At 69.4% G+C, this 56517-nt stretch carries 56 protein-coding genes and 1 pseudogene (1 of these 57 only partly in view); 23 read left to right on the forward strand and 34 right to left on the reverse strand.

Annotated features, from left to right (window positions below; genetic code table 11):
- Positions 1-14: 14 nt before the first annotated feature.
- From ON29_RS16060 to ON29_RS16075, 4 genes are all read left to right on the forward strand, one after another.
- Positions 15-272: a DUF4235 domain-containing protein gene (locus tag ON29_RS16060; protein ID WP_040867300.1), complete on the forward strand. Its 258-nt coding sequence runs from the start codon at positions 15-17 to the stop codon at positions 270-272.
- 337 nt (positions 273-609) lie between these two features.
- Entirely contained in the window at positions 610-978 is a 369-nt protein-coding gene (locus ON29_RS16065) for an STAS domain-containing protein (RefSeq protein WP_040867132.1), read from the forward strand.
- Positions 979-1094: 116 nt separating this feature from the next.
- Positions 1095-2447, forward strand: a complete 1353-nt coding sequence (locus ON29_RS16070; RefSeq protein ID WP_040867133.1) for a cytochrome P450 — start codon at positions 1095-1097, stop codon at positions 2445-2447.
- 49 nt (positions 2448-2496) lie between these two features.
- Positions 2497-3456 carry a helix-turn-helix transcriptional regulator gene (locus ON29_RS16075; protein ID WP_040867135.1) on the forward strand — a complete coding sequence of 320 codons (960 nt, stop codon included), beginning with the start codon at positions 2497-2499 and terminating at the stop codon, positions 3454-3456.
- Positions 3457-3549: 93 nt separating this feature from the next.
- On the opposite strand, the gene ON29_RS16080 is transcribed toward ON29_RS16075, so the two are convergent.
- The 3 genes from ON29_RS16080 to ON29_RS16090 form a co-directional block, all read right to left on the reverse strand.
- Positions 3550-4074, reverse strand: a complete 525-nt coding sequence (locus tag ON29_RS16080) for a DUF8020 domain-containing protein (RefSeq protein WP_040867137.1) — start codon at positions 4072-4074, stop codon at positions 3550-3552.
- A gap of 172 nt (positions 4075-4246) precedes the next feature.
- Positions 4247-7822 (reverse strand): cobaltochelatase subunit CobN, encoded by a 3576-nt coding sequence (cobN, locus tag ON29_RS16085; protein ID WP_040867139.1) that lies wholly within the window; start codon positions 7820-7822, stop codon positions 4247-4249.
- Between the two features lie 133 nt (positions 7823-7955).
- Positions 7956-8642 carry a TetR/AcrR family transcriptional regulator gene (locus tag ON29_RS16090; RefSeq protein WP_051175277.1) on the reverse strand — a complete coding sequence of 229 codons (687 nt, stop codon included), beginning with the start codon at positions 8640-8642 and terminating at the stop codon, positions 7956-7958.
- Positions 8643-8745: 103 nt separating this feature from the next.
- Between ON29_RS16090 and ON29_RS16095 the strand changes: the two genes are divergently transcribed.
- Positions 8746-10341: an MFS transporter gene (locus ON29_RS16095; RefSeq protein WP_083863589.1), complete on the forward strand. Its 1596-nt coding sequence runs from the start codon at positions 8746-8748 to the stop codon at positions 10339-10341.
- Between the two features lie 272 nt (positions 10342-10613).
- Here ON29_RS16095 and ON29_RS37120 read toward each other — a convergent pair.
- From ON29_RS37120 to ON29_RS16105, 3 genes and pseudogenes are all read right to left on the reverse strand, one after another.
- Positions 10614-10871: pseudogene (locus ON29_RS37120) on the reverse strand (nuclear transport factor 2 family protein); the annotation flags it as partial.
- 9 nt (positions 10872-10880) lie between these two features.
- Positions 10881-11681, reverse strand: coding sequence for an SAM-dependent methyltransferase (locus ON29_RS16100; RefSeq protein ID WP_040867141.1), 801 nt, complete (start codon positions 11679-11681; stop codon positions 10881-10883).
- Positions 11682-11802: 121 nt separating this feature from the next.
- Complete coding sequence (locus ON29_RS16105) at positions 11803-12882, reverse strand: hypothetical protein (protein WP_083863620.1); 1080 nt, start codon at positions 12880-12882, stop codon at positions 11803-11805.
- 182 nt (positions 12883-13064) lie between these two features.
- On the opposite strand from ON29_RS16105, the gene ON29_RS16110 reads away from it, so the two are divergent.
- The 3 genes from ON29_RS16110 to cobG all read left to right on the forward strand — a co-directional run bounded on the left by ON29_RS16110 (position 13065) and on the right by cobG (position 15803).
- Positions 13065-13430 carry a hypothetical protein gene (locus tag ON29_RS16110; protein ID WP_040867145.1) on the forward strand — a complete coding sequence of 122 codons (366 nt, stop codon included), beginning with the start codon at positions 13065-13067 and terminating at the stop codon, positions 13428-13430.
- A 117-nt stretch (positions 13431-13547) separates the two neighbouring features.
- Positions 13548-14567, forward strand: a complete 1020-nt coding sequence (locus tag ON29_RS16115; protein WP_040867304.1) for an alpha/beta hydrolase — start codon at positions 13548-13550, stop codon at positions 14565-14567.
- 48 nt (positions 14568-14615) lie between these two features.
- Positions 14616-15803, forward strand: coding sequence for a precorrin-3B synthase (cobG, locus tag ON29_RS16120; RefSeq protein ID WP_040867146.1), 1188 nt, complete (start codon positions 14616-14618; stop codon positions 15801-15803).
- A gap of 21 nt (positions 15804-15824) precedes the next feature.
- On the opposite strand, the gene ddaH is transcribed toward cobG, so the two are convergent.
- A complete protein-coding gene (gene ddaH, locus ON29_RS16125) occupies positions 15825-16670 on the reverse strand; it encodes a dimethylargininase (RefSeq protein ID WP_245548980.1) in 846 nt (281 codons plus the stop codon).
- A 135-nt stretch (positions 16671-16805) separates the two neighbouring features.
- Here ddaH and ON29_RS16130 point away from each other — a divergent pair, with 135 nt between their 5' ends.
- The 5 genes from ON29_RS16130 (at position 16806) to ON29_RS16150 (ending at position 20560) form a co-directional block, all read left to right on the forward strand.
- The gene (locus ON29_RS16130; RefSeq protein WP_040867149.1) at positions 16806-17243 is read left to right on the forward strand and encodes an Lrp/AsnC family transcriptional regulator; all 438 of its coding nucleotides are present in this window, start codon (positions 16806-16808) and stop codon (positions 17241-17243) included.
- A gap of 100 nt (positions 17244-17343) precedes the next feature.
- The gene (locus ON29_RS16135) at positions 17344-17979 is read left to right on the forward strand and encodes a precorrin-8X methylmutase (RefSeq protein ID WP_040867306.1); all 636 of its coding nucleotides are present in this window, start codon (positions 17344-17346) and stop codon (positions 17977-17979) included.
- A complete protein-coding gene (gene cobJ / locus ON29_RS16140; protein ID WP_051175278.1) occupies positions 17976-19544 on the forward strand; it encodes a precorrin-3B C(17)-methyltransferase in 1569 nt (522 codons plus the stop codon). The genes ON29_RS16135 and cobJ overlap by 4 nt, the downstream gene beginning before the upstream one ends.
- Before the next feature lie 32 nt (positions 19545-19576).
- Complete coding sequence (locus tag ON29_RS16145; RefSeq protein ID WP_040867150.1) at positions 19577-19972, forward strand: hypothetical protein; 396 nt, start codon at positions 19577-19579, stop codon at positions 19970-19972.
- 57 nt (positions 19973-20029) lie between these two features.
- Positions 20030-20560, forward strand: coding sequence for a PadR family transcriptional regulator (locus ON29_RS16150; protein ID WP_040867152.1), 531 nt, complete (start codon positions 20030-20032; stop codon positions 20558-20560).
- Positions 20561-20576: 16 nt separating this feature from the next.
- On the opposite strand, the gene ON29_RS16155 is transcribed toward ON29_RS16150, so the two are convergent.
- The 4 genes from ON29_RS16155 to dprE2 form a co-directional block, all read right to left on the reverse strand.
- Positions 20577-21326: a cobalt-precorrin-6A reductase gene (locus ON29_RS16155; protein ID WP_040867309.1), complete on the reverse strand. Its 750-nt coding sequence runs from the start codon at positions 21324-21326 to the stop codon at positions 20577-20579.
- On the reverse strand, positions 21323-21940 hold the full coding sequence (locus ON29_RS16160; protein WP_040867153.1) for a DUF8020 domain-containing protein: 618 nt from the start codon (positions 21938-21940) through the stop codon (positions 21323-21325). Before ON29_RS16160 ends, ON29_RS16155 begins: the two co-directional genes overlap by 4 nt.
- A 78-nt stretch (positions 21941-22018) precedes the next feature.
- Entirely contained in the window at positions 22019-23284 is a 1266-nt protein-coding gene (locus ON29_RS16165; RefSeq protein ID WP_040867155.1) for a bifunctional cobalt-precorrin-7 (C(5))-methyltransferase/cobalt-precorrin-6B (C(15))-methyltransferase, read from the reverse strand.
- The gene (gene dprE2, locus ON29_RS16170) at positions 23281-24036 is read right to left on the reverse strand and encodes a decaprenylphospho-beta-D-erythro-pentofuranosid-2-ulose 2-reductase (RefSeq protein WP_040867156.1); all 756 of its coding nucleotides are present in this window, start codon (positions 24034-24036) and stop codon (positions 23281-23283) included. The genes ON29_RS16165 and dprE2 overlap by 4 nt, the downstream gene beginning before the upstream one ends.
- Positions 24037-24137: 101 nt before the next feature.
- Between dprE2 and ON29_RS16175 the strand changes: the two genes are divergently transcribed.
- On the forward strand, positions 24138-24569 hold the full coding sequence (locus tag ON29_RS16175; RefSeq protein ID WP_040867158.1) for a PPOX class F420-dependent oxidoreductase: 432 nt from the start codon (positions 24138-24140) through the stop codon (positions 24567-24569).
- Positions 24570-24604: 35 nt separating this feature from the next.
- On the opposite strand, the gene ON29_RS16180 is transcribed toward ON29_RS16175, so the two are convergent.
- Positions 24605-25732 carry a M24 family metallopeptidase gene (locus ON29_RS16180; RefSeq protein ID WP_040867160.1) on the reverse strand — a complete coding sequence of 376 codons (1128 nt, stop codon included), beginning with the start codon at positions 25730-25732 and terminating at the stop codon, positions 24605-24607.
- Positions 25733-25816: 84 nt separating this feature from the next.
- Here ON29_RS16180 and ON29_RS16185 point away from each other — a divergent pair, with 84 nt between their 5' ends.
- Positions 25817-26782, forward strand: a complete 966-nt coding sequence (locus ON29_RS16185) for a 5'-3' exonuclease (protein ID WP_040867162.1) — start codon at positions 25817-25819, stop codon at positions 26780-26782.
- Between the two features lie 670 nt (positions 26783-27452).
- On the opposite strand, the gene ON29_RS16190 is transcribed toward ON29_RS16185, so the two are convergent.
- The 13 genes from ON29_RS16190 to dop all read right to left on the reverse strand — a co-directional run bounded on the left by ON29_RS16190 (position 27453) and on the right by dop (position 41393).
- Positions 27453-28145, reverse strand: a complete 693-nt coding sequence (locus ON29_RS16190) for a DUF4333 domain-containing protein (protein ID WP_040867164.1) — start codon at positions 28143-28145, stop codon at positions 27453-27455.
- 163 nt (positions 28146-28308) lie between these two features.
- Positions 28309-31011 carry a DEAD/DEAH box helicase gene (locus ON29_RS16195; protein ID WP_040867167.1) on the reverse strand — a complete coding sequence of 901 codons (2703 nt, stop codon included), beginning with the start codon at positions 31009-31011 and terminating at the stop codon, positions 28309-28311.
- Positions 31012-31014: 3 nt separating this feature from the next.
- The gene (gene tatC / locus ON29_RS16200) at positions 31015-31968 is read right to left on the reverse strand and encodes a twin-arginine translocase subunit TatC (protein WP_040867169.1); all 954 of its coding nucleotides are present in this window, start codon (positions 31966-31968) and stop codon (positions 31015-31017) included.
- A 98-nt stretch (positions 31969-32066) separates the two neighbouring features.
- Complete coding sequence (tatA, locus tag ON29_RS16205) at positions 32067-32324, reverse strand: Sec-independent protein translocase subunit TatA (RefSeq protein WP_040867171.1); 258 nt, start codon at positions 32322-32324, stop codon at positions 32067-32069.
- 64 nt (positions 32325-32388) lie between these two features.
- On the reverse strand, positions 32389-33435 hold the full coding sequence (locus ON29_RS16210; protein WP_040867173.1) for a 2-dehydropantoate 2-reductase: 1047 nt from the start codon (positions 33433-33435) through the stop codon (positions 32389-32391).
- Positions 33436-33457: 22 nt separating this feature from the next.
- Positions 33458-34435, reverse strand: a complete 978-nt coding sequence (locus tag ON29_RS16215) for a helix-turn-helix transcriptional regulator (protein ID WP_040867175.1) — start codon at positions 34433-34435, stop codon at positions 33458-33460.
- Positions 34432-35427: a helix-turn-helix transcriptional regulator gene (locus tag ON29_RS16220; protein WP_085994892.1), complete on the reverse strand. Its 996-nt coding sequence runs from the start codon at positions 35425-35427 to the stop codon at positions 34432-34434. The genes ON29_RS16215 and ON29_RS16220 overlap by 4 nt, the downstream gene beginning before the upstream one ends.
- Positions 35428-35545: 118 nt before the next feature.
- Complete coding sequence (locus tag ON29_RS16225) at positions 35546-35842, reverse strand: thiamine-binding protein (RefSeq protein WP_040867177.1); 297 nt, start codon at positions 35840-35842, stop codon at positions 35546-35548.
- Between the two features lie 21 nt (positions 35843-35863).
- Positions 35864-37222 (reverse strand): Pup--protein ligase, encoded by a 1359-nt coding sequence (gene pafA, locus ON29_RS16230; protein WP_174186519.1) that lies wholly within the window; start codon positions 37220-37222, stop codon positions 35864-35866.
- A gap of 219 nt (positions 37223-37441) precedes the next feature.
- Positions 37442-38218 (reverse strand): proteasome subunit alpha, encoded by a 777-nt coding sequence (prcA, locus tag ON29_RS16235; RefSeq protein ID WP_040867179.1) that lies wholly within the window; start codon positions 38216-38218, stop codon positions 37442-37444.
- 2 nt (positions 38219-38220) lie between these two features.
- Positions 38221-39006 (reverse strand): proteasome subunit beta, encoded by a 786-nt coding sequence (gene prcB, locus ON29_RS16240; protein WP_085994893.1) that lies wholly within the window; start codon positions 39004-39006, stop codon positions 38221-38223.
- 65 nt (positions 39007-39071) lie between these two features.
- The gene (locus tag ON29_RS16245; RefSeq protein ID WP_014986166.1) at positions 39072-39266 is read right to left on the reverse strand and encodes a ubiquitin-like protein Pup; all 195 of its coding nucleotides are present in this window, start codon (positions 39264-39266) and stop codon (positions 39072-39074) included.
- A gap of 627 nt (positions 39267-39893) precedes the next feature.
- On the reverse strand, positions 39894-41393 hold the full coding sequence (gene dop / locus ON29_RS16250; RefSeq protein ID WP_040867183.1) for a depupylase/deamidase Dop: 1500 nt from the start codon (positions 41391-41393) through the stop codon (positions 39894-39896).
- Positions 41394-41514: 121 nt separating this feature from the next.
- Here dop and ON29_RS16255 point away from each other — a divergent pair, with 121 nt between their 5' ends.
- The 5 genes from ON29_RS16255 (at position 41515) to ON29_RS16275 (ending at position 46386) form a co-directional block, all read left to right on the forward strand.
- Positions 41515-42723 (forward strand): DUF418 domain-containing protein, encoded by a 1209-nt coding sequence (locus tag ON29_RS16255; RefSeq protein WP_083863595.1) that lies wholly within the window; start codon positions 41515-41517, stop codon positions 42721-42723.
- 108 nt (positions 42724-42831) lie between these two features.
- The gene (locus tag ON29_RS16260) at positions 42832-43383 is read left to right on the forward strand and encodes an NUDIX hydrolase (RefSeq protein WP_051175279.1); all 552 of its coding nucleotides are present in this window, start codon (positions 42832-42834) and stop codon (positions 43381-43383) included.
- Between the two features lie 66 nt (positions 43384-43449).
- Positions 43450-43737, forward strand: coding sequence for a DUF427 domain-containing protein (locus tag ON29_RS16265; protein WP_040867185.1), 288 nt, complete (start codon positions 43450-43452; stop codon positions 43735-43737).
- Between the two features lie 208 nt (positions 43738-43945).
- Complete coding sequence (locus ON29_RS16270) at positions 43946-44743, forward strand: AraC family transcriptional regulator (RefSeq protein ID WP_306307219.1); 798 nt, start codon at positions 43946-43948, stop codon at positions 44741-44743.
- Between the two features lie 446 nt (positions 44744-45189).
- Positions 45190-46386 carry a L,D-transpeptidase gene (locus ON29_RS16275; protein WP_083863598.1) on the forward strand — a complete coding sequence of 399 codons (1197 nt, stop codon included), beginning with the start codon at positions 45190-45192 and terminating at the stop codon, positions 46384-46386.
- Positions 46387-46395: 9 nt separating this feature from the next.
- Here ON29_RS16275 and ON29_RS16280 read toward each other — a convergent pair whose 3' ends face one another.
- A complete protein-coding gene (locus tag ON29_RS16280; protein ID WP_040867187.1) occupies positions 46396-46776 on the reverse strand; it encodes a nitroreductase family deazaflavin-dependent oxidoreductase in 381 nt (126 codons plus the stop codon).
- Between the two features lie 54 nt (positions 46777-46830).
- On the opposite strand from ON29_RS16280, the gene ON29_RS16285 reads away from it, so the two are divergent.
- The gene (locus ON29_RS16285) at positions 46831-47400 is read left to right on the forward strand and encodes an NUDIX hydrolase (RefSeq protein WP_051175280.1); all 570 of its coding nucleotides are present in this window, start codon (positions 46831-46833) and stop codon (positions 47398-47400) included.
- 17 nt (positions 47401-47417) lie between these two features.
- Here the strand turns inward: ON29_RS16285 and ON29_RS16290 are convergent, their stop codons facing one another.
- Positions 47418-48098: a TIGR00266 family protein gene (locus ON29_RS16290; RefSeq protein WP_040867188.1), complete on the reverse strand. Its 681-nt coding sequence runs from the start codon at positions 48096-48098 to the stop codon at positions 47418-47420.
- Positions 48099-48142: 44 nt separating this feature from the next.
- Entirely contained in the window at positions 48143-48511 is a 369-nt protein-coding gene (locus ON29_RS16295; RefSeq protein ID WP_040867189.1) for an arsenate reductase family protein, read from the reverse strand.
- Positions 48512-48613: 102 nt separating this feature from the next.
- Here ON29_RS16295 and ON29_RS16300 point away from each other — a divergent pair, with 102 nt between their 5' ends.
- Positions 48614-49117 (forward strand): nitroreductase/quinone reductase family protein, encoded by a 504-nt coding sequence (locus tag ON29_RS16300; protein WP_051175281.1) that lies wholly within the window; start codon positions 48614-48616, stop codon positions 49115-49117.
- 9 nt (positions 49118-49126) lie between these two features.
- Here ON29_RS16300 and ON29_RS16305 read toward each other — a convergent pair whose 3' ends face one another.
- The gene (locus ON29_RS16305; protein WP_040867190.1) at positions 49127-50443 is read right to left on the reverse strand and encodes an aspartate aminotransferase family protein; all 1317 of its coding nucleotides are present in this window, start codon (positions 50441-50443) and stop codon (positions 49127-49129) included.
- Between the two features lie 142 nt (positions 50444-50585).
- Entirely contained in the window at positions 50586-51053 is a 468-nt protein-coding gene (locus ON29_RS16310; RefSeq protein WP_040867191.1) for a hypothetical protein, read from the reverse strand.
- 396 nt (positions 51054-51449) lie between these two features.
- Here ON29_RS16310 and ON29_RS16315 point away from each other — a divergent pair, with 396 nt between their 5' ends.
- Complete coding sequence (locus ON29_RS16315) at positions 51450-52364, forward strand: SDR family NAD(P)-dependent oxidoreductase (RefSeq protein WP_040867192.1); 915 nt, start codon at positions 51450-51452, stop codon at positions 52362-52364.
- On the opposite strand, the gene ON29_RS16320 is transcribed toward ON29_RS16315, so the two are convergent.
- From ON29_RS16320 to ON29_RS16340, 4 genes are all read right to left on the reverse strand, one after another.
- The gene (locus ON29_RS16320) at positions 52307-52702 is read right to left on the reverse strand and encodes a hypothetical protein (RefSeq protein ID WP_157172809.1); all 396 of its coding nucleotides are present in this window, start codon (positions 52700-52702) and stop codon (positions 52307-52309) included. The two genes, ON29_RS16315 and ON29_RS16320, sit on opposite strands and share 58 nt — an antisense overlap.
- Before the next feature lie 227 nt (positions 52703-52929).
- The gene (locus ON29_RS16325; RefSeq protein ID WP_040867324.1) at positions 52930-54216 is read right to left on the reverse strand and encodes an RsbRD N-terminal domain-containing protein; all 1287 of its coding nucleotides are present in this window, start codon (positions 54214-54216) and stop codon (positions 52930-52932) included.
- Positions 54217-54576: 360 nt separating this feature from the next.
- Positions 54577-55377 (reverse strand): crotonase/enoyl-CoA hydratase family protein, encoded by an 801-nt coding sequence (locus ON29_RS16335; protein ID WP_040867196.1) that lies wholly within the window; start codon positions 55375-55377, stop codon positions 54577-54579.
- Positions 55370-56517, reverse strand: partial view of an acetate--CoA ligase family protein gene (locus ON29_RS16340; protein ID WP_040867197.1) — the 3' portion only. 1003 nt of this gene lie beyond the right edge of the window; only the last 1148 of its 2151 coding nucleotides appear in the window; its start codon lies beyond the right edge, outside the window — the gene reads right to left on this strand; it ends in the stop codon at positions 55370-55372. The genes ON29_RS16335 and ON29_RS16340 overlap by 8 nt, the downstream gene beginning before the upstream one ends.

Raw genomic sequence — 56517 nt, forward strand, 5'->3', positions numbered from 1 at the left:
GTGCGGAGGCGGCGATGAAGACGCTCTACAAACCGCTCGGCCTGGTGATCAGCGTGCTCGGCGGCCTGGCGGCGAACGCGGTGTTCAGCAAGGTGTGGACGCGGATCACCGGGGAGGACCAGGCCCCTTCCTCGACCGCGCGAGACCATTCCTGGCGCGAGGTGCTGTTCGCCGCGGCCTTGCAGGGCGCGGTGTTCGGCCTGGTCAAGGCCGCGATCGATCGTGCGGGCGCGAGCGGTTACGAATCGCTCACCGGCACTTGGCCGGAATAGCGCCACGGTGCCGGAGCGGCAGTCCGCCGCCGCTCGAAACCGCTGCCGCCGCCGTGAGTTCGGACACGCCTTCCAGGTGCCCGAACTTACGGCGGCGGCATTCGTTGTGCACGGGGGCCGATTTCCGTACCCGCGCGCAGCGTCCTCCGGCCCCTGATATCGCATGGTCTGAGGCGGGACGCGGCGCACGGGGTGATTGCACCGGAGCGTGATGGGGTAAGTTGGCCGCGGAATGCTCGCTCTCTGCGCCGTGTCCGACTGCGCAAGAGATGCGAACCTGAGCGGAGGTCGACGTGGCGTACTGCCGAGGACGCGTGGCCGGCACGGGAGGTGGATTGTGAGTTCCGAAAGCGCGCCCCGGGCGCTGGAGGTCGAGGTGCGGTCGGCGGAGGGCACGGTGGTCGTCACCGTGCACGGCGAGATCGACATGGCGTCCGCGCCGCGCTTGCAATCGGCGCTCGACGAGGCGCTGCGCGACACACCGGCCGCGGTCGTGGTGGACATGTCGAACGTCGGGTTCCTCGGCTCCGCTGGGCTGAGCGTCCTGCTGGCGGCCTCGGAGGCCACCGGATCCGGTGGCTTGCGTGTGGTCCCCAGCGACGCGGCGCGCAGGCCGATCGAGGTCACCGCGCTGGACCGTTTGCTCACGGTATGCGACTCCGTCGAGGCCGCGCTGGCAGTCGACGAGACCCAAGCCCCCAGCTGAGCGTCCGGCACCGCTTCGGTGCCGCTCGGACCCCGCTACGGTTTCGACCCCGCGTCGCCGGGTATCTGCCCGGTCGTCGGCACCGTGCCGATCTGAGCGCACCGGGAGGAGGCCGTATGGCAGACAACCGCGAACACCGACTGGTGGGAGTGCCCGCGGTGGCGGCACTGGCGGATCTCGGATTCGCCTCGGTCGCCTCGGGGGTCATCGCGCGACGTCGGCCGGTCCTGGGCCTGCTCGAACGCACCGGGGCCGATTCGCGGGCGATCGAGCGCGTGCGGCAGCTGCGGCGGGAGTTCGGTGCGGGTCCGGTTGAGCTGGTGGTGCCGGGGCGCCGGATCGTGGTCGTTCTCGACCCGCAGGACGTCGGGCGGGTCCTGGCCGACGCGCCGACGCCGTTTCACCCGGCCAATCGCGAGAAGCGCGCCGCACTGCGCCAGTTCCAGCCGCACGGTGTCCTGCTGTCCGAAGGCCCGATCCGCGATCAGCGCCGGGCCGTGAACGAGGCGGCGCTGGAGTCCGCCGAGCCGCTGCACCGCCTGGCCGGGCCGTTCGCCGAGGCCATCGCGGAGGAGGCGCGCGAGATGATCGTGTCCGCCCTGCACCGCGGTCACCTGGACGCGCGGCAGTTCACCACGCGCTGGTGGCGGCTGGTGCGACGGATCGTGCTCGGTGAGCGGGGCCGCGACGACACGGTGCTCACCGACGAGCTGTCCCGGCTGCGCTCGGCGGGCAATTGGTCGTTCCTGGCGCCCGCGCATCGCAGGCAGCGCGATCAATTCACCAATCGGCTCTACCGGCACGTCGAGTCCGCACCCCCGGACAGCCTGGCCGGGGCACTGGCCGCGGTGCCCGCGGGCGGGGCGACCGATCCGGTCGGGCAGATACCGCATTGGTTGTTCGCCTTCGACGCGGCGGGCATCGCGCTGAGCCGGGCGCTGGCGGTGCTGAGCACCCATCCCGAGCACCACGCCCGCGCGCTGGCGGACGCCGTCGACCCGGACCGCGTCGACCTGCGCGGCTATCTGCGCGCCTGCGTGCTCGAGTCGGTACGGCTATGGCCGACCACGCCCATGTTGCTACGGGACATCACCGCCGACACCCAATGGCGCGACGGCGAGGAGCGCTTCACCATCGCGGCGGGCGCGGCACTGATGATCGCGGTCGCGGCGTTCCACCGGGACGCCGAGCTGCTGCCGTTCGCCGACCAGTTCGTCCCGGAGATCTGGCTCGACGGCCGCGCGGAGCAGTACCCCCAGTTGGTGCCGTTCAGCGCGGGCCCCGCCGACTGCCCGGGCCGCAACCTGGTGCTGTTCGTCACCAGCGCGCTGCTCGCGCACCTGTTGACCTCCGCCGACTTCCGGCTGCGGTCCACGCCCCGGCCGAACCCGGACGCTCCGCTGCCGGTGACCTTGAACAATTTCGGGCTCGACTTCACCGTCGAGCCGTGCATGACGCAGGCAGGCTGATCGTCTGTCGCGGAAGGCTCGCTTCCGCGACAGCTGCCATGATCGAGCCATGCTGGAAACCTCCGCACGCCTGTTGCGGCTGCTGTCTCTGCTGCAACTGCGGCGCGACTGGACCGGGCCCGCGCTGGCCGAACGGCTCGGCGTCTCCACCCGGACCGTGCGCACCGACATCGAGCGCCTGCGGACGCTCGGGTATCCCGTGCATGCCACCCCGGGCGTCGCCGGAGGTTACCGGCTCGGGGCCGGATCGGCGCTGCCGCCGCTGCTGCTGGACGACGAGGAAGCCGTGGCGGTGGCGGTCGGGCTGGTCACCGCCGCCAACGGAGCGGTCACCGGCATCGAGGAGACGTCGGTGCGGGCGCTGACGAAACTGCGGCAAGTGTTGCCGTTCCGATTGCGGCACCGCGTCGACACGCTGACCGCGGCCACCGTGCACGTGTCCGGCGACGGACAATCCACCGTGGACGCGGCGGTGCTCACCGCGGTCGCGGACGCGATCCGGGCGAGCGAGCGATTGCGCTTCGACTACGAAAGCCATGGCGGCGCACCTTCCCGCCGGGATGTCGAGCCGCACCATATGGTGCACTGGTGGGGTCGCTGGTATCTGGTCGCATGGGATGTGGGGCGCGGCGACTGGCGTACCTTCCGCGTCGACCGGATCGCGCCGAAGGTTCCGCACGGGCCACGATTCACCCCCCGCGCCGTCTCCGAGGAGGAGATCGCCGAGCGAGTGCAGCGCGGCGTGGGCGCCGCCACGTGGCGCTACCGTGCCCGGGTCCGCATGGCCGCCCCGGCGGACGTGATCCGGGCCCGGCTGCCCGCGGCGGTGGAGGTGATACCGGACGGGCCGGAACACTGTGTGGCGCTGGTAGGTTCGGATTCCCCTCGAATGCTGACGTGGTATCTCGGCCTCGCCGGTGTCGACTTCGAGGTGCTCGACTCCCCCGCGCTCGCCGAACACCTGGTTGCCGCGGCCGACCGTTTCCTTCGGGCGGCCGGGCGGAAATGACGTGGGATCGCGAGCTTTCGCACAGACGAAACGGCCGCGCTCGATGCCAGGGCACCGAGCGCGGCCGACAGCGCCCCGCGAATCAGTCCCGCACTACCGGCTGGCGCCCGCGGCGGCACCGATGAGGCCGCCGACCACGCAACCGGGGAAGACCCCCACGATGAAGAACACGAGACCGACCAGCGCCCCGATGGCACAGCCGATCGCCACCCCGCCCAATGTGGACCCCGCGTCACCGATGAACTGCGGCGCGCCCGGTTCCGGGACGGCGGCTCCGATGGGGCTCAAGGTCAACGTCGTCCCGGCCGCATCGATGTCGGGCGCCACTTCGACCCGCTGGCCGAACATGGACACCATGGTCGTGGGCACCGTGGTCACGACCGACCCGTCGGGCCCCAGCACCGCGATCCCCTCCGGCGTGCGGGCGAACGTACCGGAGTCGAGCGTGACCACAGCGCTCGTCCGGTCCGGCGCGACGGACGTGGTGTAGGAGACACCGCTCTCGTTCCCGCTCACCACGGGGTCGTAGATCTCGGCCTGCCCGTACGCCGTCGCCGCGGTCACGCCGGTGGCGGCAATGGTCAGCAGCGTGGTCGCAACCAATTCTCTGAACTTCATGAGCCTTCCCATCCTCAGCAGATTCGATCTGTCGTTACCTGGGTACAGCCGTGAAACACTAGCGATTATAGGCGTTGGGCATCACCATTTCCGGTACTTGAGAATGTCCGAAATGTCTTGCCCGCCAAGCTGTTCGGCGGTCACCCAGGAGAGGACGGGAAGGCCGCTCCCGCTACTCCAGCTCCCCTTCGGTCTCCAAGTAGACCTGCCGCAGTCGATCGAGCGTGTCCGGTTCGGGGTGTTCCCACAGTTTGCGCTCGGCCGCCTCCAGCAGCCGCTCGGCAATTCCGTGCAGCGCCCAAGGATTGGACTGCTCCATGAACTTCCGGTTCACCTCGTCGAAAACGTAGCTCTCCGAGAGCTTCTCGTACATCCAATCGGCCACCACGTTGGTGGTGGCGTCATAGCCGAACAGGTAGTCGACGGTCGCCGCCATTTCGAACGCGCCCTTGTAGCCGTGCCTGCGCATCGCCTCGAGCCACCGGGGGTTCACCACACGGGCCCGGAACACCCGCGCAGTCTCCTCGGACAGGGTCCGGGTACGCACCGCGTCCGGGCGGGTGCTGTCGCCGATGTAGGCCTCCGGGTTCTTGCCCGTCAGCGCGCGCACCGTCGCGACCATGCCGCCGTGGAACTGGAAATAGTCGTCGGAGTCGGCGATGTCGTGCTCGCGGGTGTCGGTGTTCTTGGCCGCCACGGCGATCCGCCGGTACGCGCCGCGCATGTCCTCGGCGGCGGGCGCGCCGTCGAGGTCGCGTCCGTAGGCGTAGCCGCCCCAGGTGGTGTACACCTGCGCGAGATCGTCGTCGGTGCGCCAGCTCTTCGAATCGATCAGCTGCAGCAGGCCGGCCCCGTAGGTGCCGGGCTTGGAGCCGAAGATGCGGGTGGTGGCGCGCCGCCGGTCGCCGTGCTCGGCGAGATCGGCCTGGGCATGCGCCCGCACGTAGTTCGCCTCACCCGGCTCGTCCAGGTCGGCGACCAGGCGGACCGCATCGTCGAGCAGGGCGAGCACGTGCGGGAACGCGTCGCGGAAGAAGCCGCTGATGCGCACCGTCACATCGATGCGGGGACGGCCGAGTTCGGCGAGCGAGATCACCTCGAGCGTGCTGACGCGGCGGCTCGCCTCGTCCCAGACCGGCCGGACGCCCAGCAGCGCGAGAACTTCGGCGATGTCGTCGCCGGAGGTGCGCATGGCGGAGGTACCCCAGATCGACAGGCCCACCGACCGCGGGTACTCGCCGTGATCGGCGCGGTAGCGCTCCAGCAGGGATTCCGCCATCGCCTGCCCGGTCTCCCAGGCCAGCCGGGACGGCACGGCCTTGGGATCGACCGAGTAGAAATTGCGTCCGGTCGGCAGGACGTTGATCAGGCCGCGCAGCGGCGAACCGCTCGGGCCCGCCGGGATGAACCCGCCGTCGAGCGCGTGCAGCACCCGCTCGATCTCCACGCCGGTCTGCCGCAGGCGCGGCACCACCTCGGTGGCCGCGAACCGCAGCACCCGGCGCACCTCGGGGTCGTCGGTGATGCCGTCCACCGCCCCGGGCGACCAGTCCGCCGCCTGCAACGCCGCGACCAGCGCGCGGGCGCGGTCCTCCACGGCGTCCACGCGCTCGCGCGCCTCCCCGCCCGACTCGTCCAGGCCGAGGGCTTCGCGCAGACCGGGCACGGTGCGCTCGCCGCCCCACAGCTGGCGCGCGCGCAGCATGGCCAGCACCAGATCGAGTTCGCTCTCCCCCGCCGGGGCTTGTCCCAGGATGTGCAGGCCGTCGCGGATCTGCACGTCCTTGATCTCGCACAGCCAGCCGTCGACGTGCAGCAGCATGTCGTCGAAGGAGTCCTCGTCCGGGCGCTCGGTGAGGCCGAGGTCGTGGTCCATCTTCGCGGCGCGCATCAACGTCCAGATCTGCTGGCGGATTGCGGGCAGCTTGGCCGGGTCCAGCGCGGAGATATTGGCGTGCTCGTCGAGCAACTGCTCCAGACGTGAGATGTCGCCGTAGCTTTCGGCCCGGGCCATCGGCGGGATCAGGTGATCCACCAGGGTGGCGTGCGCGCGCCGCTTGGCCTGGGTGCCCTCACCGGGGTCGTTCACCAGGAACGGATAGATCAGCGGCAAGTCGCCGAGCGCGGCATCGGTTCCGCACGAAGCCGACATGCCCAGCGTTTTGCCCGGCAGCCACTCCAGATTCCCGTGCTTGCCCAGGTGCACCATCGCGTCCGCGCCGAAACCGTCGGGCGAGCCGAGCCACCGGTAGGCCGCCAGGTAGTGGTGGCTGGGTGGCAGATCGGGGTCGTGGTAGATCGCGACGGGGTTCTCGCCGAAACCACGCGGCGGCTGCACCATGAGCGCGACATTGCCGAAACGCAGCGCGGCGATGACGATCTCCCCGCCCGGGTCGGACGAGCGGTCGACGTAGAGTTCGCCCGGTGGCGGGCCCCACGCTTCCACCACGGCCTCGCGCAGGTCGCCGGGCAGGGTGTCGAACCAGGCCGCGTAGGTGGCCGCGCCGATGCGGATCGGGTTGCCCTCGAGCTGTTCGGCGGTCAGCCAGTCGGGGTCCTGGCCGCCCGCCGCGATCAGGGCGTGGATGAGGGCGTCGCCGTCCCGCTCGTCCAAGCCGGGGACCTCGCCGGGTGCGCCGAGATCGTAACCGGCGGCACGCATTTCGGTGAGCAGGCGGATCGCGCTGGCCGGGGTGTCCAGGCCGACGGCGTTGCCGATGCGGGCGTGCTTGGTCGGGTAGGCCGACAACATGACCGCGATGCGCTTGCGCGCGGCGGGGATGTGGCGCAGCCGCGCGTAGCGCGTCGCGATGCCGGCGACCCGGGCGGCGCGCTCGGGATCGGGGACGTAGGTGGACAGGCCGTCGGCGTCGAATTCCTTGAACGAGAACGGGACCGTGATGATCCGTCCGTCGAATTCCGGCACCGCGACCTGGGTGGCGACGTCCAGCGGTGACAGCCCGTCGTCGTTGGCCTCCCACTGCGCGCGGCCGGTGGTCAGGCACAGCCCTTGCAGGATGGGCACGTCCAGGTCGGCGAGCGCGCCGACATCCCACGCCTCGTCCTCGCCGCCCGCCGACGCGGTGGCGGGCTTGGTGCCGCCGGCGGCCAGCACCGTCACCACCAGCGCGTCGGCGCTGCGCAGGGTCGCGATCAACTCGGGTTCGGGGGTGCGCAGCGACGCGCAGTACAGCGGCAGCGCCCGCGCGCCCGCCTGTTCGATCGCGGTGCACAGCGCGTCGACGTAGGCGGTGTTGCCCGCCAGATGCTGGGCGCGGTAGTAGATCACCGCCACCGTCGGGCCGTCGGCCTGCCCGGCGGCGACCCGGTCCAGTTCGCCCCAGCTGGGCAACTGGATCGGGGGTTCGAAACCGTGGCCGGTCAGCAGCACGGTGTCGGACAGGAAATTGTGCAGCTGGCGCAGGTTCTCCGGGCCACCTGCGGCGAGGTAGTTGTGCGCGTCGGCCGCGACGCCGCCCGGCACGGTGGAGCACTCCATCAGTTCGGCGTCCGGGGCGATCTCGCCGCCGAGCGCGACGAGCGGGATCCCGCTCGCGCGCAGCGCCTCCAGCCCGTCCTCCCAGGCCCGCTTGCCACCGAGGATGCGCACGATCACCAGATCGGCGCCGTCGAGCAGGCCGGGCAGGTCGTCGACCAGCAGGCGAGCCGGATTCCCCCAGCGGTAATCCGCGCCGCTGGCGCGGGCACTGAGCAGATCGGTGTCGGACGTGGACAACAACACAATCACGGGTGGCAGCCTTCCTCGGGTGACGCGCCCATCGGGGGGTTCGCTGCTCGCCGGAGAGGGTCTGGCTTTCTACAGTGGCGCGACCGCACCGGACTTCCACCGGTTTCCTCGTCGTCCGCCGAGCACGCCGATGCTACCTGCCGTTCGGGCCGGGCTCGTCCACGCGTCCGCCCGGCTGCACCGTCCGGCGTTCACGGTCGCTCGACCGGGCGGCCAGGAAATCGTCGACGAGCCGCGCGCATTCGGCCGGGGTGGTCGGCGCGAGTCCGACCAGCCTGGCGAAGACAATCGGACCGACGAGCTGGGTCAGCGCCAGCGTCACGTCGAAATCGCCGAGTTGGGCGCGCACCTCCGGATCACCGAACAGCTGATCGAACGGCTTGCGGTACTGCTCGATGAGCCGCTGGCGCAGCGAGGTGAACGCCGGCCCCGCACCGGACGCGCCGCGCTCGCCGGTGGCCAGCCACGCCAGCGTGGACATCTGCAACGGTGCCTCGTTGACGACCGCGGCCTGCCTGCTGAGCAATTCGGTGAGCCGTTGCCGCAGCGGACCATCCGGCGGCGCCTCGATGACCGGAGGGAGCAGCCGCTCGAGCGTGGCGGCGCGCAACTGTACGGCGTTGTCGAAATGCCGGTACAGCGTGGTGCGCGCGACCTTGGACATGGTCGTCACCGCTTCGACGGTGACCGCTTCCAGCCCACCGGATTTCAACAGCGCCGTCGCGGCGTCGAGCAGCCTGGCTCGGGAGCGCAGCTTGCGCGGATCGACCTCGGCACGGGGATCAGGGTGGTGCGGGGGCGGTTCTGCGGCACCGGTCATGGGTCGAACATTCCTCCTTCGCGACGCCTATCGCCACCCCGCCCACTTATGATACTGATAGTAGCGTAGCGATACTGACAGTTTTGTTCTGCCGGGAGGCGCCATGGAGTCCACCACGAGACATTTGTCAGCCGCTCAGCGCTGGATGTTGACGATCTCCTGTGCCACCGTGGCCCTGGTCGTCGCGTCGATGGCGGCTCTGTACACCGCACTGCCGGAGATCGCCGCCGCCACCGGAGCCAGTCAGCAGCAGCTCACCTGGATCATCGATGGGTACACCCTGGCGCTGGCCTGCCTGGTTCTTCCGGCGGGCGCGCTCGGCGACCGGTACGGGCGGCGCGCCGTCCTGATCATCGGGCTGTTCGTGTTCGCGGCGGCCTCGGCGACGCCCGTCCTGCTCGACACGCCCGGCTGGTTGATCGCGGGCCGGACGGTGGCCGGTGTGGGGGCGGCTCTGGTCATGCCCTCGACGCTGTCGCTGATCACCGCCGGATTTCCCGAGTCACGGCGCAGCAATGCCGTCGGGCTGTGGGCGGGTGTGGCCGGCGCGGGTGCGGTGCTGGGCATCCTCGGGTCGGGCCTGCTGCTGGAGCAGTGGTCGTGGGTGTCGATCCTGCTCGCCATGTCCATCGCGGGCCTGCTCCTGATGATCGCGGGGTTCACGCTGCCGGAATCGGTCGACCGGGCACGTCCCGCGGTGGACCTGTGGGGCGCGCTCACCTCGGCCGCGGCCGTCGGATCGCTGGTGGTGGCCGCGATCGCGGCGCCCGAGCGCGGCTGGCTGGATCCGCTGGTGATCGGCACGGCCGTCGTCGCGGCGCTGGCGGCGGCGGCATTCGTGGTGGTGGAGACACGGGTGGCCCACCCCCTGCTGGATGTGCGCCTGTTCACCCATCGAGGCTTCGGTTCCGGCACCGCGGCGGTGACCCTCCAGTTCCTCGTGTGCTTCGGGACCTTCCTGCTGATGGTCCAGTTCCTGCAACTGATCCTCGGGTACGGGCCCCTGATGTCGGCGCTGGCGATGGCGCCGATGGTCGTGCCGATGGTGGCGATCTCCGCGGTGGCGCCCCGGCTGGCCGAACGGACCGGACTGCGGCTACCGCTGGCCGGCGGGCTGGTGATCATCGGGATCGCGCTCGTCGCGCTCTCCGGCCTCGACGTCGACAGCACCTACGTCGATCTGCTCTGGCCGTTCCTGATCATGAGCAGCGGTATCGGACTGTGCACCGCACCCGCGACGGCCGCGATCATCGCGGGCACCCCGGTGGAGAAGCACAGCGTCGCCGCCGCGGTGAACGACGCGGCACGCGAAGTGGGCGCGGCGGTCGGCATCGCCATCGCGGGCAGCATCCTGGCCGCCGGGTACAGCACCCGCATCGCGCCCGCCTTGCCGCAGGTGCCCGAACAGATTCGCGAACCGGTCGGCGACTCACTGGCCGCGGCGCTACAGGTCACCGAGCGGGTAGGCCCGCAAGCCGCGCCCCTGGCCGAGTTCGCCGAGTCCGCCTTCGTCTACGGCGCCCAGCAATCCGCGCTGGCGCTAGGCATTCTCACCCTCGTCGCCGCGATACCGATCAGTGTGTGGGCGCCCGGACGGTCGCGCGCGGAAGCGAAAACCAGTGGCCGAGCGGCCGGAAACGCAACCGACGACGCCGCGATGACACCCGCGATGCCGCCGCAGCACGACCGAACAGCATGACACCGTCGCCGATGTGACAGCGGCACGCGAGACGATTGCGCGAACCCGATCCGGGTCGCCGAACGGTCCCCGGCTGCACGCACCGCATCTACACCAGGTCGGCGTTCCCGTCGATCACCTTGAGGTGGTAGTGGAATCGGTTGACCCGCCACCCGTCCGCCGTGCGTTCGACGCCGAGGGAGTAGCTGCCGACGAAAGGTGCGGGTTTTGCCCTCGACTGCGGCGTTCTTGACGTGCACCGCGATGGCGTCCGCGTGCACGCGCGCCGTGTCACCGTTCAGATCGATGAGATGGTTGCCCGACTGATGGTGCACCCCGTCGAGGTCGGCGAGCCCGGTGCGCCAATCCGCGATGATGTCGGCGGCGGCCCGTTCCCCGACCGGCCCCCCGAAGCCGCCGTCGAAATCCACACTCGGCGTGAAGACCTCGGCCGCCAAGTCTTCCCAGCGCTTCTGATCGGTGTACACGAACATTTTGGTGATCACGTCGATGATGGCGAGCCGGTCGGCGAGCGTGGAGATTTCGGACATACGGCGACCTTAGTCGGCGCGTGCGTGCCCGGTCTTGCGGACCATCCCGCCCAGCAGCACCAGTCCGGTGTCCGGAAGATCGTCGTCGAGCCACTGTTGCAGCGGAACAACACCGGGACCGATCATTTCGAAGCCCTGGAAGAACGACTCCACCACGGCCGCAGACCGATAGACCACCTGGGCCGAGGAGTTGGCGGTATCCGACGACGACTGCGTGATGAAGTCCGGATCGCTGTCGGCGGAGCCGTGGGTGAACGCCAGGTGGCTTCCCGGCGCCATGGCCGTACCGAGGCGGGCGACGATCCCGGCCGGGTCCTCGTCGTCCATCACGAAGTGCAGGACCCCGACGAGCGTGATCGCCACCGGTTCGCCGAAGTCGATCACCCCTTCGTTGCGCAGCCGATCGAGAATGTGGTCCGGCCTGCGCACGTCGCCCAGCATGGCCGTGACCCCCTCGGCTCCGGCGAGCAGGGCGCCGCAGTGCGCGTACACGACCGGGTCGAAATCGATGTACGCCACCCGCGCCGATGGATCGACCTTGCGGGCGACCTCGTGCACGTTCGGTGAGGTCGGGATACCCGCGCCGAGATCGATGAACTGCCGGATCCCCGCCTCGGCGGCCAGCTCGACCGCCCGCACCAGGAACTTCCGACTGAACCAGGCCAACGTGCGGGTGTCCGGTGCGATGGACAGCATCCGGTGCGCGACCACCCGGTCGACCTCGTAGTTGTCCTTGCCGCCCAGCAGATAGTCGTATACCCGGGCGGAATTCGGCAGATTCGGATCGACGCCCCGCGGTGCTCGCTCCATGCCGCACACCGTACCTCCCCGATCACTCCGGTCGGGTTCGTAACGAATTGTCCCTTCCGTCGCCGCCGTTCGTTCCGGCGCAGCGAACATTTGCCGGTCGTAAGCGCTGCGGGAGAGTGAATTACCGTTGCGTCCCGGACTCGGTCGCCGCCGCGAGCACCTCGGCCCTCGCCATGAGCAGGTCCGCCACCGGGCGGGGGCGACGGCCCAGACCGCACGCGCAGGCGACTCCGTCGACCGGGCGGCCCAGCGCATTCTCCAGAGTCCGCAACGTCTCCAACTGCTGTGCCTCGGTAGGAACATCGTGCACCAACCCGGCATAGAAATCGGTGCCCGCCGCCAAAGCCAGATCCGCCAGCGGCGCATAGAATTCCGGATCGGCCGATGGCGGTATGTCGCCCGCCGCGACCGGGCCGTGCACGAATTGCAGGATGCGCCCCTGCGGCCAATGCCGGACGACGGAATTGGCCAAATCGACCAGCGGCCGGGCATCACGCAACCTTCCCCGGGCTTTGTTGCGCAGGCTGCCGAGGCACAGGTGCACCCCGAAACGGGTCCCCTCGGGAGCGGCCGCGGCCAGCGCGGCGATTCCCTCGCCCAGTCCCAGCGCCCGATCGACCAGCCGGTGCGACGGTTGCGCCCTGGCCGTGAGCACCAGTTCCGCGGTGGCCTCCAACTGCACGACCACGTCGTCGCCGGCCAGCGCGCGGATGGCCGCGATCTCGCGCACGGTGGCGTCGAAGAAGGCTCGGCGATGGCGCCGCAGACCGGCGGCTCCCATGGCGACGAACGTCAGGGTGAAGTCGGTCGGCATGCCGATCTGGAGCGCGAGACCGGGCACCTCGCGCACGCCACGCAGTTCGCGGAGAATCGGCAGTGCCTCGTCGGCCTCCCGGAGATATCCGAGATCCATGGCTTCCCCGCGCAATTCGGCGCCGCGAGCGACGCGATGAATCGTCCGGTCCCGGCTCGACCGCCACGTCCCCGGCTTCTTCACCGCCAGGACACCCTGGCCGACCAAATCTTCGATGATCGGCTGGATGTAGAACTCGTAGCGCCGCGTCTCCCCGGTCGGCAGGGTACGCAGCCGCGCCCCCGCGCTGTCCAGCATGGCCTTCATCGCGACGTCCGTGCTCTCGGCCGGAAAGCTTCCGACGAAGTGCACCGTTCGCGTACCCGCCCCTTGTCTCGTCGCACCCATGTTCCCGCGCTCCTCGTTCACCGCGTCGTCCCGGGCATCCGCGCTCCCGACGCGATATCGGGGGCGGCCGGGTGCACGCGTGCGGCATCAACTATGCGATAGCCACCGAACATTGTGTGCGGTATCGTCATTCGCCGATAGTCACCAGGCATGACCGGCTCCGGCTCGGAAGGCATTCGGCCATGAAGAAGCTCTACGCCCGCATGATGAAGGCCGCCTGCCCCATCGACCCGGAGATGATGGAGACGACGGTGCCGTTCCTGCAACACGAGATCGTGCCGCATGCCATGGCCGATCACGGCGCCCGGCAGATCTTCTTCTTCGTCGATCGGCAGGACAACACCGTCTGCTCGATCACGATCTACGACACGCGCGAAGACCTCGACAACGCGATGCGCGAAGCCGACAGCGAGTACCGATTCGCCAGTCTCGCCGCGCTGGGGTGCACCGCCATCGACGCCCGCTCGTTCGAGGTCGTCGCCGGAGCGGTCGACGACGAGGCGGCCGAGTTCGACTTCGCTACATTCGTTCCGCCGGTGCACGATTGACTGCCGGAGTCCCGAAATCCATTGCCGCAACAGCTGTTGTCACATCTTTTCGGGCGCGGCTCGGGTCGTCGACGACAGCTATTGCGCGCCATGACATTCGGGCATAGCCTGCGTCGCGTGCGAACCTCGCTACGGTCGATCGTCGCGTCCGCGGCCGCGATCCTGCTCTGCCTGACACCCGGTACCGCCCACGCCGACGACACCGCGCCGGGCCGTTGCGAAGCGGTTTCCCTTCCGGTGCCGCTCGGGGAAATGGCCGGTTCCTTGTGCACTCCCGCGACGGGCGGCACCGATACCGTCATGGTGCTGATCGCGGGCTCCAACTACAACCACACCTACTGGGATTTCCCCTACGCGCCGGAGACCTACAACTTCCGGCGCGCGATGAACGCCGCGGGCATCGCGACGCTGGTGGTCGACCGGCTCGGCAACGGTGCGAGCACCAGGCCGCCGAGCACGCAGGTCACGGCGACGGTTTCCGCTCGCGCCCTGCACGACATCGTGCAGGCGCTGCGCCGGGGACTAGCGGGCGCACCGCCCTTCGGCAAGGTCGTCACCGGAGGCCATTCGCTCAGCTCGGGCATCGACGTCCTGGAGGCGACCACGTACCAGGACGTCGACGGCGTCCTGCTCACCGGCTTCTCCCACGCACTCAACGTGCCCGAAGTCCTCGGCGTGATCTCGACCTACCACCAAGCCGCCGAGGATCCGCGCTTCGCCGGGCACGGCTTCGACCCCGGCTACCTGACCACTCGGCCCGGTACCCGCGCGGGCGACTTCTTCGCCCCCGAGACGGCCGATCCCGAAGTACTCGCCGTCGACGAAGCGACCAAGGAAGTCTTCTCGCCCACGGAATATCCCGACGGTTTGACCTCCACCCTCCCGCCGATGACCAACTTCATCGACGTCCCGGTGCTGGTCGTCAACGGCAGTCTGGACCGGCTCTCCTGCGGCCCCGGCTACGCCGTCTGCGCGGATGCCGAAACCTTGCGCGCCACCGAAGCGCCGTTCTTCGGCCCGGCGGCACGACTGCGCACGTACGTATTGCCCGGCAGCGGGCACTCGGTGAATCTCGCGCGCAACACCGCGGAGTATCGAGCCGCCGTCATCGACTGGGTGCGTTCGATCGGCGGGTGACCGGCCGTTCGCTGTGCCGGGCTCGCGCGTCCGTAGGCTGGATGCGCTATGACACGACGTGCTCCTGACTCCTGCCCGGGCGTGCTGCGGCTGCACGAGGCCGCCGACGGTCCGCTGGCACGAATCCGCGTGCCCGGCGGTCGCCTGGATCCCGCCCAGGTGCAGGCGCTGGCCGAGGCCGCGCTCGACCTGGCGGACGGGAACATCGAGCTCACCTCCCGAGGCAACCTCCAATTACGCCGGGTGCGCGACGCCGGGACGCTGACCGCACGGCTCGCGGCCGCGGGCCTCCTGCCGAGCACCACGCACGAACGGGTGCGCAACATCATCGCCTCGCCGCTGTCCGGCCGGATCGGCGGCCTCGCGGACGTGCAACCCCTGGTTCCCGCGCTGGACACCGGCCTGCTCGCGTCGCCGCGGCTGGCCGGCCTGCCCGGCCGGGTGCTGTTCACCCTCGACGACGGACGCGGCGATGTCAGTGGGCTCGGCCCAGACATCGGGGTACACGCGACCGGGACCGACGAGTTCGCCCTGCTGCTCGCAGGCGGCGACAGCGGCCTGCGGCTCCGCGCCGCCGACGCGGTCGACGTCGCGCTCGCCGCCGCGCACGCGTTCCTGGACCTGCGCGGCGACGACGCGGGCCGCTGGCGGTTGCACGAGATCGAACACGGCGCCGAACGCGTCGTCGATCGACTCGGCCAGTCCCCGACCGCCGAAAGGCTCGAATTCTCCACCGGACAGCGCGTTCCGATCGGATGGCTGGAGCAGGACAACGGATCGGTCGCGCTCGGTGCGGGCGTGCGCCTCGGCTCGCTGCCCGCCCGCACCGCCGAGTTCCTCGCCGCGGTGGAGCGACCGGTCTTCGTCACGCCGTGGCGCAGCCTGGTGATCACCGACCTGGCGGAGTGGGCCGCCGAACAGGTGGTGCGCGTGCTGGCGCCGATGGGTTTGATCTTCGACGCCGACTCGCCGTGGCTGCTGGTCAGCGCCTGCGCCGGACAGCCCGGCTGCGCGAAGTCGCATACCGACGTCCGGGCCGATGCGGCCGACGCGGTCGACACCGGACGCGTGCTGCCCGGGGCGGCCGACCCGGTCGCAGGCCCGCGGACGATCCCCGCGACCGACGTCACCGTGGCCGGGCGTCAGCACTGGTCGGGGTGCGAGCGCCGCTGCGGCCGCCCGCAGGGCGAGGTCACCGACATCGTCGCGACCGACGCGGGTTATCGCGTCGATTGACCCTCCGGCGGCACCGGCCGGTCACCTGCCGTGGATCTCGAGCGTGCAGCACTTGACCGAGCCGCCTGCCTTCAGCAACTCGGACATCTCGATCCCCACCGGATGGTAGCCCCGGGCGCGCAGGGCTTCGCTCAGGTCGGTGGCCGCGCTGCTGAGGAAGACGTGGAAACCGTCGCAGACTCCGTTCAACCCGAGCACCGCGGCGTCCGCGTCGGTGGCCACGATCGCGTCGGGATAGAGCGCGGCGAGCACCGCGCGCGCCGCCGGGCTGAAGGCGGGCGGGTAGTAGGCGATGGTTTCGGCGTCCAGCGGAAGCAGCACCGTGTCCAGGTGGTAGAAGCGCGGATCGACCAGTTCCAGCGACACCACGGGCAGCCCGAAGTGGCGCGACACCTCCTCGTGCGCGGCGAGCGAGCTGCGAAAACCCGTTCCGGCCAACAGCCGGTCACCGACCAGGAGGAAGTCGCCTTCGCCTTCGTTGCATTCCGCGGCGGCCACCAGATTCGGCAAGCCGTATCCGGCGAGCCAGGCGTGGTAGGCCGGGCCTTCGGCGGCGCGCTCCGGGTGCGTGAAGCGGGCCGACATGGCGCGGTCGCCGACGATCAGTCCGCCGTTGGCGGCGAACACCATGTCGGGCAGGCCCGCGACGCCGGGCACCACCTCGACGGTGTGTCCGTGTTCGGCGTAGGTGGCGCGCAATGTCTCCCACTGCGTCAGGGCCAGCGCGCGGTCGACGGGCTCGGCGGGATTCATCCAGGGATTGATGGCGTAGGCGACCTCGAAATGATCGGGACGGCACATCACGAACCGGCGCGGCGACGAACGGCGGGCGGCGGACTCGACAGGGAGGGTGGCTACAGAGGTCAACGGAACTCCCGGGTGAGCGTGGTTTTTCGGCTGATTCGACGGTAAAGGGCCTAGCATTGCGCCAGAAATGACGATTCGTTGCGCATATCGGCCAAGAAACGGCGAATCATTGCTTCCATAACGAGAAGGTGTGATGTGGACGACCTCGATCGGCGGATTCTCGCGCAACTGCTGAAGAACGCCCGCGCTTCGTTCCAGGAGATCGGCGGCGCGGTCGGATTGTCCGCACCGGCGGTGAAACGGCGGGTCGACCGGCTGGTCGCGGCCAAGCAGATCACCGGGTTCACCGCGCTGGTCAATCCCGCGGCGCTGGGTTGGAAGACCGAGGCGTACGTCGAGGTGTACTACCGCGACAACATCTCCCCGGCCGAACTCAAGCGCAGTCTGGAACCGATCCCGCAGGTGGTCGGTGTCTGGACGATCGCGGGCGAGGCCGACGCGCTGGTGCACGTGATGGCCACCGACATGGCCGAGATCGAGGTGACCGTGGAACGGATCCGGGAGAACGCTCGGGTCGGGCGTACCCGCAGCGCCATCGTCATGTCCCGGATTCTGGAGCGCCCGCGCACCTGATCCGGCGGCGCCCGCGCGCCGGTAGCCGGTGGCAGTCCCGGAATGCGCAGCGCCCGACCCGGACCGATCTGTCCGGACCCGCCCCCATATGGTGGACCGCATGTCCGACGTACGTGCCAGCTATCTGACCGACGGGGCCGAGATCTACCGTCGCTCGTTCGCGACGATCCGCGCCGAGGCCGATCTCGGCGGGTTCCCGCCGGATGTGGCACAGGTGGTCGTACGGATGATCCACGGCTGCGGTCAGGTGGATCTCGCCGCGGATATCGCCTACACCCCCGGTGTGGTCGCCTCGGCGCGGGCGGCGCTGCGCGCGGGCGCGCCGATTCTCTGTGACGCGACCATGGTGGCCTCGGGTGTGACCAGGAAACGACTGCCCGCGGGCAACGAGGTCGTCTGCACCCTCGCCGATCCGCGCGTGCCGGAGCTGGCCGCGGCCAAGGGCACCACCCGCTCCGCCGCCGCGCTCGACCTGTGGCGCGACCGTCTCGACGGCGCCGTCGTCGCGATCGGCAACGCGCCGACGGCGCTGTTCCATCTGCTCGACATGCTCGACGCGGGAGCGCCCCGGCCCGCCGCCGTGCTCGGCATCCCGGTCGGATTCATCGGTGCGGCCGAATCCAAAGACGCGCTGATCGAATTCGGCGGCGTCGAATACCTCACGGTGCGCGGCAGGCGCGGCGGCAGCGCCATCACCGCGTCCGCGTTGAACGCGATTGCGAGCGAACAGGAATGACCACGCCGGGCAAGCTGTGGGGCGTCGGGCTCGGACCGGGCGATCCCGAATTGGTGACGGTCAAAGCGGCGAATGTGATCGGCGCGGCCGACGTCGTCGCATTCCACAGCGCGCGCCACGGCCGCAGCATCTCCCGCCGCATCGCGGCGCCGTACATGCGCCCCGGCCAACTGGAGGAGCATCTCGTCTACCCGGTGACCACCGAGACCACCGATCATCCCGGCGGTTACCAGGGCGCGATCGACGAGTTCTACGAACAGGCCGCCGAGCGGCTGGCCGGGCACCTCGCCGCGGGCCGTTCGGTCGCGCTGCTCGCCGCGGGCGACCCGCTGTTCTACAGCTCGTACATGCACATGCACCGGCGGCTGGCCGACCGGTTCGACGCCGAGATCATCCCCGGCATCACCTCCGTGAGCGCGGCGTCGGCAGCGCTGGGGACCCCGCTGGTCGAGGGCGAACAGGTGCTCACCGTGCTGCCCGGCACCATGCCGGTCGACGAGCTCACCCGGCGGCTGCGCACGACCGACGCGGCCGCGATCATGAAACTGGGGCGCACCTATCCCGGTGTGCGCCGAGCGCTTTCGGATTCCGGACGGCTCGCCGGCGCGTACTACGTCGAGCGCGCGAGCACCACTCAGCAGCGCGTGCTGCACGCGGGCGCGGTCGACGACGCGGAGGTGCCCTACTTCGCCATCGCCCTCGTGCCGGGCCCCGAACCGACCACGCCGCTGCCGCGCCTCGAAGCGGAGGCGGCCGCGGCTCAGCGGGTCGCCGACGCGGCGACGACCGCGGGCGTCGGTGAGGTCGTGGTGGTGGGACTCGGTCCCGGCGCGCCGGAGTGGACCACCGACGAGGTGCGCGCGGCGTTGACGGACGCCACCGATCTGGTCGGCTACACCACCTACCTGAACCGGGTGCCCGAGCGCCCGGGGCAGCGCCGGCATGCCAGCGACAACCGGGTCGAGTCCGAGCGCGCGGCCATGGCCCTGGATCTGGCCAAGCGCGGCGCGCGAGTCGCGGTCGTCTCCTCGGGAGATCCCGGGGTGTTCGCGATGGCGGCGGCAGTGCTGGAGGAATCGGGCGATCCGCAGTGGAGCGGGGTGCCGGTCCGGGTGCTGCCCGGCCTCACTGCGGCCAACGCGGTGGCCAGCCGGGTGGGCGCGCCGCTCGGGCACGACTACGCGATGATCTCGCTCTCCGACCGGCTCAAGCCGTGGGAGGTCGTGGCGCAGCGGCTTTCCGCTGTCGCGGCGGCCGATATGGCGATCGCGATCTACAACCCGGCGTCCTCGCAACGCACCTGGCAGGTCGGCGCGATGCGCGACCTGCTGCTGGAGCATCGCAAACCGGACACGCCCGTCGTCGTCGGGCGCGACGTCGGCGGACCCACCGAATCCGTCCGGGTGGTGTCGCTCGGCGACCTCGACCCCGACGAGGTGGACATGCGTACGCTGCTGATCATCGGCGCGTCCACCACCACGGCGCGCGAGACCGACGCGGGCACACGGGTCTACACCTCCCGCCGTTACGATCGCGCGCACGACGCGGCCGTCGGCGGCGCGTAAGATCGCCTGACGCACCGACGATCGGAGGGACCTTGGCCGCGACACTGCCGGAGCTGACGCTGCGCGCTCGCGCCTTGGAGGCCAGGGCCACCGCGAGCGAACAAGCGCTCGACGAGCAGGGCGAGGTCCTCAACGAACTCGCGGCGCTGACCAGGAAGGCGCTCGACGGCATCGGCCGGATCGACCGGCGCGCGGAGACCATCGGGGAAGCCGTCGGCGAGCTTCGCCGGGATGTCGGGAACCTGCGCGAGAATGTGGGTGAACTCAACCGCAGGGTCACCGTGCTCGAACAAGGACAGATCCGGCTGGAACAGGGCCAGACCGCGCTGGCCCACGGCCAGGCGCAGCTCGAACAGGGACAGGCGCGACTGGAGCAGGGCATGGCGCAGGTGCTCGCCCGGCTCGACAAGTTGACCGGCGACGCCTGACCCGCCCCGTTCCGGTAACATTCCACTATGGAATGTTGAGAGCGAAGGGAGCAGTCGTTGACCAACACCGCGACCAAGCACAAACCACTGAACTCGACGGCGGCGTCGTTGCTCGGATTTCTGCACGAAGGGCCCATGTCGGGATGGGATCTGGTGACCCGGGCCCAGGACCGGATCGGCGACTTCTGGACGATCACGCAGAGCCAGGTCTACCGGGAACTCGCCACGATGGACGCGGCGGGCCTGGTCGAGAAGGGCGAGACCGGAGCGAGGGAACGCACGCCCTATCGCATCACCGACGCGGGGCGCGAAGCGTTCCTGGAGTGGGTCGCCCGCGATCCCGGCGGGGAGACCATCCGGGTGCCGTTGCTGCTGACGCTCTCCTTCGGTGAGCATCTCGATCGCGGCCGGCTCGACGGCATCGTCGCGGCCAATCGCGAGATCCATCAGGCGCGGCTCACGCGGTATCTCGCCGAAGATCCGGAGGGAAAGCCCACGTTCGCCCGCGCCACACTGGACTTCGGGATCCGCTACGAGCGGGCGGTGCTGGAGTGGTTCGACCATCTGCCGGAGTTGCTCGACAGCTGATCGGTGCGAGACCGACTCATGAGCGCCGGCTTCGCCTGCCGCGCAACCAATTCAGTGCCTGCTCGGGTGATTCCACGACCGGCGCTCCCACGGGCAGCGGCGGGCGGTCCACGACGACGACCGGAATTCCGGCCGCGCGGGCGGCGGCGAGTTTGGCTTCGGTCTGCTCGCCGCCGCTGTCCTTGGTGACGAGCACGTCGATCCGGCGCTCGGCGAGCAGCCGCGATTCGTCCTCCACCGCGAAGGGCCCACGGGCGAGGAGCACTTCGTGTCGCGGCGGCAGCGCGCCTTCGGGCGGGTCGATGGCGCGGATCAGGAACCATTGCCGGACCGATCCCGCGAACGCGTCGACGCCTTGCCTGCCGATCGTCAGGAAGACTCGCTCGCCGTGGGCGGCCGCTTCCCTCGCCGCGGCGGGGAGATCGGGTACCCGCACCCACCGGTCCCCCGGCCGCTCCACCCATCCGGGCCGCCGCAGGTGCACCAGCGGCACACCGGAGGCACGCGCGGCCGCCGCCGCGTTGGCGCTGATGGCCGCCGCGAACGGATGGGTGGCGTCGACGATCGCGGCCGTCTCGTCGGCCGCGAGCCAGGCGCGCAGTCCCTCGGCGCCGCCGAAACCGCCGACGCGGACCGCCCCCTCCGGGAGCAAGGGTGCGCGCACACGACCGGCGAGCGAGGAGACGATATCGAATCCTCGCTCGCCGGAGGCGATATGGGCCAGCTCCCGCGCTTCCCGGGTGCCGCCCAGAATCAGAACTCTCAGGGCTGGCCGCTGAAGTAGGCGATACCCGCGTTCAGCAGCGAAGGCCCGCCCGCGACGGCCAGACCGATCAGCGCGCCGAGCACCGCGCCCGGCAGGATGCCGACACCGAAGAAGACGATGCCGATGGCGGCGCCGATCAGGCCGCCGACCAGAGCGCCGAGCGAGGCGCGCTGCAACTCGGCGAAGAACCACTCCTGCGCGCCGATGAACTCGGCGGCGACCGGCGCGTTCGCGGTCGGCGCGACCTGCGGGGTCAACGTCAGCTGCCTGCCCTCGTCGGCGACGGCCGCCGCGATGTTCACCTCTTGGCCCTTGGCCGTCGCGGTGAGCGGAATGCTGGTGACGGTCTCGCCCGCGGAGTTCTTCAGGGTGACCGACCGGTTGTCGGTGTCGACGCTGAACGCGCCGCCGGTCACACTGGTGACGACCGATTTACCCGCGTCGGCGAGCTGCAACGCGTAGCCGACGCCCTGGTCCGTGCCCGTGACGGTGGGCGCGGCCGCGGACTGGTCCTGCGCCGCGGGCGGCGTGGGAGCGGCGTAGGAGGTCCCGGCGGTGACTCCGGTGGCGGCGACGGCCAGCAACGCGGTAGCGGCGAACTTCTTGTATCTCATCTATCTCCCCAACAGGAATCGGATTTCCGGTCATGACCGGAACTCGGCCCCGACCCTACCGCGTGACCGGTAACGTGTTCACCCCTCTGCGGGGAACGCCGCCGCGGTTTTCACCACCGACCACTGCGTCACGGGAAGCTGCGGGCGCCAAGCGGTGAAAGACCCCAGGGGCTCCCCGCGATAGATCTGGAACTTCCGCAAGACGCCGCCCTGGGCACTCGACCAGCTGAGCAGCAGTGATTCCGATTCGGCGGTCACCGCGTTCGCGACGAGCCTGCCGCGTGGGCGCAACTGCGCCCAGCATGTCTCGAGCAGGCCATCCTGGGTCAGGCCCCCACCCACGAAAATCGCGTCGGGAGTGACGATTTCGGTGTCGGCGGCGAGTTCGGCACACACCTCGCCGCGCACCAGGATGTGCGGCACGCCCAGCGCCTCCGCGTTGCCCGAGATCTGCCGCCGCCTGCGCTCGAGCCGTTCGAACGCGACGGCCCGGTTGCCCGGATGTGCCCGGCACCATTCGATGGCGATACTGCCCGACCCGCCGCCCACATCCCACAGCAGTTCGCCAGGGGCGGGCGCCAGCGCCGCCAGTGTCAGCGCACGGATCTCGTGCTTGGTGAGCTGCCCGTCGCCCCCGAACAATTCGTCCGGCAGCCCGGGCACGCGCGTGGCACGCGGCTGGTCCGGGTCGGATGCGCAGGTGATCGCCACGATGTTCAACGGATCGCCCGGCGGATGTTCCCACTGGTTCGCGATTCCGGCGCGGTGCCCTTCGGCGGAACCGCCCAGTTGCTCGAGGACCGTCAGCTCGGAACCGCCGAAACCGTTCCGGCCCAGCAACTGTGCCAAGCGTTGCGGCGTGTGCTCGTCGGCGCTGAGCACCAGCAGCCGCCTGCGGTCGGCCAACTCCGGCAGCACCGTCGCGAGCGGACGCCCGACCACGCTGACCACCGGCGTTTCGGCCAGCGCCCACCCCAGCCTGGCGCAGGCCAGCGAAGCCGAAGACGGCTGGGGCAGCACCCGGAGCGCCTGCGGGCCCAGCAGCCGGGCCAAGGTGACGCCGATCCCGTAGAACATGGGATCGCCGCTGGCCAGGACGCACAATCGCGCGCCGGAATACCGTTCGAACAGGCCGGGCAGCGCGGGCAGCAGCGGCGACGGCCAGGTCATCCGCCGCGCCGCCACGGTGGGCGGCACGAGTGCGAGCTGGCGCGCGGAACCGAACAGGAACTCGGCGTCGCCGACCGCCTCCCGCGCGGCGCGACCGAGACCGTCCCAGCCGTCGGCGCCGATGCCCACGACCGCGATCGGCGCGCCGGTCCACGACGCGGGCGCGGCGCTCACCGCGGCATCCGACGCCAGATCGGTTGCGGCAGCAGACGCATCGCGAAGAACACCGGTTGCAGGATCCGGGGTACCCAGACCCGGCTCGCGCCGCGGCGCAAACCCGCGACCACCGCGCCGGCGACCTGATCAGGAGTACTGGAGAACGGTGCCGGAGACATCCCCTCGGTCATCCGCCCGATGACGAACCCGGGCCGGACCAGAAGCAATCGAACCCCGCTGCCGTGCAGGGCATCCGCGAGGCCGGAGGCGAATCCGTCGAGTCCCGCCTTGGCCGACCCGTAGACGTAGTTGGGACGCCGGACGCGCACGCCCGCGACCGAACTGAACACGACGAGCTGTCCCGCCCCTTGCGCGCGCATCAGGTTCGCCAGTGTGGTGAGAACACTCGCCTGGGCGACGAAGTCGGTGTGCAGGATCGCCGCCGCGTGCGCGGGATCCCGCTCGGCGCGTTGCTGATCGCCGAGCACGCCGAAGGCGAGCACCGCGATGCCGATCGGCCCGTGCTCGGCGGCGATCTTCTCCAGCAGCGCCGGATGACTTGCCACGTCGTCGGCGTCGAATTCGACGGCGTGCACTTCGCTCGCGCCCGCCGCAGTGATCTGCGCCCGCTGCGCGTCCAGTTCGCCGCTGCGCCGGGCCGCCAGAACCACCGCGCGCCCGGGCGCCAGCCGCCGCGCCGCTTCGAGCCCGATCTCGCTGCGACCGCCCAGCAGCAGTACCGTGCCGTCGGCCAATCCACGCGTTCCCATGGGGTCAGTCTTTCATTGCCATGGGCGCGGCCCGTCATCGCTCACCTGTCGCGGACCGGGCTGGTGCGGCGCCGACGCGTGCCGACGGCTACGGTCGGGGGATGCCGACGAGTACTGCTGAGTTGTCGCCCGCCGCCCTCGAGTTCGTCGCCGAACGGCATCTCGCCACGCTGACGACATTGCGGGCGGACGGAACGCCCCACGTGGTGGCGGTGGGGTTCACCTGGGACCAGGACGCCGGGATCGCGCGCGTGATCACCAACGACGGGTCGGTGAAGGTGCGCAACGTGCGCCGCTCCGGATACGCGGCGGTCAGTCAGGTCGACGGGATCCGGTGGATCACCTTGGAGGGCCCGGCCACCGTGCTCGACGCCCCGGACGACGTCGCCGAGGCGGTCGAGCGGTACGCGGGCCGCTATCGCGTGCCGCGGGAGAACCCGACGCGTGTGGTGATCGCCATCCAGGTCCGGCGCGTCCTGTCCAGCAGCACGCTCGTCGCACCGGCTACCGACGGGAACGGCGCGGGCGCCTAGCACCTTCGCCGCGACGGCCGGCCTTCAGCCGTCGATCACAGGACCGTGAGGCCGTGCGGCCGCTTGTTCAGGGATTCGCCGCCCTCGTCGGTGACCACCACGATGTCCTCGATGCGCGCGCCCCACTCGCCGCGGAAGTAGATGCCGGGCTCGACGCTGAATGCCATGCCGGGCCGCAGGACGAGGTCGTTGCCCGCGACGATGTAGGGCTCCTCGTGCACCGACAGGCCGATGCCGTGGCCGGTGCGGTGCACGAAAGCGGGCCCGAAACCGGCTGCGGTCAACGGGTTTCGCGCCGCGGCGTCCACCGCGGCCGCGGTGACGCCGGGACGGACGGCCGCCACCGCCGCCGCCTGGGCGCTTTCCAGTTCGGCGTACCGGGCGGCCACCTCCGGGTCGGGTTCGCCCAGGACGTAGGTACGGGTGGAGTCGGAGTAGTAGCCGGGCTCGACCGGGCCGCCGATGTCGACGACCACCACGTCCCCGGCCTCGATCCGGCGTTCGGACACGCCGTGATGGGGGTCCGCGCCGTGCGGACCGCTGCCGACGATGACGAACGCCGCCTCGGTATGTCCCTCGGCGAGGATCGCGACTTCGATATCGCGGCCGACCTCTGCCTCGGTCCGCCCCACCTGCAAGAGCTCCCCCATCCGAGCGTGCACCCGGTCGATCGCGGCGCCCGCCCGGCGCAGGGCGTCCACCTCGGCCGGGTCCTTGATCATGCGCAGTTCGCGCAGCACGGGGGTGGCCGATACCGGCAGACCGGTGAACGACTCGGCCAGCGGCAGCAGATGCAGCGCGGGCATCACATCGGCCACGGCCACCCGGGAGCCCACGTGCAGCGCGGACTTCACCAGGCCGTACGGGTTCGTGCCGTCGACCCAGTCCAGCACTTGCAGGCCCAGTTCACCCGCCGCGGAGCCCTCCAGCGACGCCAGCTCCAGTTTCGGGATCACGACCGACGGCGTGGCCCCGTCCGCCGGGATCACCAGGCAGGTCAGCCGCTCGAACGACTCGGCCGCCGAGCCGATCAGGTAGCGCAGGTCCGGCCCGGGGGTGACCAGCAAAGCGTCGAGATGGGCGGCCCGCATCAGCTCCACTGCCCGCTCCAGCCGGGCACCGTAGACGTCCGCCGCGAACCTCGATTCCGTATGCGAGCTCATTCGTCCGACGTTACCTGCCGGGCGCGTGGGAGGAACGCCGAACTTCGCCAGGGCGCTGTCGGTGCAGGCGAGTAGCCTCGGCCCGTGACCTCTGCTGCCGGTGGGCCCCTGTTGCTGTTGGACGGCGCCAGTCTGTGGTTCCGCGCGTTCCACGCCATCCCCGACAAGATCACCGCGCCCGACGGGCGGTCGGTGAACGCGTTGCGCGGTTTCACCGACATGGTGGCGTCGCTGATCACCAAGTTCGCACCGAGCAGGCTGGTGGTGTGCCTGGATCTGGACTGGCGCCCGGCGTACCGGGTCGAGCTGGTGCCGTCCTACAAGGCACACCGGTTGGATACCTCACCGGACGCCGCACCCGGCGCCGAAACCGTTCCGGATACGCTCACCCCGCAGGTGGACATGATCCTGGAGGTGCTCGCCGCGGCGGGCATCGCGACCGGCGGCGCGGAGGGCCTGGAGGCCGACGACGTGCTGGGCACTTTGGCCACCCGGGAGCGCACCGACGAGGTGATCGTGGTCAGCGGTGACCGCGACCTGTTGCAACTGGTACGAGACGAGCCGACGCCCCAGGTGCGGGTGCTCTACGCCGGACGGGGGCTGGCCAAGGCGGAACTCTTCGGCCCGGCCGAGGTATCGGCGAAGTACGGCGTACCGCTGCGAAACGCGGGCCCGGCCTATGCCGACATGGCCACGCTGCGCGGCGACGCCTCCGACGGCCTGCCGGGGGTGGCGGGCATCGGCGAGAAATCCGCCTCCACGCTGATCTCCCGTTACGGTTCCCTGGAAGCACTGGTCGCGGCCGTCGAGGACCCGGATGCCGAGCTGTCCCAAAGTGTGCGCGCCCGGCTGCGCGCCGCCGAGGACTACCTGAAGGCCGCCGCGCCGGTGGTGCGAGTGGTCTGCGACGCCGAGGTCACCCTCTCGCGCAGTGATGCTCTCCCCACCGAACCCGCCGACCCGGACCGTCTGCGCGCTCTGGCCACCGCCTACAACGCCGAGAGCCCGGTGACGCGGTTGATCACCGCCCTCGCGGCCCGCCTCGGCTGAATCCGGGAGACGCGGAAGCCCCGCCGCATCACGCACGACAACTCCGGCCCGACCGAGCGAAGCTCTGAGCAGGCGCTGTTCGCGGCCCGGCTCACGGCTGGAGGGACGACGACCCCGGCGCAATCACACCGGCTCAACTACAGGTTTCGAGCGAAGCGAGACCGAGCATGCGCGGTTCGCGGCCCGGCTCGCATCCGAGTGGCCGCCGCGTAGGCGACGAAGGAGCAAGCGGCGGTCGCTCGGATACGAGCCATGAAGGGGCCGCGAACACCCAGTGCCGCAGGCGCTGGAAAAACCAATACAGCCCGGCTCGCATCCGAGTGGCCGCCGCGTAGGCGACGAAGGAGCAAGCGGCGGTCGCTCGGATGCGAGCCATGAGGGGGCCGCGAACACCCAGTGCCGCAGGCGCTGGAAAAACCAGTACAGCCCGGCTCGCATCCGAGTGGCCGCCGCGTAGGCGACGAAGGAGCAAGCGGCGGTCGCTCGGATACGAGCCATGAAGGGGCCGCGAACACCCAGTGTCACAAGCGCTGGAAAAACCAATACAGCCCGGCTCGCATCCGAGTGGCCGCCGCGTACCCGAAGAAGGAGCAAGCGGCGGTCGTTCGGACGCGAGCCACCAAGGGGCCGACGAACACCCAGCGCCGCAAGCGCTGGAAAAACCGGCACCCTAGCTGGGGCGACCGACCTCATAGGTGCCGTCGTCCTTGGTGATCTTGATGTTCACCTTCTTGGCCTCGCCGCTGACCTTCACGCTGCATTCGAAGGTGGCGTCGACCTTGACTTCCTGTCCGGACGGGCAGGAGACGTCGCTGATGTCCTGGATGCCGTAGGAGTCCGACAGCACCTTCTTCACGCCGTCCTGCACCGCGGCCTGGTCCAGTTGGTCCTTGGCGGTCAGCACGAGCACGAGTGCGACGATCGCGCCGACCACCGCGACGCCGAGCAGCGACAGACCGATGATCAGGCCTTTACCCTTGCCGCCCTGCTGCGGCGGCTGCTGGCCGGGAGCGCCCCACTGCGGCTGGGGCTGCTGCGCTTGCCCCCACTGCGGCTGCTGCCCCTGCTGGCCCCAGTCCTGCTGCGGCTGGCCCCATTGCGGCTGGCCCTGCGCGGGCTGCTGACCCCACTGCGGCTGCTGCGGCTGCTGGCCCCACTGTTGCTGCTGCGGCTGACCCCACTGCTGCTGCGGTTGCTGCTGCTCACCCCAGTGCTGGGTCGGCTGGGCGGAGGCCGGGGTCTGCGGCTGACCACCCCATTGCTGCGTGGGACCGGCTCCGCCCGGCGCCTGCTGTCCACTCCACTGCTGGGTGGGATCGTTGCGTCCCTCCCCGGGGTCGTTCGGTCCGTACGGGCCGCTCATCTGCTTGCCTCCACTCGCATCGTTGTACACACGGTAGCCCCCCGCGTGGGCCTCGTCGCATGACACGACTATTCCGCCACGGTCGGTACGCGAAAGAAATCAAATCACAATCGAATCCGCCGTGTTGTTATTGCCGCCGCCGCGCGCCCGGCGCTCACGCCGCTCAGGCGGCGTCCACCGCCACGACGCCCCGGCGGATCGCCCGCACCGCCTTGGCCGCGGTGGCCGCGACCTCGGGATCGTCGGCGGTGCCGTGGATCTGGTCGAGCAGATCGATCACCTGCCTGCACCAGCGCACGAAATCACCGGCCGACAGCGGGGCGCCCTGGTCACCGCTGGCGAGCAACGACTCGGCCAATCCATCGCCCCGCGCCCATTTGTAGACGCCGTCGACGAAACCCAGATCGGGCTCCCTGGTCGGGGGCAATTTGTGCCGTGCTTCGTCGGATCGCAGCTCGGACCACACCCCGATAGTGGCGCCGACCGCCCGCCGGATCGGCGCCGTCGGACCGCTCGCGCCGAGATAGCCACCCTCCTGGCGGGATTCGTACACCAGGACCGACACCACGCCGGCAAGTTCGGCCGGACCGAGGCCGCGCCACAACCCCTTCCTGAGGCATTCGGCGACCAGCAGGTCGCTTTCGGCGTAGAGGCGAGCCAGCCTGCGTCCGTCCGGAGTCACCTCGCTCTCCTGCACGAATCCGCGTTCCTCCAGCAGGCCGAGGATGCGATCGAAGGTGCGCGCCAGCGAATTGGTGGTCGCGGCAACCTTCTGGCGCATCGCCTCCGTCTCGCGCAGCAGCCGGTTGTAGCGCTCACCCACCCGGGCCAGTTGCTCGCGGTCGGGCCGCGAGTGGGCCGGATGCGCGCGCAGGCTGCGGCGCAGCGTAGCCAGTTCCCGGTCGTCGGCAGCGGCGGACTGCCTGCCGCGCCGCGGCCTGCCCGGCACCGAGATCCCCGTGCTGCGCAGCGCGGAGGCCAGATCGCGGCGGATGCGCGCGGTCCGGTGATCCACCCGGCGCGGCAGCCGCATGTGCCCGAGCGCCTCGGCGGGCACCGGGAAGTCGGCGACCGACACCCGGCCGGCCCACTTGTCCTCGGTGAGCACCAGCGGCCGCGGATCGCCCGGGGTCGCGTCCGGCTCGAGGATCACCGCGAGCCCGGCGCGGCGGCCGGAGGGAATCGCCACCACGTCGCCACGCCGCAGCGCGCCGAGCGCGTCCACCGCGGCGCCTCGCCGGTCGGCGCGGCTCTGCTGGGTCAGCTGCCGCTCGCGCTGCTTGATCCGGTCGCGCAGCGACAGGTACTCCAGGAACCCGCCTTCCGCGCCGCCGATCTGGTCGCGCAGCTTGCGCAGCGCCGCCTCGTTGCGCTCGATGCCGCGCACCAGCCCGACCACCGACCGGTCCGCCTGGAACTGGGCGAACGACCGCTCCAGCAGGGTGCGCGATTCGTCGGCACCCATCCGGTCGATGAGGTTGATCGACATGTTGTAGCCCGGCCGGAACGAACTGCGCAGGGGGTAGGTGCGCGTCGAGGCGAGACCGGCGACCGCGCTGGTGTCCACCTCGGGCTGCCACAGCACCACCGCGTGGCCTTCGACATCGATGCCGCGCCGCCCCGCGCGCCCGGTCAGCTGGGTGTACTCGCCGGGCGTGAGTTCGGCGTGCGATTCGCCGTTGAACTTGACCAGCCGCTCCAGCACGACGGTGCGCGCGGGCATGTTGATGCCGAGGGCCAGCGTTTCGGTGGCGAAGACGGCACGCACCAGCCCCTTGACGAACAGTTCCTCGACGGTGTGCCGGAACGCGGGCAGCATCCCGGCGTGGTGCGCGGCCAGGCCGCGGTGCAGCGCCTCGCGCCACTCCCAGTAACCGAGCACCTCGAGATCGGTCTTGGGCAGATCACCGGTGTGCTTGTCGATGATCGCGTCGACCTCGTCGCGCTCCTCCGGACGGCTCAGGTCGAGCCGTGAACGCAGGCACTGCGCGAGCGCGCCGTCGCAACCCGCACGGCTGAAGATGAACGTGATCGCGGGCAGCAGGCCCTCTTCGTCCAGTTTGGCGAGCACCTCCGGCCGCGGCAGCGGACGGAAATCCCGGCGCGGGCCGCCGCGGCCGTTGCGCTGGGGGCCCCAGCTGTTCATCCGGTCGGCGGTCTCGCGGTGGCGGATGAACCGCACCAGGTCCTCGTCGACGAGCACCTTCTGTTCGGTGGATTTGGTGTCGAACAGGTCGAACATCCGCCGCCCCACCATGACGTGCTGCCACAGCGGCACGGGCCTGGTCTCGTCGACCACCACCGCGGTGTCGCCGCGCACGGTTTCCATCCAGGCACCGAACTCCTCGGCATTGCTCACCGTGGCCGAAAGGCTGACCAGCCGCACGTCCGGAGGCAGGTGCAGGATGACCTCTTCCCACACGGCGCCGCGGAACCGGTCGGCGAGGTAGTGCACCTCGTCCATCACGACGTAGGACAGTCCGCGCAGCGCGTCCGAGGAGGCGTAGAGCATGTTGCGCAGCACCTCGGTGGTCATCACGACCACCGGAGCGCCCGGGTTGATCGATTGGTCGCCGGTGAGCAGTCCGACGCTGTCACGGCCGTAGCGCTCGGTGAGGTCGGCGAACTTCTGGTTCGACAGCGCCTTGATGGGCGTGGTGTAGAAGCACTTCCCACCGGCCGCCAGCGCCAGGTGAACGGCGAACTCGCCCACGACCGTCTTGCCCGCGCCCGTCGGCGCGCAGACCAAGACGCTGTGGCCTTCCTCGAGCGCCGCACAGGCAGCACGCTGAAAGGGATCCAGCCGGAACTTCAGTTCCGCGGAAAATACGGCCAACTCGCCCGTCTGCGACCGGTCATCTGTCACTCGTCAGAGCGTATCGGAGTAGTCCGACACCGGTCGTGTGGATTTCTCCGCGGGGGTGGTGAGCGACTCGGCCGGATCGATCGGCTCCGGGGAGCCCAGATCGGAGGCCTCCTCGTCGGACAACGCACCGAGGCCCTCGCGCTCCTTGCGCGCCCGGCGGCGGTCGTTGATCCGGGAGAACTGGATCGCCACTTCGAACAACACCGTCAGCGCCAACGCCAGCGCCAGCATCGAGAAGGGATCCTGCGGCGTCACGATCGCCGCGAACACGAACAAACCGAAGGTGATCCCGCGACGCCACGCCTTGAGCCGCTGATAGGTCAGCACTCCCACGAGGTTCAACCCGACGATCAGCAACGGCGTCTCGAAACTGACCCCGAAGATGATCAGCAATTGCAGGATGAAACTGAAATACTGCGACCCGCTCAGCGCCGTGATCTGCACGTTGTCACCGATGGTCAGCAGGAAGCTCAACGCGTGCGCGATCACCACATAGGCCAGCACCGCCCCCGCGGCGAACAACACCGTGCCCGAGGAAACGAACCCGATCGCGTACTTGCGTTCCTTGGCATACAGCCCCGGGGTGATGAACGCCCACAGCTGGTACAGCCAGATCGGCGCCGCCAGCACGACGCCCGCGGTCATGCCGACCTTCAATCGCAACGTGAACTGCTCGAACGGCGCGGTGGCCAGCAGACGGCACGCCCCGTCCTGGCTCAACGTCGCTCGTGCCGAGGCGGGCAGCGAACAGTACGGCCCGCGCAGGATCTCACCCAGGCTCTCGACCCCCAGGAACCCGTGGCCGTACCACAGGAATCCCAGCACCGTCGTCGCGATCACCGCCGCGATCGACACCAGCAACCGGTACCGCAGCTCCTGCAGATGCTCGACCAACGACATCGTGCCGTCGGGATTCGTCCTGCGCTTGCTACGCCGCGGATCGAACGGGATTCGCATGGTTGGTGATCGCCCCTGGGGTCACGTGCCTCGCTCAGCTCGGCAACAGCACTGAGTCCGGAGTGAGCTGTTCCTCACTCCGGCGCGAGCGGATCCGCTCAGACCGACTTCGGCTCGGTACGGGGCTCGGTGGCCTGCGGCGACTGCTGCGCGGCAGGCAGCTGCGGTGCGGGCTGCTGAGCCGGCGCGCCGCCGTCGGACGCGTTGCTCTCGTGCTGCATCTGACTGACCTCGCTCTTGAAGATGCGCAACGACCGGCCCAGGCTGCGGGCCGCGTCGGGCATCCGCTTCGCGCCGAAGAACATCACGAAAACCACCGCAATGATCAGCCAGTGCCAGATGCTCAGACTGCCCATGATCTACCTCCCAAGACTGTGATGCCTCGATGCTACCGGACCGTGACGTGCGCGAACGCTGCCGTCACTGCTCGTTCGCCCCGCGTCCGGGCACGGGGGCCGCGGCCTCCCGCAACTGGCCGAGCAATTCCCGGCCGGTCCACGCGCGCCTGCCGCCCTGCTCGGCGGCGACGATCAATTCGATCAACCGCTGATTCACCGGTGTCGGCATCCCGACCATCGCGCCCAGTCCCACGATTTCTCCGCACAACCAGGAGATTTCGGTCTTACGGCCCAGTTCCAGGTCGTCCGCCATGGACGAACGCGCCATCGGATCGATGGCCAGCACCTGTCCGGCCACCCGCTGGAACAGGCCGTCGGGGACGGTCAGCAGCATGGCCATCACCCGGGGCGGCAGCGGAGTCAGCCGGGCGGGGCGAATTCGCGCCCTCTTCATCGTCGCGAGCGCTTCGCGCTGGGTCAGCGCGAGACAGCGACGGTAGTCCCGCTCGGCGAGCTCCTCCCGCAGCGGGCGCCCCGACAGCGCGTTGATCGGGTTGTTGAGGTTGAGCAGGAGCTTCGCCCACTGCACCGGGCGCAGGTCGGGATACCGCCGCAAGCCGAGTCCCGCCCGCTCGAACACCTCCAGGTACGGCGCCAGCGCCGGGTCGTCCTGCACCGCGAGCCCGCCCTCGGTGCCGCGATGGAAACGGCCGCCCGGATGGTGTACGACATTGAACATCACCATGCCTGCCAGCACCACGCAATGCGGCAGGATCTCGCGGATCACCGAGTCGTTGCCGATACCGTTCTGCAGGCTGAGCACCACGGTGCCCGGCCTGATCTTGCCCGCGAGATCGCGCACCGCCGCCGCTGTCGCCGCCGATTTCACCGTGACCAGCACCAAATCGGCCGATCCGACGTCATCCGGTTCGGTGGCGCGGTGGAATCGGTCCGCGGGTAACGCCTCGTCACCGCCGTCGAGGTCGGTGAGCCGGAGCCCGGAGGCGCCGAGTTCGTCGAGCACCCGTCGGCGGCCGACCAGGGTGACCTCCGCGCCCGCCACGCCGAGTTTGCCGCCGACGAAGTTACCGATGCTGCCCGCGCCTACCACCAGCACACGACTGTTCATGCCGGTAGGGCCTCGTCGTCTCTCATCGCGCCCCCAGGAATCCGGCTTCCTCGTAGGCGGCCAGCGCGGCGTTGGACCGCTCGCGCACCGCCGCGACCAGCTCCGGTGGCCCGAGGACGGTGACGCCCGCCCCGAAACCGAGCAGCAGGCGGGCCATCCAGTCCAGCGTGGCGAACCGCATGGTCGCCTCCAAGCTGCCGTCGGGATGCACCGCCAGCCGGTGCATCGGGTACTGATCGAGAACCCAGGCGTAGTCGGCGTGGATTCGGAGACGCGCCAAGGGAACCGCCGGATCGTCCTGGAACAGGTCCAAGCCCGCCGTCGCCTCGGTGGCATGCTTCGGCGGCCGGGCGAGTTCGTCCAACTCGGTCGCGGCCTCGATCCGGTCGAAGCGGAACAGCCGCACTCCCTCGGCCTGCCTGCACCAGGCTTGCAGATAGCTGTTGTCGTCCACGAGAACAATGCGAATCGGGTCGACGATGCGTTCGGACACCACGTCGCGGCTGGCGGAGTAGTACACCAGCCGCAGCGCCCGGCCGAGCGCCAGCGCCGAGCGCACGGCCGCCACCGTGGGCGCCTCCTGCGGCGGCGCCGGGAATCGCCCGTCGGCGTCGGTGGACGCGCCACCCGCGATCGCCGATTCGATCTTGGCGATGGCCGCGTGCGCCGCGGTGGGGTCCACCATGCCGGGCATGTCGACGATCGAGCGCAGCGCGACCAGCAGCGCGGTCGCTTCGGTGGAGGTCAGCCGCAACGGCCGGTCGATCCCTGCGGAGAAGGTGACCTCGATGCTCTCCTCGGAGAACGACAGGTCGATCAGGTCGCCCGGACCGTACCCGGGTAGGCCGCACATCCAGAGCTGATTGAGGTCGCTCATCAATTGCTTGGTGGTGACGCCCAAGTCGGCGGCGGCCTCGGCGGCGCTGATGCCGGGGTGCGCGATGAAGTACGGGATCATGTTCAGCAGCCGGGAAAGCCGCACCGAGAGCCGCGAGCTCATGCCCGCACCTCCGTCCGGTCGAACACCGAACGCAACCGCGCGATGACATCGGCGCGGAGCGACTCGGGAGCCAGCACCACCGCGTCCGGGCCGAGGCCGGTGATGAGCCGGGCCAGCCAGTCGCGCGATCGCACCGGCAGCTCCACCACCGAACCCGCGCGGCCGCCCACGGTGCGCTCGCCGACGACCTGCCCGATCCTGCGCAGCTCACGTCCCCGGCCCTCGGCGACCCATACCGTGGCCGAGCCGCTGACCGGCGAGGTGCTGGTGACCTGGTCGACGATGGCACGCAGATCCACGCCCGCGGGCTTGCGGACCACATTGCGCGCGCCGTACGCGGTCACCTCGTCGCCGATGCGCGACAGCCGGAAGCTGCGCACCGCGTCCCGGTCGCGATCGTGCCCGACCAAGTACCAGCGGCCGCGATGGGTGACGACACCCCACGGCTCCACATCGCGCATCAGAAAGGGGGCGTTGATCGCGCCGCGGTGCTCGAACCGCACCGCCTGACCGGCATCGATCGCGGCCAAAAGCTTCCCGAGCACCGGTTCCGAGCCTCGGGTGCGAGCGGGGACGGCGGGCACCGAGGCCACCGCGACGTCGGTCTCCACGTGAATGCCCGCGGCGCGCAGCTTGAGCAGCGCGCCCTCCGCGGCGGCGGCCAGCTCGGGCGATTCCCACATCTGCACGGCCACCGCGACCGCGGCGGCCTCCTGGTCGGTCAGGTCGATGTCGGGCAGCTCGTAGGCGTCGCGGTTGATCCGGTAGCCCTCGATCGTCGAGTACCGGCTCACCGGGCCGACTTCCAACGGGATGCCCAGATCGCGCAGTTCGTTCTTGTCCCGCTCGAACATCCGGCTGAACGCTTCGTCACTGGCGGAGTCCTCGTAACCGGCCACACTGTCCCGGATCCGCTCAGCGGTCAGGAACTGCCGGGTCGACAGCAGCGCGATGACCAGATTCATCAGCCGCTCGACCTTGGATATCGCCACCCGATAGAGGGTAATCTGCGCACCCGCGAGACCGCGCGGCGGCGCGCGATTCGGCGTCGTTTCGGCCGCGACATCGATAGTTCCCAGCGCCAGGACGGCGGGCCGGGCGAAACCGCCGTCAGCCCTCGGCCAGGTATCGCTCGACCTTCTCCACCTTGGCGGTGATCGCATCGGTCACGCCGGGCCGGATATCGGCCTTCAGCACCAGACTGCACCGTGGGGCTACCGCGAGGATGGCATCGGTCGCATGTTTCACCACGGCCATCACCTCGTCCCACTCGCCCTCGACGGTGGTGAACATGGCATCGGTGTGGTTGGGCAGTCCGCTGGCGCGCACCACGCGGACCGCTTCGGCGACCGCGCGCCCGACGTCGACGCCGGTCCCGAGCGGTGTGACGGAGAAGGCGATGATCATGTCTCGATCATGCCCGCCCGGTCACATGGACGCGATCAGGCGATCGACGCGCTCGTCCACCGAGCGGAACGGGTCCTTGCACAGCACGGTGCGCTGCGCCTGGTCGTTCAGCTTGAGGTGCACCCAGTCGACGGTGAAGTCGCGGCCCGCCTCCTGCGCGGCGGTGATGAAGTCACCGCGCAACTTGGCCCTGGTGGTCTGCGGCGGAGTGTCCACCGCCGCGTCCACGGCCTCGTCCTCGGTGACGCGCTTGGCCAGACCCTTGCGCTGCAGCAGGTCGAAGACGCCGCGCCCGCGCTTGATGTCGTGGTAGGCCAGATCCAGCTGGGCGATCTTGGGATCGGACAGCTCCATGCCGTACCGGTCCTGGTAGCGCTGGAACAACTTGCGCTTGATCACCCAATCGATCTCGGTGTCCACCTTCGCGAAGTCCTGCGCTTCGACCGCGTCCAGGGTGCGGCCCCACAGGTCGACCACCTGGTCGATCTGGGGATCGCGGTCCCGATTGCGCAGATGCTCCACGGCGCGGGCGTAGTACTCGCGCTGGATGTCCAGGGCGCTGGCCTGCCGTCCACCGGCCAGGCGCACCGGACGGCGACCGGTCAGGTCGTGGCTGACCTCGCGGATCGCACGGATCGGGTTGTCCAGGGCGAAGTCGCGGAACGAGACGCCCGCCTCGATCATCTCCAGCACCAGGGCGGCCGTGCCGACCTTGAGCATGGTGGTGGTCTCGGACATGTTGGAGTCGCCCACGATCACGTGCAGGCGGCGGTACTTCTCCGCGTCGGCATGCGGCTCGTCGCGTGTGTTGATGATCGGCCGTGAGCGGGTGGTCGCCGAGGAGACACCCTCCCAGATGTGCTCGGCGCGCTGCGACAGGCAGAACGTGGCCGCCTTCGGCGTCTGCAGCACCTTGCCCGCGCCACAGATCAGCTGGCGGGTGACCAGGAACGGCAGCAGCACGTCCGAGATCCGGGAGAACTCGCCCGCGCGAACCACCAGGAAGTTCTCGTGGCAGCCGTAGGAGTTGCCCGCGGAGTCGGTGTTGTTCTTGAACAAGTAGATGTCGCCGCCGATGCCTTCTTCGGCCAGACGCTGCTCGGCATCGATCAGCAACTCTTCGAGGACCCGCTCGCCCGCACGGTCGTGGGTCACCAGTTGCGCCAGGTTGTCGCACTCCGCGGTCGCGTACTCCGGGTGGGACCCGACATCGAGGTAGAGCCGAGCACCGTTGCGGAGGAACACGTTCGAGCTACGGCCCCAGGACACCACCCGGCGGAACAGATACCGGGCCACCTCGTCGGGGGACAGTCGACGGTGACCGTGGAAGGTGCATGTCACACCGAACTCGGTCTCGATCCCCATAATTCGTCGCTGCACACCATCGACAGTACAGCCATGTGCGGGACTTGCGGGGGGCACCGAACAACCCGTATGCATACGTCTTCACAACGATTTGGCCCGCTTTGCCGGAATTTGCCCGGATGAAACGCCGCTTCGACCGAAGGATGCCCACCTCGGCACCGGCTGCGGACATGCCGACGCGGCCCGCGAACGAGGTGTCGTTCGCGGGCCGCCGAGCTCGTCGGCCCGGGCGGATCACTCCGCCGGCGGGGTGTCCTTCGCCGGGGGCTCCGCTTCCTTCTCGGACGCATCGGGTGCCTCCGCCGGGCTGAGCAGCCGCTCCAGCGCGGCATCCGCGACCCGCCGGAACGCCCGGCGCGGACGCGCCTGCTCCAGGGTCGCGACCTCGAGCGTGTTCACGCCCAGGACCCGCTTCTCCTTCTCCGTGCCCTCCGGCACGCCCGCCTGCAGCGCGCGCACCGCGACGCCGACCGCGGAGGCCAGGTCCAGACCCGGCTGGTAGGACGACTTCAAGGCGGTGACGATCGGCTCGGTCGTGCCGCCCATCACCACGAACTCCCGCTCGTCCACGATCGACCCGTCGAAGGTGATCCGGTACAGCACCGACTGCGGCGCCTGCTCCGGATACCCCACCTCCGCCACACAGATCTCCACCTCGTAAGGCTTGAGCTGATCGGTGAAGATGGATCCGAGGGCCTGCGCGTAGGCATTGGCCAGCGCACGACCGGTGACATCGCGGCGATCGTACTGATACCCGCGGATATCGGCCTGCAGGATGCCTCCCCTGCGCAGATTCTCGAACTCGTTGTACTTGCCGACCGCGGCGAACCCGATGCGGTCGTACAGCTCACTCACCTTGTGCAGCGTCGTGGACGGATTCTCCGCGACGAACAGCACACCCTTCTCATATGTCAGCACCACCACGCTGCGCCCCCGACCGATGCCCTTGCGGGCCAGTTCGGTCTTGTCGCGCATGATCTGCTCGGCCGACGCGTAGTACGGCAACGTCATGCTCAGGCGGTCCCTTCTTCGGCAGCCTCACGGTCGGCGACGATTCCGCGAGTGATCTCCGCGAGCCGCGACTCGGTCACCTCGACCGCACCCTCCTCATCGATCACGATCGCCGTCGGGAAGATGCCGCGCACCAGATCCGGGCCACCCGTCGCGGTGTCGTCGTCGGCCGCGTCGTACAACGACTCGACGGCGATGCGCAGCGCGCGATCCTGATCGATTCCCTTGGCGTACAACTTCTTCAGCGCGGACTTCGCGAACACCGAGCCGGAACCGACCGCGGCGTACCCGAAACGCTCCTCGCTGCGTCCACCCACCACATCGAACGACACGATGCGACCCGCCTTGTCCGGGTCGGTGGCGCCCAGGTCGTAACCGACCAGCATCGGCACCACCGCCAGACCCTGCAGGGCCGCGGGCAAATTCTCGCGCACCATCTTCGACAGCTTGTTCGCCTTGCCGTCGAAGGTCAGCGGCACGCCCTCGAGCTTCTCGTAGTGCTCCAGCTCCACCGCGAAGATCCGCACCATCTCCACCGCCATGCCCGCGGTGCCCGCGATGCCCGCGGCGGAATAGCTGTCGGTGATGTAGACCTTTTCAATGTCTCGGCTGGCCAGCAGGTTCCCCTGCGTCGCTCGCCGGTCACCGGCGATCAGCACACCGCCGCTATAACTCACCGCGACGATGGTGGTGCCGTGCGGGGCTATCTCCTTCGCGGAAGTGCCGCCGGATAATCCGGCGGCACCCTGTCCGAACCTGGTGGCAGGCAACAGGTCCGGAGCATGCATACGGAGATAGTCGGAGAAAGAAGAGAGGGCGTACCCCAGGTGGAGACGCGAGGGGTCACCGACTGTCACTGGCCGCCTTTCTGCACGTACGCGCGGACGAAGTCCTCGGCGTTCTCCTCCAGCACGTCATCGATCTCGTCGAGCAGGTCGTCGGTTTCCTCCGCCAGCTTCTCGCGGCGCTCCTGACCGGCGGCATCCACACCGTCCGGGCCCTCGTCCTCGTCGCCGCCCCCGGCGCGCTTGGTCTGCTCTTGTGCCATGGCAGCCGACCTCCTCTGTCCTCACCATGACCGGGACCCATCGTGAGCACGATCCCGATCATGAGCATTGTCCGTGCTCGTTCCTCAACACTACCTACCAGCACCGACAGTGTGCCTATTTTGCTGCCTCATCGGCCGCGCGGGCGCGGCGTGTTCGCGGCCCCCTTGTGGCTCGCGTCCGAGCGACCACCGCTTGCTCCTTCGTCGCCTACGCGGCGGCCACTCGGACGCGAGCCGGGCCGCGAACGGAACATGCTCGGTCTCGCTTCGCTCGAAACCTGGGGCTGAGCTGGTGTGGTGGCGTCGGGCAGTAGCGAATCGGTCGGCCATCGAATCTCAGCGCGACGGCGTCGAACCTGCCGGACCGCGACCGCAACTTCACGCCGACCGGCGTACAGGCCGAGCACCTGTGTCTCGCAGCCCCTGCTGGTGCGCGGGCAACACGTTCGCCGAAGATTCGCGAGCGGGTACCCAGTGGCGCGACCGCCCGACGCGGGGCCCGCGGTCGAGTACGCGCCTCGGTCTACGCCTTCGGCAGCATCGCCGATGTCCGGAGCGTCCGCGGCGTCGCCGAACACGTGTAGCCCGGCCGACCCGTGCGAGGGCCGGGACACGCGCTGCCGAAGACTACGTCGTGAGCTGTTCGACCAGGTCGGCGGCGGTGGTCACGCCGTCGAGGAGCTTGCCGACGTGGGCCTTGGTGCCGCGGCGGGGTTCCAGGGTGGGGATGCGGACCAGGGAGTCGCCGCCCAGGTCGAAGATCACCGAGTCCCAGCTGGCCGCCGCGATGTCGGCGCCGAAGCGGCGCAGGCATTCGCCGCGGAAGTAGGCGCGGGTGTCGGTGGGCGGGTTGGTCATGGCGTCGAGGACCTGTTGCTCGTTGATCAGGCGCTTCATCGAGCCGCGGGCGACCAGACGGTTGTAGAGGCCCTTGTCCAGGCGCACGTCGGAGTACTGCAGGTCCATCAGGTGCAGCTTGGGGGCCGCCCAGCCGAGGCCCTCCCGGCTGCGCATGCCCTCGAGCAGGCGCAGCTTGGCGGGCCAGTCGAGCAGGTTGGCGCACTCCATCGGATCGCGTTCGAGCAGGTCGAGCACCATCGCCCAGTTCTCGATGATGTCCTGGACGCGCTTGTCGTCGTTGCCGGTGCGGTCGACGAATTTCACCACCCGGTCCAGGTAGACGCGCTGCAACGCGAGGCCGGTCAGCTCGCGGCCGTCGGCGAGCGCGACGGTCGCCCGCAGCGTGGGGTCGTGACTGATCGTGTGCACCGCGGTGACCGGGCGCGCCAATTGCAGGTCCGACAGGTCCTCGCCCGCCTCGATCAGGTCGAGGACCAGGGCGGTGGTGCCGACCTTGAGGTAGGTCGACATCTCGGCCAGGTTGGCGTCCCCGATGATGACGTGCAGCCTGCGGTACTTGTCGGCGTCGGCGTGCGGTTCGTCGCGGGTGTTGATGATGCCCCGCTTGAGCGTGGTCTCCAGGCCGACCTCGACCTCGATGTAGTCCGAGCGCTGGGACAGCTGGAAGCCCGCGTGGTCGCCGGATTGGCCGATGCCGACCCGGCCGGAGCCGCACACCACCTGCCGGGACACGAAGAACGGGGTGAGCCCGACGATGATCTGGTTGAACGGGGTGTCCCGGCTCATCAGGTAGTTCTCGTGGGTGCCGTAGGAGGCGCCCTTGCCGTCGACGTTGTTCTTGTACAGCTGCAGCCGCGGGGCTCCCGGCACGCTCGAGGCGTGCCGCGCGGCGGCCTCCATCACCCGCTCGCCCGCCTTGTCCCAGATCACCGCGTCCAGCGGGTCGGTGACCTCGGGCGCGGAGTATTCCGGGTGGGCGTGGTCGACGTAGAGCCGGGCGCCGTTGGTGAGGATCATGTTGGCGGCACCCACCTCGTCGGCGTCGATCACCGGCGCGGGCCCGTTCATCCGGCTCAGGTCGAATCCGCGCGCGTCGCGCAGCGGCGACTCCACCTCGTAGTCCCAGCGGGTGCGCTTCGCGCGCGGCACGCCCTCCGCCGCGGCATAGGCCAAGACCGCCTGGGTCGAGGTGAGGATCGGGTTGGCCGACGGCTCGGTCGGGGTCGAGATGCCGTATTCGACCTCTATTCCGATGATGCGCTGCATGCTGTCGAGCCTATGCGACGCACGCGGCGCAACCGGTCGCGACCGGCGGAGTCCAATGTCATACCGCAGGTGGTACTTCCGGAGGACTCGTCGCGGCGCAGGTCGGCGCGATAGTCGGGACATGTCCGAATCGATCGCCGACCGCCGCCCGGAGACCACCGAACAGCGCCGATCGGCGCCTGCGCGCACCCGGCTCGTCGCATTGGACGTGCTACGCGGGATCGCGATTCTGGGCACCCTCGGCACCAACATCTGGATCATGACCGACCCGCAGGGGCTGGTCGGCTACCTGCACGACCTGGGCGGGCAGGCCGGCGGATGGACGTGGACCGAGCGCGTGCTCCAACAGGCGGCGCAGGGCAAGTTCCTCGGGCTGCTCACCGTCATGTTCGGCATCGGCCTGGCCATCCAGCAGCGCTCCGCGACGACGGCCGGGCGCCGCTGGCCGGGCAAGTACCCCTGGCGCGCGGGACTCCTGCTGCTGGACGGTCTGCTCAATTTCGTCTTCGTCGCCGAGTTCGACGTCCTGATGGGTTACGCGGTAACCGGCCTCGTCGTCGCGTTCGTGCTCGCCACCGGCGAGCGTGCGCAGTGGCGCTGGCTGGTCGGCGCGGCGGCCGTGCACGCGTCGCTGTTGACGCTGATCGCGCTGGCTCTGGTGTTCGCACCGCGCCAGGATTCGGCCGCACGTCCCACGCTGGACCCGAATCCGTACGCGGAGGGCTCGTTCTGGGATCTCGCGCTGTTCCGGCTCGGCCACGCCGGGCTGTTCCGGGTGGAGGCGGTCTTCGTCTTCGCGATGTCGGTCGCGCTGTTCCTGGCCGGCGCCCGGCTGTTTCGGGCCGGGGTGTTCGGCCCGGAAGGCGGGCGGATCCGGAAGCGGCTGATGATCCTCGGGTTCGGCGTGGCGGCGCCGATCGACTCGGCCGTCGGACTCGTCGGCGGCGGCGATCTCATCCTGTTCACCCGTTACGGCAGCGCCCCGTTCGTCGGTCTCGGCATCCTGGCGGCGGTCGCCGAGTGGTACCTGCGGCGTCCCGTGGCCGGGTTCGCCGGGCGGCGCCTCACCGAGATCGGCCGCACCGCGCTCAGCTGCTACATCCTGCAGAACCTGGTGGCATCGATGCTCTGCTACGGATGGGGTTTCGGACTCGCCGCCCGCGTCTCACCCGGCGACCGCGTCCCGTTCACCATCGGTGTCTACCTGCTGGTGGCGGTGATCATCGCGAGCGGAGCGCACCTGTGGTTACGCCGCTTCGAGCGGGGGCCGGTGGAGTGGTTCTGGAACGTGAGCTACCGGACGCTGGCCCGCGAACGCCCGCGGGCCTGACCATGCCGACCGGCAGGGCGCCGAACTCGGCTGCGCCGCTGGGCTTATCGCACCGGGGCGCGGACGAAAGGGCCGGACACGGCGCTCGGCTGCCGCTACCGTCTCACTGTGACGCTCGCCGATCGCTACCCCTTGCTGCACACCCCGGCCCACTGGGCATGGGGTGATCTGGATGTGCGGTTCTCCACCACGCTCCCGTCCGACGAGCTGGTCACCAACATCCACGTGGTCTGCTTCGTCGGCGACGAGATCGTCCTGTGCCGCGACGATCGCGACGTCTGGCTGATTCCCGGCGGCACCAGGGAACGCGGCGAGTCGGTCGACGCGTGTGTACGCCGTGAACTGCTCGAGGAGGCGGGAGCGCGCCCGGTCGGACCGATCGCATGGTTCGGCGCCCACCACGCGACGAGCAACAGCGCCGCGCCGCATCGCGAGTGGCAGCCCCATCCGCACAAGGCGTGGCTCTGGTGCACCGCCGACGTGGTGCTCGATTCCGCGCCGACCAATCCCGACGACGCCGAGCAGATCCTCGAGGTGCGCACTTTTCCGGTCGCCGAGGCGATGCGGCGGGCCGAATCCGACGGCGAGCACCTGAGCGAACTCGTGGCATTGGCCGTCGAGCTGCACCGGCCCGCGTTGCGGCCCGATCATCCCGGGTGACCGCTCGGCCTCGGCCCCGCCCGGTCGGCCGCCGCACCACACACGATATCGGGGCAGAATCGAAGGATGGCAACGGCAACTTGGCGCGGCCGCGTCCTGGCGACCAGCAACGACACCATCCTCATCGAGGGAAACCACTACTTCCCGCCGGACTCCATCCGGCCGGAGTTCTTCCAGCCCTCCGATACGCACACCTACTGCCCGTGGAAGGGCACCGCCAGCTACTACACGGTGGTGGTCGACGGAGACTCCAACACCGATGCCGCCTGGTACTACGCGGAGCCGAAGACCAAGGCGGCGCAGATCAAGGACTATGTCGCGTTCTGGCGCGGCGTCGAGGTGTCCGAGAACTGACCGGCGGACTTTCGCTGCGAGCAATCGAGTAGCGAACTCATGATCGATGCCGGAAGCCGGCCGGGCGGTGATCGGCGAACCGGGTCGGCGGCACGGCAGGCCCGATCCCGGCCACGGGCAGTAATCGGAGGAATCGGGAATACCGCCCGCGCGAAACCGATACGCTCATCCCAGGATTCAGCGCGAGTGTCTCAGCCGGGAGCATCCCATGATGAAGGCTCTGGTCACCAACGGCTTCTCGATGTCGCCTGTGGGCGCAGCGGACGAACCACCGCAGGCGGGTGTCGCACTGCTGCGGCCCGGGGTCCTGGCTTTCGCCGGATCGATCGGTCCGACGGAGTTGCACGCGCACCACGCGGTGCAGATCGTCGCCGCGAGCACTCCGATCGTGGTGGTGGACGGCAGCGGCGTCCGCAGGCAGGGCACCCACGTCATCGTGCCGACCGACGCACCCCACCGCATCGACGTGGGCGCCGCGCACGGCACGGCCGTCTACCTCGATCCCGAGACCGCCGCCGGTGCGGCGGCGGACCGCAGGGCCCATCTCAACGGCTGGGCCGACAGCACCGACACCCTGGGCATCACGGCCGGTAGCGGCGATCTGACCGCGCAGGTCACCGCCGTCGTCGACGAACTGCTGCCGCAGGACGGAGCGTCCGGCGCCGGCGAGCGGCACGCGGTGATCACAGCGGCCCTGCAATTGCTGCCCGTTCTGGTGCGCACGGGCTCCGTGCGCGGCTCGGACGTCGCTCGCCAACTCGGCATTCCGGCGCCCCGGCTCTCCCATCTGTTCACCGAGCAGATGGGAATCCCGTTGCGCCGCTACATCGTCTGGCTGCGGCTGCACATCGCGCGGACCCGCGCACTGGCCGGGGACGACCTCACGACCGCCGCGCACGCCGCGGGTTTCTCCGACGGCGCGGACCTCACCCGCACCTGCCGCCGGACTTTCGGGCTGCCGCCCTCGGTACTGAGCCGCACCGGCGAATCGGCCCCGGACGCGTAACTCTTCTGCCCGGCGATCGGCTCGCGCTCGCCCCTACTCGCCTCCGTTGCGTAGGCCGATGCGACGATCAGCCGCCTCCTCGACACCGGCACCCGACCAGCTGCTGCCCGTCACCGGTGATGAGGCAGAGTCGCCCACCCGTAGAGTGCCGCCGGCGTGGTGCTGCGAGCACGTGGCCCGGGGGTAACGGGCTCGCAATAGGGGGTTGCCCGAGGTGGCCGGGCCGGTCGTGGGCAGGCCGGTGAGTGGAGCAAGCGCGAACATCTGGTCCCGGCCCTGGCAGATCACCGTCGAGCGTCTTACGAGAACCCGGATCGATCGAGGAACGGTATCGGTTGTGCGGCGGATCGGTGGAGATGCTGGGCGTCGGCGCCCCTGGCTGTGCTCGGCTGCCGCATGCTGGCGGACAGAGGTCGGCCCAGCACCCCGGAGAAGGGAGATAGACGGTGGCAGTGGGACGTCGTCGGCTGCTGATCGGCTTCGCCGGTGCGGGTGGCCTCGCCTTGGCCGGATGGGGGTGGACGCGAGAACTCGCGCCACCTCTCGTACCCGCCACAATCCGGTTCGATCCCGCACCCGGCGCACACGATGTCGAAGCACGCAGTCCCGGCACGATCACCGTCACCGACGGGACGCTGCGGTCGGTCGAATGGACCGACGAAACGGGCAGATCGCTGCCGGGCGTACCGGCACCCGATCATCGGTCCTGGACCACCGCCGAACCGCTCGGCTACGGACACACCTACACCGCGAAAGCCGTGGCTCACGGTGAAACCGGCGATGTCACCGCGACCACAACCTGCACCACGGTGGCACCGCGACAGCTCATCGATGTCTCCCTGCGCTCCGCCAATCTCGTCGATCTGACCGAAAACGACAGCTACGGAGTAGGTTTCGTGCTCGTCGCCTATTTCGACGAACCCGTGGACCGGGCCGCCGTGGAACGCCACCTGAAGGTCATCACCGAGCCTGCCGTCGCCGGTGCGTGGTACTGGCTCGACGATCAGAACGCGCACTGGCGCCCGGAGCACTATCACGCACCGGGCACCAGGATCACGATCGAGGCCGAATTCTTCGGCCGCGCGCTGGGCGACGGCCGCTACGGCGCGCGCGACCAACGGGTTTCGGTGAATATCGGGCCCGCGCACGTCGCGATCGCCGACGACGAGACCAAACAGATCGAGGTCTTCGACAACGGAAACCTCGTGCGCCTCATGCCCACCTCGATGGGCATGGGCGGCACCGCGGTCGTCGGCGGCACAGTCATGTCGTTCTGGACTCGCCCGGGCATCTACACCGTGCTCGACCAGAATGATCCGGTGATCATGGACTCCGCCAGCTACGGCCTGCCCACCGGCTCCGCGCTCGGCTACCGCACGAGCATCAACCACGCGGTCCGCATCAGCCACGACGGAATCTTCGTGCACGAATTGGCCGCGAGCATGTGGGCCCAAGGCAACACCAACGTCTCACACGGCTGCCTGAACATCTCCCCTGCCGACGCCGCGTGGTTCTACGACTTCGTCATCCCCGGCGATGTCGTCGAGGTCCGCAATACCGGCGGCGAACCCCTCGACATCTGGCACAACGGCGATTGGAGCATCCCGTGGGCCGACTGGCTTCGTGGTGGCGCCCCCGCCTGACGGCGGCCTTCACGCCGCCGGACGGGACTCGACGTAGTAGTCCGCCGAGATCGTCTTCAGCACCTGCCGGACCCCCAACGGCGCCCACGCCGCGGACGGGTCGCGCCGCACCACCGGATCGGTCAGTTCGACGAGGTGACCGCGGGTTTCCAGCGCGAATGTGCCCGCCGCGCTGATGTTCTTGACCCAGTCGACATTCCGGCCGTACGTCAGCGCGATCCGGTACGCGCCGTCCTGCTCGAAGACCATGACCGGGGTGCGGTAGGACCGTCCCGATTTCCGGCCCTTGTGCAGCACGATGCCGAAGCCGGGGGCGCGGCCCGCGACCAGGCCCGCGGTCGGATTGGTGACATGCCGGTTGAAATTCGCCAGTGCGTGCGGAAGCACCATGGGCGGCGATCCTCTCTCCCTGTGGCGTGCGGTGTTCACGTTACTCTCGACCCCATGTCCGCTCCGCATCGTGCGTCGCCCCACGCCGGAGATCCGAGGGCCGAGGCGATCGCGGTCTATGACCGGGCGGGCAACCCGGTCGGCGAGGCCGAGCGGGCCACGGTCTATCGCGAGGGATTGTGGCATGCCAGCGCCGGTGTGCTCCTGCGGTCCGGTGACGGCGCGCGCGTCTACGTGCACCGTCGCACCGACACCAAGCTCGTTTTCGCGGGCATGCACGATTGCCTGGCCGGTGGTGTGGTCGCGCCGGGCGAAGCGCCGCGCGAGACCGCCCTGCGCGAATTGACCGAGGAATTGGGTGTGACGCCGGACCCCGCCGAACTGTCCCCGGAGCCGCGGGCGAGGGTCTCCTGGGACGGCGAATGGGACGGCCGGCCGATGCGATGCCACCTGTACGCGTACGAACTGCGCTGCGACGGCCCCGTCCGTCACCAGCCCGACGAGATCGCCGATGGATGGTGGTGGACCGACGCCGAGTTGCGCGCGCGTCTGGCCGATCCGGACTGGCCGTTCGTTCCCGACACCCGCCTGCTGATCGGGGACCTGCTGGTGAGCGCAGGATAGCCAGGACGACGCCGTGATCAGCTGGGCGACGCGGCCGACCCGGCCCAGGCGGCGAACGCGCCGGGATTGCGGGTCTGCAGCAGCACCCGGCCGGGGCCGGTGAAGTCGAAGACGAAGCCCTCGCCGGACTTCAACGACTGGATCGATCGACCCGAAACCGCCCGCCGGATGGTGAAATTCATCGCCAGGTCGTAGGCGACCACATGCCCGGTGTCGATCGTGATCGGCTCGCCCGGCTGCAAGTCGATCACATCGATCGCACCGAACACGCCCACCACGATCTCGCCTTCGCCGTGCGCGCGCAGGCCGAACCCGCCTTCGCCGCCGAACAGGTTGGCGAAACCGCCCCACTTGCTCTCCACCTGCACGCCGTGCGAGTTGGCGATCCAGCCCCCGCGGCTGATGAAGAACGGCCGGTCCGGGGCGATCTGCAGATTGAGCACGTCACCGGGAAGCGCGGGCGCCACGTCGACCCAGCCGCCCTGCGGCGGCGCGGTGAACGTCGAGACAAAGAACGATTCCCCGGCCAGCACCGACCGCTTCAACCCGGCCAGGATGCCGCCCTCGGCCTTGGCCTGCAACGTGACTCCCGCCGAATGGGCCACCATGGCGCCGCTCTCGACCCGCATCGGCTCGCCGCCCGCGAGGAAGCATCGCGCGATGGCGGCGGCCGGGCTGTGGCGCAGTTGTACCTTCATGCCCGCCGACCCTACCGCCGGGGCCTGCCCCGCGGGCACGGCCGTCAGAGCAGGTCGCGCAGCGCGGCGTCATCGCGGGCCACGGCCGCCCCGCCGTCGGCGGTCAGCACGATCGGTCGCTGGATCAGTCCCGGATGTTGCACCAGTGCTTCGATCCAGCGGTCGCGGTCGGCGGCGGTCCGCGCCCAGCTCGCCATGCCGAGATCCTTGGCGGTCTGCTCGCCGGTGCGGGTGATATCCCACGGCTCGGCGCCCAGCCGCCGCAGCACCTCACGCAACTCGGCGGCAGTCGGCGGCTGGTCCAGATACTTCCGCACGGTGTAGTCGACACCGGCCTCGTCCAGGAACGCGGTGGCGTTGCGGCTCTTGCTGCACCGCGGGTTGTGCCAGATCTCTGTTTGCCCGGAAGTCATACACGGAGGGTACCGAGGGCGCCCACCGCCGCCATCCGGTGCCCATTCGCGGATCTCGGACGTCGTCCCGCGAAGTGCGGCGCGTACTCCGATACTGGGAGCATGAGTGAGCACGCGTCGTCCGAAAACCCTTACGGCACACCGACCACGTCCGGTCCCGAACCCATCCCGTCGTACCAGGTCCTGATGAATCGGGTCGTGCGGACGCTGCTGCGCGTGCCGGGCATATCCGGCGTCGTCGGCAAACGGCTGATGGTCCTGCACGTCGTCGGGCGCAAGTCCGGGAAGGTCTACGATGTGCCGCTGGCCTACACCCGGCACGGTGACAGCCTGCTGATCGGCACCGCCCTGCGTCCGTGGGTGAAGAACCTGCGGGCGGGGGATCCCGTGCGGGGCTCCTTCGGCGGCGAACCGCGCACCTTCGTCCCGGTCGTCCACACCGCCGAGGCCGACGTGCTCCGGCTCTACGAGATCGTCGCGCGGGACAACAAGCAGAACGCGAAGTACAACGGCATCGGCTTCACCGCCGACGGTTCGCCCTCCAAGGCCGACATCTACCAGACCTGGCAGCAGGGCGGCGTGGTGGTGGAACTGACGCCGCACTGAGCGGGCGGGTCAGTTCCGGACGTAGCCGTCGGCGACGTCGAGCACTTCGTCGACGATCTCCAGGCCGGTGCGCAGTTCGTCGGCCGTCGTGGTGAGCGGCGGCGCGATCTGGAAACGGTTGCCCGCGTTGAACGGCCACAGCCCGCGCGCCTTGGCCGCCGCGGTGACCGCGAGCATCGGTTCGGCGTCCGCGCCCGTCGCCGCGAACGGGATCAGCGGTTCCCCGCTGCGCTGATCCCGAACCAGCTCGAGCGCCCAGAAGAACCCCAGTCCACGGACCTCGCCGACGCTCGGATGACGAGCGGCCAGCTCACGCAGGCCTTTTCCGAGCACGTCGGCGCCCACCGAACGCACGTGATCCAGAATTCCCTCACGCTCGAACACCGCGATCGAAGCGACGCCGGCCGCGCAGGCCAAGGGGTGCCCCGCGTAGGTGAGGCCGCCCGGATACGTCACATGGTCGTAGCGCTGCGCGATGCGTTCGGCCATGAGTACGCCCCCGAGCGGGACATAGCCGGAGTTCACCCCCTTGGCGAAGGTGATGATGTCCGGCTCGACACCGAACGCCTGCACCGCGAACCACTCACCCACCCGGCCGAACCCGACCATCACCTCGTCGGCGATGTAGACGATGCCGAACTCGTCGCACAGTGCTCGCACGCCCGCGAGGTAGCCGGGCGGCGGGACGAGCACACCGTTGGTGCCCACCACCGTCTCCAGGATCAGCCCGGCGATGTGCTGCGGACCCTCCAGTTCGATCACCTGCCGCAGGTGCGCCAGCGCGGCGGCCGTCTCCTCCTCGGGACCGGCCGTGCCCCAAGGCGATCGGTACGGGTAGGGCCCGAAGAATCGCACCACGTCGACGTTGGTCGGCTCCGCGCCCCAGCGCCGCGGTTCCCCGGTGAGGCCGATCGCCACCCCCGTGCCGCCGTGGTAGGAGCGGTAGGCCGCGAGCATCTTCGTGCGCCCGGTGTAGCTTCGCGCCAGGCGCACCGCGTGTTCGACGGCCTCCGCGCCGCCCGTGGTGAACAGGATCCGGTTCAGCTCACCCGGAGCCCGCTCGACGATCAGCCGGGCCAGTTCACTGCGTACGTCGTTGGCGACGGTCGGCGAGATCGTCGCCAACCGCTGTGCCTGGGCGACGATCGCCGCGACGATGTCCGGGTGCTGGTGACCGATGTTCACGTTGACCAGCTGTGAGGAGAAGTCCAGGTAGCGCTTGCCCGTGTCGTCCCAGAAGTAGGAGCCGAACGCCCCGGTGATGGGGGCCGGGTTCACCTCGGCCTGTGCGCTCCAGGGATAGAAGACGTGATCTGACCCGCTCATGGGGCGAATTCCCCCTTCGAACCCGGATAGAACAGCACATTGGCACCATAGCCCTATCGGGGCGCCTGCGCGGCTGGAGGCGCGGCATATGACGAGAAGAGTGGTCCAGGGACGTGACCAGGGCGCGGGTACAAGAATCTCATCAGGAGTTTTTCGTCGTCCCAACGCCGTTGTCCCGCGTTTCGATGGCCTTGACGGTCTTGTCGAGGGCCTGTCGCAGGACGCGTTTGCCGACGGTCCCGACCACGACTCCGAGGACCCGGCCCTTGAGGTTCTTGCCCTCGCGAACGATGACGACATCCAGATCGGTTTTCCCGTCCGGCCTGCGGTTGAAGGTGTAGGTGTGACCGGAGTGGCCGCCCCATACGTTCGAGTCGGTGGTCGTCATGACGACGCGATCGGGCTCGGACCAGTCGTAGTGCAGCCGTTCCCAGATGCCGTGCGAGCCTTCGGTGACGTCGGCTTCACGGCGGCCTTGGTTGTGCACCTCGAGGTATTCGTCGGCGCTGTTGCCGAATACTTGCGAGCGGCCCGGCCCGAAATCGGTGAGCGCCGCGACGAACTGCTCCGGTGTCGAATTCGTCGTTTCCTTGAAGTGGATGGTGGACATTGCCTGCTCCTTCACCTTCGGATGATTACTTCAGGGGTGACGGGGTCGCGGTTCGGATGCTGCATCGCAGCTGTCGCCCCCGTCGACGTCGACGGCAGGTTCACGATCAGGAAGTGAGAGCGATCCGAGCGAGGCCTCATCACATGCGTGCGCATCCGCGGAATGCGCTGGTACCCCCACAGCAGCGTCGGCCCCGGACAGAGCGGGCCGTACGATCGCCCTCAACCTGCGTCCCTTGATGAAGCATGAGCTGCGGACGCGAGTCGGCGCAAGAGCGAGATCGGTTTGCCACCTCCTTGCGCGACCGCACCGGTAAGCGCGACGGTGAGAGTGTGCGTCCCACCCCGCCGGGCTCGTCGGAGGGCCCGACGGACCGACCGATCCTTGGGAGGAAGAATGGCGAACAGGTGGACCGAGCAAGACATACCGGACCAGAAGGGACGACTAGCGATAGTCACCGGTGCCAACAGCGGACTCGGGTTCGAGGCGGCCCGGGCCCTCGCGGCGCACGGCGCGACGGTGGTGTTGGCGGTGCGGGATGTGGACAAGGGCAAACATGCCGCGGACCGTATCGCCGAGGCGGTTGCGGGCGCGGACACCACCGTCCAGCAGCTCGACCTGACCTCACTGGCATCCGTGCGGACCGCTGCCGAACAGCTGAAGTCCGCCCACTCCGCGATCGACCTCTTGATCAACAACGCCGGGGTGATGTACCCGCCGAGGCAGACCACCAGCGACGGATTCGAGCTGCAATTCGGCACGAATCACTTGGGGCACTTCGCGCTCACCGGCCTGCTGCTCGACAAAATGCTGCCGATGCCGGGTTCACGGGTGGTCACGGTCAGCAGTGTCGGGCATCGGATCCGGGCGCGAATCGACTTCGACGATCTCCGAGCAGAACGGTCCTACAACCGGGTGGCGGCCTACGGCCGGTCCAAGCTGGCGAACCTGATGTTCACCTACGAACTGCAACGCCGCCTGTCCGGTACCGGTACCACGATCGCGGTCGCGGCGCACCCCGGTGCCGCGAACACCGACTTGATGCGCAACATGCCCGCCGCGCTGCGTGCGCTCGTGCCGGTCGTCGCGCCCATCGCCACCCAGACCCCCGCGATGGGCGCCTTGCCGATACTTCGCGCAGCCACCGATCCCGGCGTGCTCGGCGGTCAGTACTACGGACCGGGCGGGTTCCTGGAGACCCGCGGCTACCCGAAGATCGTCGCATCCAGTTCGCGATCACATGACACGGCGATTCAGCAACGCTTGTGGAAGGTTTCGGAGGAATTGACCGGAGTCACCTTTCCCGTCTGATCGCTGCGTCGCGGAACGAACGTCGGGCGTGTTTCGGCGCTCGGTTGGGCGCGTTGCGTGACGGAACTCGCTGTGGACTTCTGGTCGGTGTCGCTGCAAAGTGATCGGGTGTGCTGTCTGCGGACCAAGCGCAGACCCCACACGCTCAGCGAACCGGCGAGACTCATGTAGATGGCGTAGGCGGCGGCGACCAGCAGCGAGCCGTAGTCGTGTGACCAACTCCGAGCCGGCAGCAGTGCGGCGAACCCGCCGCCGATCAGGATGATGCCGAGTACCAGTGCGGGCGCTGCGAGCGGGAGGATCTCGTCGGATTCGTGCTGGGTATTCGGCGCGGGCATATTTTCGGCGCTGTTCGTCGCCGGGTGGGTATCCGTGGCGGCCGGTGTATCCGATCGCGGCGATGGTGATTCCGCCGGAATGAACATAATCAATTCTTCTTCCTGGATGGGCTCCACCCTGCTGCGCGGTTCTGTTCGAGGTCGACGCAAGGACAGTAGATCGGCACGCAGATCGCGCCATCGTTTCAGGAGTACGAATTCTTACCGGACGTTTGTTACCGGAAAAGCTACGCCGGGTCCCGGCGCAACACCGCGCCCCCGTACCACTGGCACACCAACAACGCCATCTCGACCTCGAGCCGGTCGTCGTCCAACGGCCGACCCCGCCGCGCAACCGCTCGCGCTATCCGGTACTTCACGGAATTGAAGTGCAGGTTCATTTCCGCGGCCGCGGCCTTGTAGCTCGAACCGGCGCGCAGGAACACTCGCAAGGTCTCCCGCAATCGCTCGTCGTTGTCGGTCTCGCAGGCCAGATCGCCGAGTACCTCGCTCACCCAGTCCCGGGCCTCGGCTATGTCACCACCCAGCAACGCCGCGGCCGACAGGCCCGGATCGGTCGCGGAGAAGACCATCGGATCCTCCGCGCCGCGCGCGAGTGCGACCGCGCGGGCGGCTCGAGCGTGCCGGTGTGACCTGCGGAAGCCCTCGACTCCGGCGCCGGGTGTGCCGATCGCGAAGCAGGGAAGGTCGGCTCGGTCGCGTGCGAACCTGCGTACCGCGCCGACCGGGTCGGCTGGACGCGATCGGTAAGGCAACCAGGCCCATGCGCTGACCCGGTCGACGGCGGCGCACAGCGGGCGCGCCGACGTGTTCGCCGCTTCGGCCAATTCCCGCACGAACCGCTGTATGCGGGGCAACTCGTCACCGTCGGCGCTCAACTCCGGATACCACAGCACCAGCGCGAGGTGATGCCAGCGCAGCGGGTAGCGGATCGACTCGCTCGCCGCATCGACGTCGATGGCGCCCGTCTCGGTCAGCACTTCGCGGACCTGCAGGGCACGGATGCTGTTCTGATTTTCCAACCACTGCTCCCGCTCGCCCTGATAGGCGGCGACAACCTGCCGGGTGATCGAGTCGATATAGTCGAACAGCGTCGTAGTGATCGTCTCCAGGACGTCGACCCGCTGCTGCGCGGTGATGTCGGCGGCGCGCACCTCCGCGAACACCAGTTCGCTCATCCGTCGCTGCCCCACCCAGTAGGCGCGGATCAAAGCATTGAGCGAAACCCCGTGCTGGGCGATACGTTTGGCGTATTCGATCGCCGCCGTCGGCGCCTGGACCCGCGTGACCGGAATATCGTGGCGCAGCCCCTGCAACAGTGTTTCCACATTCGCTTCCACGCTGGCCCCGAGCAGTTCCCGGGAATGCGTGTCCTCGCGCAGTTCGGCTATTTCGTCCTCGAGGTTGCGCCCGATGGTCGCGCCGATTTCCGTCACCCGCTCGTTCATGCGGGCAGCGATCCGTCCGACGCAGCGGCCGAGTTCGACTTCGCTATCGCGACGAAAAGTCGTCACACGATCATTGTAGGTACCTCCCTGCGGCGTCGTCTGTCCGGCGGCGGCAGAACGATCGAGGTCGCGGCACAACCGGGTGTGGCCGACACCGACTGCGGGCGTGCGTACCGAATCGGTGGTAGCCAGGGAAGTGCGGCTGGGTGATGTGATCCCAGGATCCGGCCGGGACCAGTGTGTGGCGGCGCGTGGAGGACCTCGGGTGTGACTCCCGAGCTCGTGACGGCGGCTCGGGAGAGCTCTGGCAGCTATACACGGACATCTGGCGATTTCAGGCCGATGCGCCCGACAGCTCCCACGCTTCGATCGGGTCGCGGGAGTACCAGTGGCCGGTGCCTGCCGGGTCGGCGCAGCACAGCCGTCTCAGCGGCCTGTGAACTCGGGAACTCTGCGCTCCAGCATGGCCGCGAGGGCCTCGCGGTGGTCCTCCGTGTGGTGCGCGGCCGCCTGCATCGCAGCCGAGAGTTCGAGCAAACTTTCCAGGCTCTGATGAGTTCCTTCGCGCAGCAGTCGCTTGGTCATCCGCAGTACGTGGGGCGGATTGGCGCACACCCGGGCAGCGAGCCGGTGGGCCGCGTCCAAGAGGGCGCTGGGCTCGACCACTTCGGAGACCAGTCCCCAATCGAGTGCGGTGTTCGCATCGATCGGCTCGCCGGTGAAGGCCATCTCGCAGGCCCTGGCCATGCCGATCGCCCGCGGCAGCAGCCAGGCGCCGCCGTCACCAGGGATGAGCCCGACCTTGACGAAACTCTCGGCGAACACCGCCGTCCCGGCGGCGAGGCGCATGTCGCACATCAGTGCCAGATCCAAACCCGCGCCGACGGCCGGGCCGTTGACGGCGGCGATGGTCGGTACCTCGCAGTGGTACAGAGCTTTCGGTATGCGCTGAATGCCGTGCCGGTATTCCTGACGCAACTGCGCCGGTGCGCCGCCGAACATCCCGGTCCGCTCGCGCATGTGCACGACGTTGCCGCCGGAGGAGAACGCCGAGCCCGCACCGGTGAGTATCGCCACCCGCAGACCTGGGTCTCGGTTGGCCGCCGTCACTGCGTCTTCGAGGGCATTGATGGTGTCGGTTCCGGAGATCGGATTTCGGGCTTGCGGATTGTTCAAGGTCCACACGACCACGTCGCCGGTCCGTTCGATCAGGATCGGGTCATTCATCACGATCTCCGGAGAGTCTCTCGGCCAACACGATCCGCACGTCGACCGGTGTGATCCCGGCCTCCGAGGCGATCACGGGGTTCAGATCGAGTTCGGCAATCTCCGGGTGCGCGGCGACGAAATCGCCGACACGGACGAGGAACCGTGCGAGGCTTCCGCGATCGACCGCGGGAAGATGCCGGTAACCGTCGAGCATGCGAGCAGCGATCGTCTCCTCGATCATCTCGCGGGCTTCCAATTCGGTCAGCGGCACCGCTCGGAAAGTGACGTCCCGGACCGCCTCGACCAGCACGCCACCGGTGCCGAACGCCAGCACGGGCCCGAAGATCGGATCGCGCGTGGCGCCGACGAGCAGTTCCACCCCGGGGTCGGCCATCGGAGTCACGATCATGCCGTCGATGTGGGCGTCGGGCGCGTGCGTGGTGACCGAGTCGATGATGGCCTCGGCATGCTCGGTCGCGGTGGCGGCCACAACACCCAGCCTGACCCCTCCGACGTCGGATTTGTGGCTCACCTGCCCCGAGACGACTTTCACCGCGCACGGTCGCCCGAACGCGGCGACGGCCGGGCCGACCGCATCGACGCCGCGGACGAAGGTCCACGGCCCGGCGTCGACTCCCGCCTTCGCCAGCGCCTGCCGTGCGGTCGGCTCGTCGAGCATGCCCGAGCCCGGGATCGGCGCGGCCGGTGGCGGCAGCAGCAGCGAAGAGCGTTGCGCACGCTCGACCGGTACGCGCCCACGCCGTTGCAAGGCGGCGACCACGCGTACGGCGTGCTCGATCGAGCCGAGCACCGGTACGCCGCCCGCCCGTAGCCGGTCGTGGTTGGCGATGTCCAGACCGGCATAGCAACTCTGGATCAGAAGTGGCACATCATATTCTGCGGAGAGCGCCAGCAAGGCGCCCGCGGCGGCGTCTTCGGTGTCGCGCAACCCCGCGTCGAACCGGAGATGGTAGCCGCCGTACAGGCCGATGATCAGCACGAGACCCACCGCGGGGTCGCGCATGAGGATCTCGGTGGCTTCGGCGAAGACCATCGGGTCGGCGTCGGCCGCGCCTGCCAGGTCTACCGGACCGGACACCGCGGCGGCGTCTCCGAGCAGTCGCCGCAACTGTCGCCGGGTCCGCTCGCTGAACCGCG

Source organism: Nocardia exalbida NBRC 100660 (assembly GCF_000308575.1).
Taxonomy (GTDB): Bacteria; Actinomycetota; Actinomycetes; order Mycobacteriales; family Mycobacteriaceae; genus Nocardia; species Nocardia exalbida.

Coding starts and splice junctions, on each gene's coding strand:
- ON29_RS16060 (WP_040867300.1), top strand. CDS start 15: ATGAAGACGCTCTACAAACCGCTCGGCCTGGTGATCAGCGTGCTCGGC.
- ON29_RS16070 (WP_040867133.1), top strand. CDS start 1,095: ATGGCAGACAACCGCGAACACCGACTGGTGGGAGTGCCCGCGGTGGCG.
- ON29_RS16075 (WP_040867135.1), top strand. CDS start 2,497: ATGCTGGAAACCTCCGCACGCCTGTTGCGGCTGCTGTCTCTGCTGCAA.
- ON29_RS16080 (WP_040867137.1), bottom strand. CDS start 4,074: ATGAAGTTCAGAGAATTGGTTGCGACCACGCTGCTGACCATTGCCGCC.
- ON29_RS16090 (WP_051175277.1), bottom strand. CDS start 8,642: ATGACCGGTGCCGCAGAACCGCCCCCGCACCACCCTGATCCCCGTGCC.
- ON29_RS16095 (WP_083863589.1), top strand. CDS start 8,746: ATGGAGTCCACCACGAGACATTTGTCAGCCGCTCAGCGCTGGATGTTG.
- ON29_RS16100 (WP_040867141.1), bottom strand. CDS start 11,681: ATGGAGCGAGCACCGCGGGGCGTCGATCCGAATCTGCCGAATTCCGCC.
- ON29_RS16105 (WP_083863620.1), bottom strand. CDS start 12,882: ATGGGTGCGACGAGACAAGGGGCGGGTACGCGAACGGTGCACTTCGTC.
- ON29_RS16110 (WP_040867145.1), top strand. CDS start 13,065: ATGAAGAAGCTCTACGCCCGCATGATGAAGGCCGCCTGCCCCATCGAC.
- cobG (WP_040867146.1), top strand. CDS start 14,616: ATGACACGACGTGCTCCTGACTCCTGCCCGGGCGTGCTGCGGCTGCAC.
- ON29_RS16135 (WP_040867306.1), top strand. CDS start 17,344: ATGTCCGACGTACGTGCCAGCTATCTGACCGACGGGGCCGAGATCTAC.
- cobJ (WP_051175278.1), top strand. CDS start 17,976: ATGACCACGCCGGGCAAGCTGTGGGGCGTCGGGCTCGGACCGGGCGAT.
- ON29_RS16160 (WP_040867153.1), bottom strand. CDS start 21,940: ATGAGATACAAGAAGTTCGCCGCTACCGCGTTGCTGGCCGTCGCCGCC.
- dprE2 (WP_040867156.1), bottom strand. CDS start 24,036: ATGGGAACGCGTGGATTGGCCGACGGCACGGTACTGCTGCTGGGCGGT.
- ON29_RS16175 (WP_040867158.1), top strand. CDS start 24,138: ATGCCGACGAGTACTGCTGAGTTGTCGCCCGCCGCCCTCGAGTTCGTC.
- ON29_RS16180 (WP_040867160.1), bottom strand. CDS start 25,732: ATGAGCTCGCATACGGAATCGAGGTTCGCGGCGGACGTCTACGGTGCC.
- ON29_RS16190 (WP_040867164.1), bottom strand. CDS start 28,145: ATGAGCGGCCCGTACGGACCGAACGACCCCGGGGAGGGACGCAACGAT.
- tatC (WP_040867169.1), bottom strand. CDS start 31,968: ATGCGAATCCCGTTCGATCCGCGGCGTAGCAAGCGCAGGACGAATCCC.
- tatA (WP_040867171.1), bottom strand. CDS start 32,324: ATGGGCAGTCTGAGCATCTGGCACTGGCTGATCATTGCGGTGGTTTTC.
- ON29_RS16210 (WP_040867173.1), bottom strand. CDS start 33,435: ATGAACAGTCGTGTGCTGGTGGTAGGCGCGGGCAGCATCGGTAACTTC.
- ON29_RS16215 (WP_040867175.1), bottom strand. CDS start 34,435: ATGAGCTCGCGGCTCTCGGTGCGGCTTTCCCGGCTGCTGAACATGATC.
- ON29_RS16225 (WP_040867177.1), bottom strand. CDS start 35,842: ATGATCATCGCCTTCTCCGTCACACCGCTCGGGACCGGCGTCGACGTC.
- prcA (WP_040867179.1), bottom strand. CDS start 38,218: ATGACGTTGCCGTACTACGCGTCGGCCGAGCAGATCATGCGCGACAAG.
- prcB (WP_085994893.1), bottom strand. CDS start 39,006: ATGCATGCTCCGGACCTGTTGCCTGCCACCAGGTTCGGACAGGGTGCC.
- ON29_RS16245 (WP_014986166.1), bottom strand. CDS start 39,266: ATGGCACAAGAGCAGACCAAGCGCGCCGGGGGCGGCGACGAGGACGAG.
- dop (WP_040867183.1), bottom strand. CDS start 41,393: ATGCAGCGCATCATCGGAATAGAGGTCGAATACGGCATCTCGACCCCG.
- ON29_RS16255 (WP_083863595.1), top strand. CDS start 41,515: ATGTCCGAATCGATCGCCGACCGCCGCCCGGAGACCACCGAACAGCGC.
- ON29_RS16265 (WP_040867185.1), top strand. CDS start 43,450: ATGGCAACGGCAACTTGGCGCGGCCGCGTCCTGGCGACCAGCAACGAC.
- ON29_RS16270 (WP_306307219.1), top strand. CDS start 43,946: ATGATGAAGGCTCTGGTCACCAACGGCTTCTCGATGTCGCCTGTGGGC.
- ON29_RS16280 (WP_040867187.1), bottom strand. CDS start 46,776: ATGGTGCTTCCGCACGCACTGGCGAATTTCAACCGGCATGTCACCAAT.
- ON29_RS16285 (WP_051175280.1), top strand. CDS start 46,831: ATGTCCGCTCCGCATCGTGCGTCGCCCCACGCCGGAGATCCGAGGGCC.
- ON29_RS16290 (WP_040867188.1), bottom strand. CDS start 48,098: ATGAAGGTACAACTGCGCCACAGCCCGGCCGCCGCCATCGCGCGATGC.
- ON29_RS16295 (WP_040867189.1), bottom strand. CDS start 48,511: ATGACTTCCGGGCAAACAGAGATCTGGCACAACCCGCGGTGCAGCAAG.
- ON29_RS16300 (WP_051175281.1), top strand. CDS start 48,614: ATGAGTGAGCACGCGTCGTCCGAAAACCCTTACGGCACACCGACCACG.
- ON29_RS16305 (WP_040867190.1), bottom strand. CDS start 50,443: ATGAGCGGGTCAGATCACGTCTTCTATCCCTGGAGCGCACAGGCCGAG.
- ON29_RS16310 (WP_040867191.1), bottom strand. CDS start 51,053: ATGTCCACCATCCACTTCAAGGAAACGACGAATTCGACACCGGAGCAG.
- ON29_RS16315 (WP_040867192.1), top strand. CDS start 51,450: ATGGCGAACAGGTGGACCGAGCAAGACATACCGGACCAGAAGGGACGA.
- ON29_RS16320 (WP_157172809.1), bottom strand. CDS start 52,702: ATGCCCGCGCCGAATACCCAGCACGAATCCGACGAGATCCTCCCGCTC.
- ON29_RS16335 (WP_040867196.1), bottom strand. CDS start 55,377: ATGAATGACCCGATCCTGATCGAACGGACCGGCGACGTGGTCGTGTGG.